The 46594-nt window shown below is 36.0% G+C and carries 38 protein-coding genes and 1 pseudogene; 7 read left to right on the top strand and 32 right to left on the bottom strand.

The annotated features are described in order from the left end of the window. Positions 1 to 314: 314 nt before the first annotated feature. On the bottom strand, positions 315 to 3293 hold the full coding sequence (locus TEPIDINF_RS10300) for an S-layer homology domain-containing protein (protein WP_421691932.1): 2979 nt from the start codon (positions 3291 to 3293) through the stop codon (positions 315 to 317). Positions 3294 to 3674: 381 nt separating this feature from the next. Between TEPIDINF_RS10300 and TEPIDINF_RS10305 the strand changes: the two genes are divergently transcribed. Next, entirely contained in the window at positions 3675 to 4349 is a 675-nt protein-coding gene (locus TEPIDINF_RS10305) for a YigZ family protein (RefSeq protein WP_421691933.1), read from the top strand. A gap of 138 nt (positions 4350 to 4487) precedes the next feature. Here TEPIDINF_RS10305 and TEPIDINF_RS10310 read toward each other — a convergent pair whose 3' ends face one another. From TEPIDINF_RS10310 to TEPIDINF_RS10350, 9 genes are all read right to left on the bottom strand, one after another. Continuing rightward, positions 4488 to 5228 carry a WecB/TagA/CpsF family glycosyltransferase gene (locus tag TEPIDINF_RS10310; protein WP_421691934.1) on the bottom strand — a complete coding sequence of 247 codons (741 nt, stop codon included), beginning with the start codon at positions 5226 to 5228 and terminating at the stop codon, positions 4488 to 4490. Between the two features lie 46 nt (positions 5229 to 5274). Beyond that, on the bottom strand, positions 5275 to 6579 hold the full coding sequence (locus TEPIDINF_RS10315) for a nucleotide sugar dehydrogenase (protein WP_421691935.1): 1305 nt from the start codon (positions 6577 to 6579) through the stop codon (positions 5275 to 5277). A 97-nt stretch (positions 6580 to 6676) separates the two neighbouring features. Then, complete coding sequence (gene csaB / locus TEPIDINF_RS10320; RefSeq protein ID WP_421691936.1) at positions 6677 to 7786, bottom strand: polysaccharide pyruvyl transferase CsaB; 1110 nt, start codon at positions 7784 to 7786, stop codon at positions 6677 to 6679. Continuing rightward, on the bottom strand, positions 7783 to 8928 hold the full coding sequence (locus TEPIDINF_RS10325; RefSeq protein ID WP_421691937.1) for a glycosyltransferase family 4 protein: 1146 nt from the start codon (positions 8926 to 8928) through the stop codon (positions 7783 to 7785). Before TEPIDINF_RS10325 ends, csaB begins: the two co-directional genes overlap by 4 nt. 157 nt (positions 8929 to 9085) lie before the next feature. Next, complete coding sequence (locus TEPIDINF_RS10330; protein ID WP_421691938.1) at positions 9086 to 10300, bottom strand: O-antigen ligase family protein; 1215 nt, start codon at positions 10298 to 10300, stop codon at positions 9086 to 9088. Between the two features lie 23 nt (positions 10301 to 10323). Beyond that, positions 10324 to 11877, bottom strand: coding sequence for a murein biosynthesis integral membrane protein MurJ (gene murJ, locus TEPIDINF_RS10335; protein WP_421691939.1), 1554 nt, complete (start codon positions 11875 to 11877; stop codon positions 10324 to 10326). After that, complete coding sequence (locus TEPIDINF_RS10340; protein WP_421691940.1) at positions 11864 to 13093, bottom strand: glycosyltransferase; 1230 nt, start codon at positions 13091 to 13093, stop codon at positions 11864 to 11866. The genes murJ and TEPIDINF_RS10340 overlap by 14 nt, the downstream gene beginning before the upstream one ends. Before the next feature lie 133 nt (positions 13094 to 13226). Then, positions 13227 to 14237 (bottom strand): LCP family protein, encoded by a 1011-nt coding sequence (locus tag TEPIDINF_RS10345; protein WP_421691941.1) that lies wholly within the window; start codon positions 14235 to 14237, stop codon positions 13227 to 13229. Positions 14238 to 14256: 19 nt separating this feature from the next. Next, on the bottom strand, positions 14257 to 15348 hold the full coding sequence (locus tag TEPIDINF_RS10350; RefSeq protein ID WP_421691942.1) for an MraY family glycosyltransferase: 1092 nt from the start codon (positions 15346 to 15348) through the stop codon (positions 14257 to 14259). 138 nt (positions 15349 to 15486) lie between these two features. Between TEPIDINF_RS10350 and TEPIDINF_RS10355 the strand changes: the two genes are divergently transcribed. After that, positions 15487 to 16311 (top strand): hypothetical protein, encoded by an 825-nt coding sequence (locus tag TEPIDINF_RS10355; RefSeq protein ID WP_068726380.1) that lies wholly within the window; start codon positions 15487 to 15489, stop codon positions 16309 to 16311. Between the two features lie 181 nt (positions 16312 to 16492). Here TEPIDINF_RS10355 and TEPIDINF_RS10360 read toward each other — a convergent pair whose 3' ends face one another. The 7 genes from TEPIDINF_RS10360 to TEPIDINF_RS10390 form a co-directional block, all read right to left on the bottom strand. Continuing rightward, on the bottom strand, positions 16493 to 17395 hold the full coding sequence (locus tag TEPIDINF_RS10360; RefSeq protein ID WP_068726382.1) for an NAD-dependent epimerase/dehydratase family protein: 903 nt from the start codon (positions 17393 to 17395) through the stop codon (positions 16493 to 16495). 480 nt (positions 17396 to 17875) lie between these two features. Continuing rightward, positions 17876 to 18715 (bottom strand): energy-coupling factor ABC transporter ATP-binding protein, encoded by an 840-nt coding sequence (locus TEPIDINF_RS10365; protein WP_421691943.1) that lies wholly within the window; start codon positions 18713 to 18715, stop codon positions 17876 to 17878. Beyond that, on the bottom strand, positions 18712 to 19554 hold the full coding sequence (locus TEPIDINF_RS10370; protein WP_068726385.1) for an energy-coupling factor ABC transporter ATP-binding protein: 843 nt from the start codon (positions 19552 to 19554) through the stop codon (positions 18712 to 18714). The genes TEPIDINF_RS10365 and TEPIDINF_RS10370 overlap by 4 nt, the downstream gene beginning before the upstream one ends. Then, the gene (locus TEPIDINF_RS10375; RefSeq protein ID WP_068726387.1) at positions 19551 to 20318 is read right to left on the bottom strand and encodes an energy-coupling factor transporter transmembrane component T family protein; all 768 of its coding nucleotides are present in this window, start codon (positions 20316 to 20318) and stop codon (positions 19551 to 19553) included. Before TEPIDINF_RS10375 ends, TEPIDINF_RS10370 begins: the two co-directional genes overlap by 4 nt. Positions 20319 to 20331: 13 nt before the next feature. After that, positions 20332 to 20934: an ECF transporter S component gene (locus TEPIDINF_RS10380; protein WP_068726389.1), complete on the bottom strand. Its 603-nt coding sequence runs from the start codon at positions 20932 to 20934 to the stop codon at positions 20332 to 20334. 16 nt (positions 20935 to 20950) lie between these two features. Beyond that, positions 20951 to 21700, bottom strand: a complete 750-nt coding sequence (locus TEPIDINF_RS10385) for a nucleoside phosphorylase (RefSeq protein WP_068726391.1) — start codon at positions 21698 to 21700, stop codon at positions 20951 to 20953. A gap of 15 nt (positions 21701 to 21715) precedes the next feature. Next, the gene (locus TEPIDINF_RS10390; protein WP_161937330.1) at positions 21716 to 22399 is read right to left on the bottom strand and encodes a Crp/Fnr family transcriptional regulator; all 684 of its coding nucleotides are present in this window, start codon (positions 22397 to 22399) and stop codon (positions 21716 to 21718) included. Between the two features lie 232 nt (positions 22400 to 22631). Here TEPIDINF_RS10390 and TEPIDINF_RS10395 point away from each other — a divergent pair. After that, positions 22632 to 23378, top strand: a pseudogene (locus TEPIDINF_RS10395) (IS4 family transposase). 694 nt (positions 23379 to 24072) lie between these two features. Then, positions 24073 to 24150: a VanZ family protein gene (locus tag TEPIDINF_RS10400; protein WP_201024221.1), complete on the top strand. Its 78-nt coding sequence runs from the start codon at positions 24073 to 24075 to the stop codon at positions 24148 to 24150. A 159-nt stretch (positions 24151 to 24309) separates the two neighbouring features. Here the strand turns inward: TEPIDINF_RS10400 and TEPIDINF_RS10405 are convergent, their stop codons facing one another. The 6 genes from TEPIDINF_RS10405 to hutG all read right to left on the bottom strand — a co-directional run bounded on the left by TEPIDINF_RS10405 (position 24310) and on the right by hutG (position 33315). Further along, positions 24310 to 26586 carry a S8 family peptidase gene (locus tag TEPIDINF_RS10405; RefSeq protein ID WP_421691944.1) on the bottom strand — a complete coding sequence of 759 codons (2277 nt, stop codon included), beginning with the start codon at positions 26584 to 26586 and terminating at the stop codon, positions 24310 to 24312. A gap of 22 nt (positions 26587 to 26608) precedes the next feature. Then, entirely contained in the window at positions 26609 to 27718 is a 1110-nt protein-coding gene (locus TEPIDINF_RS10410) for an ATP-binding protein (protein ID WP_068727654.1), read from the bottom strand. A 237-nt stretch (positions 27719 to 27955) separates the two neighbouring features. Then, positions 27956 to 29293 (bottom strand): YjiH family protein, encoded by a 1338-nt coding sequence (locus tag TEPIDINF_RS10415; RefSeq protein WP_068726402.1) that lies wholly within the window; start codon positions 29291 to 29293, stop codon positions 27956 to 27958. A 102-nt stretch (positions 29294 to 29395) separates the two neighbouring features. Next, positions 29396 to 30664, bottom strand: coding sequence for an imidazolonepropionase (hutI, locus tag TEPIDINF_RS10420; protein ID WP_421691945.1), 1269 nt, complete (start codon positions 30662 to 30664; stop codon positions 29396 to 29398). 11 nt (positions 30665 to 30675) lie between these two features. Further along, on the bottom strand, positions 30676 to 32331 hold the full coding sequence (hutU, locus tag TEPIDINF_RS10425) for a urocanate hydratase (protein WP_068726406.1): 1656 nt from the start codon (positions 32329 to 32331) through the stop codon (positions 30676 to 30678). A 30-nt stretch (positions 32332 to 32361) separates the two neighbouring features. Further along, the gene (hutG, locus tag TEPIDINF_RS10430; RefSeq protein ID WP_068726408.1) at positions 32362 to 33315 is read right to left on the bottom strand and encodes a formimidoylglutamase; all 954 of its coding nucleotides are present in this window, start codon (positions 33313 to 33315) and stop codon (positions 32362 to 32364) included. A gap of 148 nt (positions 33316 to 33463) precedes the next feature. Here hutG and TEPIDINF_RS10435 point away from each other — a divergent pair, with 148 nt between their 5' ends. Next, a complete protein-coding gene (locus tag TEPIDINF_RS10435; protein ID WP_068726410.1) occupies positions 33464 to 34345 on the top strand; it encodes a LysR family transcriptional regulator in 882 nt (293 codons plus the stop codon). 456 nt (positions 34346 to 34801) lie between these two features. Here TEPIDINF_RS10435 and TEPIDINF_RS10440 read toward each other — a convergent pair whose 3' ends face one another. Next, positions 34802 to 37441 (bottom strand): S-layer homology domain-containing protein, encoded by a 2640-nt coding sequence (locus tag TEPIDINF_RS10440; protein WP_068726412.1) that lies wholly within the window; start codon positions 37439 to 37441, stop codon positions 34802 to 34804. Between the two features lie 215 nt (positions 37442 to 37656). On the opposite strand from TEPIDINF_RS10440, the gene TEPIDINF_RS10445 reads away from it, so the two are divergent. Continuing rightward, on the top strand, positions 37657 to 39924 hold the full coding sequence (locus tag TEPIDINF_RS10445) for an O-antigen ligase family protein (RefSeq protein WP_068726414.1): 2268 nt from the start codon (positions 37657 to 37659) through the stop codon (positions 39922 to 39924). A 27-nt stretch (positions 39925 to 39951) separates the two neighbouring features. Here TEPIDINF_RS10445 and TEPIDINF_RS10450 read toward each other — a convergent pair whose 3' ends face one another. Both TEPIDINF_RS10450 and TEPIDINF_RS10455 read right to left on the bottom strand, forming a co-directional pair. Then, positions 39952 to 41931, bottom strand: a complete 1980-nt coding sequence (locus TEPIDINF_RS10450; RefSeq protein ID WP_421691946.1) for a polysaccharide biosynthesis protein — start codon at positions 41929 to 41931, stop codon at positions 39952 to 39954. Positions 41932 to 41963: 32 nt separating this feature from the next. Then, a complete protein-coding gene (locus tag TEPIDINF_RS10455; protein WP_068726418.1) occupies positions 41964 to 42992 on the bottom strand; it encodes a Wzz/FepE/Etk N-terminal domain-containing protein in 1029 nt (342 codons plus the stop codon). 182 nt (positions 42993 to 43174) lie between these two features. Here TEPIDINF_RS10455 and TEPIDINF_RS10460 point away from each other — a divergent pair, with 182 nt between their 5' ends. After that, positions 43175 to 43393 carry a VanZ family protein gene (locus tag TEPIDINF_RS10460; RefSeq protein ID WP_068726421.1) on the top strand — a complete coding sequence of 73 codons (219 nt, stop codon included), beginning with the start codon at positions 43175 to 43177 and terminating at the stop codon, positions 43391 to 43393. Here the strand turns inward: TEPIDINF_RS10460 and TEPIDINF_RS10465 are convergent. From TEPIDINF_RS10465 to TEPIDINF_RS10490, 6 genes are all read right to left on the bottom strand, one after another. Further along, entirely contained in the window at positions 43390 to 44286 is an 897-nt protein-coding gene (locus TEPIDINF_RS10465) for a nucleotidyl transferase AbiEii/AbiGii toxin family protein (protein ID WP_068726423.1), read from the bottom strand. The two genes, TEPIDINF_RS10460 and TEPIDINF_RS10465, sit on opposite strands and share 4 nt — an antisense overlap. Then, positions 44286 to 44882, bottom strand: a complete 597-nt coding sequence (locus TEPIDINF_RS10470) for a type IV toxin-antitoxin system AbiEi family antitoxin domain-containing protein (protein WP_068726425.1) — start codon at positions 44880 to 44882, stop codon at positions 44286 to 44288. The genes TEPIDINF_RS10465 and TEPIDINF_RS10470 overlap by 1 nt, the downstream gene beginning before the upstream one ends. 184 nt (positions 44883 to 45066) lie before the next feature. After that, positions 45067 to 45372 (bottom strand): nucleotidyltransferase domain-containing protein, encoded by a 306-nt coding sequence (locus tag TEPIDINF_RS10475; RefSeq protein ID WP_068726426.1) that lies wholly within the window; start codon positions 45370 to 45372, stop codon positions 45067 to 45069. Continuing rightward, positions 45369 to 45770 carry a nucleotidyltransferase substrate binding protein gene (locus TEPIDINF_RS10480; RefSeq protein ID WP_068726428.1) on the bottom strand — a complete coding sequence of 134 codons (402 nt, stop codon included), beginning with the start codon at positions 45768 to 45770 and terminating at the stop codon, positions 45369 to 45371. The genes TEPIDINF_RS10475 and TEPIDINF_RS10480 overlap by 4 nt, the downstream gene beginning before the upstream one ends. 92 nt (positions 45771 to 45862) lie before the next feature. Continuing rightward, positions 45863 to 46240: a plasmid pRiA4b ORF-3 family protein gene (locus tag TEPIDINF_RS10485; RefSeq protein ID WP_068726430.1), complete on the bottom strand. Its 378-nt coding sequence runs from the start codon at positions 46238 to 46240 to the stop codon at positions 45863 to 45865. A 119-nt stretch (positions 46241 to 46359) separates the two neighbouring features. Continuing rightward, the coding region (locus TEPIDINF_RS10490; protein ID WP_421691947.1) for an RNA-guided endonuclease InsQ/TnpB family protein at positions 46360 to 46594 on the bottom strand (235 nt) is incomplete at its 5' end.

Genomic DNA, 46594 nt, shown 5'->3' on the forward strand with positions numbered 1-46594 from the left:
ACCTCGCAGATAAGCCTTATCCCACTCGTCCTGTAAATGCGAATCAGTACGTTAATTCTAATTTGTACTCAATGCCAGAATGCATCAATGCAGATTAAAGAAGCGAGTGAATGCCCATTTCTGAATCAAGAAAAGGGTACCTGTTTTATAACAACTTGGTTAATTGCTACTTGTAAAAAAAAGGAAATTACGGTAGGCGTGTTTGAGTTACCATAAAACTTGAAAAAAATATTTGACATAGTACGCTTATCTTTTAAAAAAAGACAGCCATTTCTGACTGTCTTTTTTTAACATTTTTCTGTTATTTAGTAAGATTATAGACCAACAGTAAATTCTACAGATACAGTTACTCCACTAGTATATTTAAATGTTGCTGTAAACTTATCTCCCATTTTAGCTCCAGTAATATCTGTATCTACAGTACCATTATTAGCAACTGTTAGAAGAGATCCGTCTACCTTTGATAGATTAGTTATTGTTATTACTGGAGTTTCAGTTATAACAACACCATATTGATCTTTTACTAGAGTTGTATCAATTACTGCAGCTAGGTCAGTAGCTGAAATTGTACCTGAATGGATTGTTGCTTTTCCATCAGTTACTTTAAGGCTATCAAATGCAACTGAAGTTACTTTTGGAGTTATATTAGATACTAATAACTCTTTTTCAAGAATAGCAGCAGCCGCACCATTAGCATCATTTACAGTTACTAATACATTTACTTTAACATCTTTATAATTTAAAGTATTGTCTAAGAAATCATTAGCTATATATCCGTTAGTATACACATCACTAACTACATTTGCAGCAACAGATAATTTACCATCAGTTGTTACAGTATAATCAGCCGCAGGTAATAATACTTTTGTACCATCAGCCATTACACCATATACATTTACAGTTTTGTTATACTTAGCGTCTGCAGTATTATTAGCATCTCCATCATTATACATAGTTCCTAAATCAGCTACTTCAAAACTTGCATAAGCGGATTGATCAACTTTTGTGAATGTTACAGACTTAGCACTTGAAGCTAAAGTTGTAACACCGCCATCTATTGATAATGCAAACACTAATTTTTCAGTTGCATTTAAACCAGCATCAGTTTTTGCAGCTACGGTAATTTTTTCAGTACTACCATTTAGTACTTGAGTTGCTAAATCTTCAGCATAAACAGTTGATACTACAGTAAATGGAGACTTGTCAGTACTTGGTTTTTCAGAAGTTACAACAATTTGATTTGCTGAACCATTTAACCATGTTTCTACATCAGCATCTTGTATTGTACGTCCGTATTGGTCTTGGATAATTAAATCTTTACCAAGAATATCAACACTATTACCACTTGCAACTTTTGTTGCTTTTGTAGCATCTAATCCTACGATTGCAGTAGGTCTAGCTGTTTCTTTAACATTCAACATTAAGCTAGAGAAGCTTCCACTTTCTGCAACTAATGATGTTAAATATACAGGTGCATCATTAATATCTGTAGCTCCGGCATCTGCAGGGGCTGTATAGTATAATTTTGCACTTCCATCATTTTGTTGTTCAAATTTAAGACCTGTAGCTAATGTAACTTTACCATCTAAAGCAGCAAACTTAGTCACAGGATTTCCATATTGGTCAACAGCAGTAAATGGGATTTCAACTTTTTCACCTTCAGCTACAATCTTATTTGGAGCAGAAAGTGTAAATGTTTTTACAGCTGCTACTGCTTGAGCTTCGATAGAGTAAGTGGATACTTTTCCAGTTACTTTTGAAATTGCTTGTATAGTTACAGAACCACCTTTATTTACTGATGTTCCAGCAACTAAAGTTACTGCTTCATATGTTACATCATCAATAGTAACATCTGTTGTTTCAGCGTACCCTGTTGAACTTACAAATAATGGGTTGTTAGATGTAAATACTAAATCAGAGTGTGCTGGATTGGACATAACATTTCCGTATTGATCTTTCACTCTAAATAATAGTACATATTTTCCGTCTGTGAATCCAGCTGGTAAATCCTCTAATTTGTTTGTTAGAGTATTATATACACCTTTAAATTCTACAGAATCTGCTTGAGCTGCTAAACCTATTTTTACTTCCCCATTAACAACTGTACCAGTTGCAGCGTGAACACCTGTAATATACACAGTTGCTCCAGGAATGAAATCTAATCCTCCTGCTGCTGTGATTACAAAAGTTCCTTTAATTGTATCTTCATTAGCAACAGCTTCACCAGTTGAAATTGTCCAGTTGATGGATTGGCCAGTCATTTTCTCGCCATATTGGTTTAAAACTTCATAACTTACTAATGCTTTTTTGTTATCTGTTGCTAATCTAGGAGCAATGTCAGAAGTAATATTTATTTTAGATACTTTAACATCCTGTACTGATACAGTTGATGTTAATGCAGTCTCTGTTAATCCTTCAACTTTAACTGTATAATCACCTTTGGTTAAGTTGGTTGTAGTTGTTAGGACTACAGATTTTTTATCTGCTGAGAATTCAACTTTATCTATACTTACAGGCACAGCACCTTTAACAACAGTTACAATTGCCTTAGTTGTATCTACTTCTTTGTTAAAATTAACTTCTAATTTTTTAGCACCAACTGCGCTTGCGGAAACAATTGCAGGTTGTTTAGAAGCTTGGTATGCTTCATAAGTAGCGTAAGTACCAACTACTAAGTCAGCACGACTAGCATCTACAGTGAAATCACCAAAAGCAGCTAATACTCCCGCTTTAACTGCAGCAGCTACTGATGCAGTTGCCCAAGAAGCAGTCTTACCTTCTACAGTAGCATTTTCATCTACTGGTAAATCTAAAGCACGAACCAATACCATTGCAAGTTCTTGCAGACTTACTTGATCGTTAGGACGAAAACCGTAAGTCCCATCTGCCTTTTTACCACCTTGCATTAATCCAGCTTTAACCACTGCACCGATGTATCCTTGAGTGTAAGCCCAATGATCTTGTGGCTCATCTTTAAATAAATCAACTTTACCAGTAACTGGTGCTAATTCAAATGTGTTTACTAAAACTTTTGCTAGTTCTGCACGAGTCATTGTTTTGTCAAGACCAGCAGTACCATCAGCATATCCATCCATAACTCCAGCATCTTTTAATGCTTGGAATTTGGCATCAGGTGTTAGACTAGCATTAGCAGCAAACGCAGGTGTAACCATTGTAAGTACAAGTGCGAATACTAAGAATGCGTTTAATAGTTTTCTCATAACCTTTGTTTCTCCTCCTCTAATTCTGTTTGGTTGAGAGTTATTTAGTCTTTTATAGCTCTGTTCTCTCATGTCCCGACACCCCCTCTCCTGAGTTGAGCAATATATCTCTATTTATATATTTTATGTCTACGGTAATTTAACCGTAGAAACTTGTTAACATCATTAATGGTACAATCTGCTAAAAAACTACTTAATTGATTATACAATGGGTTTTCTAGTTCGTAAAGGGTAAAGTTTCCATAAATAGTTTATCTTTTATACTTCACGATTATGGGTTTTGTTATGTCTGACTTGCTGAATATATGGTATGAATTTCCTATACAACATATTAGACGTATATTTAGCAAAAAAGTTTCACCTCTTTTTTAAAATTTTTTTAAGTTCTCTTTTGTACTTATACTTTGAGTAACTTATTGCCTATGCTACAATACTCTATGTGAGGTGTACTATATGTTAAAACGATATTTAACAACCAATGACTACGGGGAAAAGTCCATTATAATTCGCAAATCAGAATTTATTGGCTATGTGAAACATGCAACAACTGAAGAAGAGGCAAATGCTTTTATTGAGTCGATTAAGAAGAAGCATTGGGATGCGACTCATAATTGTTCTGCTTATGTGATTGGGGAGCATGACCAATTTCAAAAAGCGAATGATGATGGGGAACCTAGTGGAACAGCAGGAAAGCCTATCTTAGAAGTAATAAAAAAGATGGGTCTAAAAGATACAGTTGTGGTAGTTACCCGGTATTTTGGCGGGATTCTGCTTGGTGCTGGTGGTTTGATTCGTGCCTATGGCAAGGCCGCAAAAGAAGGTATTTTGGCTGCTGGGGTGATCGAGAGAATTCTTTATCGACAGGTACATGTTACGATCGATTACACTTGGTATGGCAAAATGGAAAATGAGATGAAGAATCGTGGTATCACTGTACATGATGTACAGTTTCTTGAGAATGTGATGATGACGCTATTAGCGGTTGATGGGGAAGAAGATCAGCTGGTAAATATGGTTACGAATCTTACTAATGGACAAGCGAACCTAACCATAGGGGAAGCTCTTTATGTAGATAAAGCTTATCATTTATATGGAGAAGAAGAGGACGAAGAAGAGGAAATTGAGTAACAATGAGGGGTTTGTATATTCCATAAGCAACGACCTTTGGGAGTGTATTTCTTACCTTATTATTTATTCGAAGAAATACACGGACGACGGAGTGCGTTGGAATATACAAACCCATTTCTTTATCAACACTATCCCATCTTATCTACTCTTTATAACCCTCCACAAGAACTTTGGTAGGTTCATCATCCGGCCGGCACGTGTTGGCTGTTTGATTAGACGATGAAGCCATTCTAAGCCAAGCTTTTGCATCCAGACTGGTGCCCGTTTAACATTGCCTGTGAGCACGTCAAAGGTTCCGCCAACGCCCATGACGTATTGAACTGGAAGTTGATCCAAATACTTGGCAATCCACTTCTCTTGACGGGGTGAACCTAAGGCCACAAAGAGATAGTCTGGTTCTGCTTGTTGAATTTTCCTTACAATCTTCTCATGATCCTTTTCATAGCCATCTTGAGTACCTACGACTTGTAGATTAGGATAGCGTTGTTGTAGGATTTCTCCTGCTTTTTGCACAACATCAGGTGCAGCGCCATAAAGGAAGATCTTCTTCCCATCTTGAGCGGCCACTTTCACCATCTCTTCAAACAAGCCAACCCCTGTGACACGAGGAATCGGGGGTAAATCTAATATCTTCCCTGCTACCACTAATCCAACACCATCTGCAATCAATAGGGTGGCTTTATTTTCAATAATCGATGACAGTTCTTCATCTTGCAAAGATTTCATGATCTTTTCAGGATTTTGAGCAATCACAAATTGCTTCTTCCCTTTTTTCATTTGCTCTCGAAGATAATTAACAGCTTGCTGCATATTTACTAGATTGACAGGTTTGCCTAAAATTCTAACCTTTCGTAATTCCATCAATTCTTGTGTATCCATCGTTATCCCCTTATAGGTTCACTTACTTTTTAGACATGAGATTGCTTTAAATTGCAAAATAATCAAAGCCTAATTCTTTGACCGTTGCTTTATCAAATAAATGCTTGGTATCGATTAAGATCGGTTGTTGTTCCATTTTTTCTTTGATCCAGTTGAGATCAAGGTTGTCAAATTCCATTTGTTTTGCTAAAACAATCAACGCATCGGCATGTTCAACGGATTGTTCTAATGAATCGACTGCATAGGAAACATGGGAATGGGTTGCAGGATCAAATGCTTTTACATTTGCCCCTCTGTCTACTAGAATTTTGCAAACATCATGAGCAGGGCTGATCCGATCGTCGTTAGAATAATCCTTCATTGCTAAGCCTAAGACACTCACTTCTGCATCTTGTAAGGTTTTCCCTTGCTTCTCCAACATGTATTCTAGCATATCTACAATTCGATGAGGGACTTGATCATTGATCATTCTTGCCATTTGCAACAAGGATAGATCAATATTTAATTCTTCTTTCTTAGGACGTAGATAATAGTATGCATTTGGTAAACAGTAGCCACCTACACCTGGACCAGGAATAAGTAGATTGACTCGTTTATGGGTATTGGCCATCCGGAAGGTTTCCATGGTATCGATACCTAGTGCTTGGCAGAATTGAGCAAATTGGTTTGCCATGGCTATATTAACATCACGAGATACGTTCTCAAACACTTTTGCTGCTTCAACGATTTTCATATCAGAAGCGATGTGGATTTCTGCTTTAGAGATGAGGCGTAAGACCTCTTTTGCTTTTTCCGCACTTTCTGGCGTGATTCCAGCCACTACAGTTGGCATGTTTTCAAATTCTTCAAAAGCTTTACCTTCCGCAATACGCTCTGAAGCATAGGCAAGGTAAAAATCTTTACCAGCAATTAGTCCACTTTGTTTTTCTAAAATAGGTTTGGCAATTTCTTCTGTTGTTCCAGGTACAACGGTGCTACGAATAATGACGACATCACCTTGTTTTAAGCCTTTACCAAGGTCCATCATAGCTGATTCAAAATAATCATATACAGGCATGCCTTCTTTTACAGGAAGGCCTACGGTCACAATATAAGCATAAGATTCTGCAAAGGCATCGTTATAGTCTGTTGTTGCTTTAAATGTACCTACAGTTAATGCATCCTTCAAGATGTCTTGGATGGGTTTTCCGTTATATTGTTCTAAGTGATAAGTCACCCCGTTATTCAAATCTTCAATTAAGGATTGATTTACATCTAAGCCAATCACATCATAGCCACGCATGGCAAAGCTTAAAGATAAGGGTAACCCTACAAAACCTAAGCCAATCACTGTAATTTTTTTTCTTTCCATGAATATTCCCTTCTTTACTCATTTATAAGTACTACATGATATAAGTTTGTATATACAAACCCAAAATGATAAGTAATTTAAACTCTATTTTTAAACATTATTTAAGCAACTGTTTCGCAATCTCAGCATTGGTTAAAGCGATTTTTTTCATTTCTTCAACAGGTCGTTTCATCTGTTCGCTAATCTCATGGCGATTAGCCATCCAGTCTTTCAATCGCTGAGTAAAATCTTGTTCCTTTTCCTTGATTCTTTCGATCGGCCAGCTGTATTGGTCGATCTTTGCTCTCTCCATAAACCGAAAGACCTTTGGATCATAAACAAGGCCAAAGGAAGGAACATGAGATATGGCACTTAAGATAATGGCATGTAAACGCATGGCGATGACGCCATCCATTTCCTTTAACATCGCTGCCATTTGTTCTGGGGTATAGGTGCCTTTTACAAGATAGGCTTCTTCACTTCCTAGTTCATTTAAGATCTGTTGACTAATCCTTTCATCTTCGCCAAATTGAAAAGGAAAAAAGATGATCTGCACATCATACTCTTCTTGCAACTGTTTTAAGGAACGAACAAGAGTTGGGATATATTGATGGTCTCCATCCCAGGAACGTAAGGAGATGCCTAGCTTGATCTTTTCCTGATTGATTGGAATCTCTGCCTGCTTGAGTAGTGCTAATCCATCTGATTCAATCTGAATCCCTAAAGCAGGATCTGCTGTTACTTCTGTAGGTGGACGATTTACACCAACTTCCTTTAATAACGCTAATGAGGGTTGATCACGAACCGTAATCCATTCCACACGATTGGAGATCCAACGAACTAATCGTTGTGCTTTACTTGTTCGTAATGGTCCAATTCCTTGGGCATAGTACATCACAGGCGTGCCTGCTAATAAAGCAATCATCACTCGGCTTAACCAATAAGGGACGACTCGACTAGAATAGTCTTGTAGTAAACCACCACCACCAAGGATAAAAAGTTGGCTTTTGCGAAGTTGCCGATAGATGGCACCTAAGCCGTCAAAACGACGACCAATATAGAGGCTATTCACCCCATGAATCTGTTTGGTTTGTTCTGGATCACGGCTAAGAACAGTAATATCTGTCATTCCTTGCTGTTTGAGGGCATGAATCATGCCGGTGAGAATCGCCTCATCTCCTGTATTGTTCGCCCCATAATAACCTGCGATCGTAACACCTTTCCTCATGATCCCACCTCTTTTTTTCTCGCTGATTTTTTTCCAACTTGTACTTCTTTATATACTTCGATTGTATTCTTAATAAATTGTTCGGCAGTAAAATGTTTTAATAATGTTTGATAACCATTTTCTGCAAGCTTTTGTTTTAATTCAGGTTGGACCAAAATCTCCTGAATTCGAGCTGCAAATTGTTCAATATCTCCACTTGGCACATAAAAACCATTTCTCGCTAGTTGAATCACTTCTGACATGCCTCCTACATCAGTTACAACGACAGGAGTATGAGATGCCATCGATTCTAGCAATGTAATCGGTAAACCCTCCATATTGGAAGTTAATAAGAACAAATCTGCTTCTGACAATAAAGGGTAAATATCTTTGCGAAAGCCAAGAAAGCTAACCTGTTGTTCAATATTTAGTGAATGAGCCATTTCTTTTAGTTCAGCATGTAGTGGCCCATCGCCAACGATCACACCATGAAAAGGGATGCCATTTTGCTTTAACAGGGCAAAAACCTGTAATAGCATCGTCTGATTTTTAACCCTTTCCAAACGGCCAATGGTCATTAAGATCGGAATATCCTCTTTAAGACCAAGTTCTTTCCTTAAAAAAGGCTCTGGTTTTGTGCCGATTGGAAAATCTGGGGATAATCCATTGTATACCACATTGATTTTTTCAGGGCGTATCCCATCTTGTTCTAACTCTTTTTTTAAAGAGCCTGCAACAGCGATGAACTTCTTGGTAAAAGACCTTGTCAATTTTTCAATCCGATGATAAAAAAGCTTCTTTAATGGATGAGCATAATCATGATAAATCGAGCTATGGATGGTCGTAAGTACCGGTATTCCTGTCATTCGCGTTGCTAATCGACCAATAAAATTAGCCCGAACCCCATGGGTATGCACGATATGTGGTTTTTTCTTCTTGATATATTCATGAAGCTGTTGGATGGCACGCAAATCTAAGATATGCTTCATCGGGAAAATGGTGACTGGAATCGAATGGGCTCGTGCTGATTCTGCAACCACATCATCAATAAAACAAACGATTTCCACTTGGATTCCCTTTTTACGTAATTCTTTTGAAAGGGTAATGATGTGGTTTCGGGAGCCCCCTTTTTCCCCACCACCAATCACTTGCATGATTTTCATAGATTACACTTACCTTTCCTTAGATTAATGCATTTGTATATTCCAACGCGTTCCGTCATCCATGCCTTTCTCTGATTAAAAGAATAGGTGAGAAAGGCATTCCTGAAAGTCACTGCTTATGGAATATACAAATCCCAGCAACAATATGAAAGAAAGTTTACACTTTCTTTCTTAAATTCCAATGTAGGGCGAAGAGCATTCCGATAAAGGCATAGAAGTAAACGGCATCGGTTAATGCCTCTAAGATGCTTGCCGTTACGTTTTCGATCGCCATGGTCATGATGGCACCAGCAATCCCCATCAAATACACCTTTTGTTTCACTTCTGTTGCCTTGCCATACATGATATGAGCAACGAGCATAATGCTAAGAATTAAAGCGATAAAGGCAATTGCGCCCAGAATCCCCATTTCTGCTCCAAGTTTAATATAATGATTATCTACCCAAGTGGCAAATGGAATATTATGCCTTTGGGGAACAGAATCGCCAAACATCCCTAACCCCACACCAAAAATAGGGTTTTCTTTTATTTTTTCAAAGGCAGCCATCCAAAACGCTATCCGTCCATATTCACTGCTCATCTGATAATAAGTAGGGTCAAATAATTTCGCAAAACGATTGATGACACTCTCTGGCATGACAAAAGGTGTGATCGCTCCTACCACAGGTAAGGCAAGTAACCACCACTTGTTCCATCTAAAAACAAAGAATATAGCCATCACAAAGAAAGCAATCCAAGCACTTCTTGAAAAAGTAAGGAGTAAAGCAATTAAAATTGGAATCGTAGCTAGAAAGTAAAAGATTTTCTGTTTCTTATCCTTTAAAAATAAGAAGGATGCCAAGGTAAAGGAAAGAATCATATTAAAATACCCAGCTAAGGCATTGGGATTGCTAAAGATGGATACTATACGAAACTGTTCCGCATCTTTTTTATGTTCCCAACGTACGCTCTCAATTTTAAAAATATATTGGATGATACCAGCAATCGCAATCAATACCGTACTAATCACTAAAATCTGAATAAAACGGTCGATCATTTCTTCATCATCTAAGGTATATAAGGTAAGTAGAGCAAATAGCATAGGCTCAAAGATCACTCTACCCGCATCAATACTTACAGATAGCGGAACCACATTGACAATTATCGATCCGATAGAAAAGAATAAAAAGGTATAAAAAGGCCATTGAACATATTTTGGAATCGCTACATATCTTGGTTCATTTCGTTTTTCAAACCATACTGCAACGATGATTAATAGTAAGAAAAGATCATCCCATACACTTCCAATAAACGAGGGTAGACCCAATCGTATCCCGAAATCTAACCAAGGGTAGATTGCGAGAATCCATAACAAACGATGTAAGTTCTTCATGATATCGGTTTTCACGCCTTTCTTTAATTCTTACGCAGTAATTTCTTAGCACGTGTTTTTAACCAGTCTACTTCCGGAGTATCCATTTTAAATGTAAGGAAAATATACAGCAAACCGCCAATGGCTAGACTTACAAAGGTACGAAGCCAAAGCTCTATACCCATCGGCTTTGACCAAATCAAGAGAAGCCCTTGATAACTCCCCCAAGTGATAGCGGTAAAAATCAAAGCGTTGCGCCAGATTTTCCACCAAATTTTCCTCTCTTGTGTGACGTCTAATGTTCCAATCTTTTTCACTAGCTTACGTCTTAAACGAATGTAAGCAATAATCGAGGAAATGGAAGTTGAACCAGCAACAGCGATCATCCCTAATCTTGGCACAAAGATCACCATTAACGCTACATTGATCGCTACTAATATAACACTATTAATCACAGGTGTCCAAGTATCTTGCAATGAATATAAGGCCCTTGTGATCACATCACGCATAGCAAATGGCAGGATCGTAAAGGAATAGGCAGCCAAGGCGATTGCTGTTAATTGAGCAGCATCTGCATCAAATTGTCCCCTTTGAAACAAGATCGAGATAATCGGTTCTGCTAAAGCCACAAAAACACCAATCACAGGCAATAGTAGAATGGCTAATAGATGATAGCTCCGTGATAATAATTCCTTTGTCCCTTCGATATCCTGCTTGGAGATCTTATCTGCAATCATAGGAAACAAAGGCAAAACCATCGAACCAACAAATAAACTAAGTGGTAGCTGTGTCACCCGATTGGCATAGTTTAATGCGGCTAGACTTCCTTCTGGTAAGGTAGATGCCAACATTCGATCGGCAATCGTATTTAATTGAAAGGCACCAATACCAATAAAAATAGGAAGAATTAGCTTCCCCACTTGCTTAATATCTTCATTCCACCATATTCTTGGTTGAAAGGAAATCCCCTTCTTGATCGTAACAAAAAGTGCTAGAATTAACTGCAAACCAATCCCGATCGCCATCCCAATAATTAAGCTTTTGACCCCATAGGACTTGGCAAAAAATACAGTAGCAATAATCACCCCTGTGCTATAAAAAATCGGCCCAAGACTAGGAATGAGAAAGTGCTGATAGGCATTTAGGATCGATGAAAACAAACTGATTAAGCCAATCGCAATCAGTGCTGGGATAATGATTTGGATCATTTCAACCGTTAGATTTCTTGCTTCTTCACCAAACCCCATTACATAAACCCCTGCAAACTCCTCAACAAAGAGGAAAAGCAAGGAAGCAAGTCCGATCATTACAAGACTTGTTAAGGTAAATGTACTACTAACCAGTTGTTTCAAACGTAAGGTTTCTTTTTGGTTCCTTAAGCGAATAATCAAGGGAATTAAAGCGGCAGATAAAGCTCCACCAGTAATGGTTAATAGCAAATTGGGAATCGTCGATACCGCTACAAAAATATCTGCTTGGTGGCTTGTCCCAAACTCTGCAGCAATAAATACTTCTCGTAAAAAGCCAATGATTTTACTTAAAAAGGTAACGCCCATTAAAAGAATTGTTGCACCTAGTATCTTCTTAGCTTGTGACATATGTTCTGTTCTCCTCAGCTTGTCCCTCTTCAATATATTTAACCGCTTGTTGCCATCTAGCATCCCAGGAATTGGCTTTGCCAACCTCTTGTCTTTTTTCGATTCTTTGCTTTTCTTTTTCACTGGGTTGAATGGTTCGGCGAATCGCTTCGATCATTTCCTCTTCATTTCCGGCAATCTCTACCACCTCTTGATAGGCAACAACCTCTGGTAAAGGTGTAGAAACCACTGGTTTTCCTGCAGATAAGTATTCAAATAGTTTAATTGGATTGACGCTTTCTGTAAGTTTGTTAATCTTAAACGGAATCAAACAAGTATCAAAATGAGCAATATATTCAGGCAGCTGCTGATAAGGTTTTGCACCTAGCATCGTCACATTAGGCAATTGTTTTAATTCATCCACATTAGTTGCAACAGGACCAATAAAGACAAAAGAAACCTCAGGCATTTGCTTTGCTACTCTTGTTACAAGGGGAATATCGATCCAGTCACTAATTCCTCCGACAAAGCCAACGATCGGATGAGGGACTTGCTGTAACACTTCTGGAATTTCGACTATGCCAGCATCTGTGCCTTTTCCTTCTCCTTTTGCTTTGCCTTCTCTAGCAAAATGCTCATATTCTGCTCCATTTGGAATCAAGTAAAAATGTTTGCTCCAATCTTTGCGATCTTCCATCAATTGTTTTGCAGTGGCAAAAGAAAGATCTGCTTGTCCCATTAATTCCTTTTCCATTTGGTAGACAAGGTCTGCATTGATTAACCCTGTAAAAGCACCATGATCATCGACACAATCATATATGACTTTACGGAAATTAAAATAAGGGAGAAGGTCTACTGCATTTGGTAAAAAAGCATACAAATCGATTTGAATAGGTTCTTGATTACCATCGGAAAATTTTGTTTTCAATGCCCGTTTGATCGTTTTCGCTATCCACCATTGATTGATTTTGTTAATCACACGAATTTTATTGCCAAAGGGTAAGGTAGGAGGTGGTGCCAACAAATAGACTCCATCTTCTACATGGCGTAATCCTTTTAACCAATTCCTCCAACGATTTAACATCTGTTTATTTTTCAATGGTGCAATCAATGTTGCAGGTGGTTCTAGATAAATCACTGTCCACCCAGTCTTTGCACTTCTTCTCATGAAATGGTGGGGACGGTGTTGAATTCCTTCCCATTCCCCTGCTGAGATGGCAAGCATGATTTTTTCCATCCTCTTACCCCTTTCGTTAAGTTTGTATATTCTAACGCGCTCGTTATTTATACAAACCACAAGATTCTTATCTGTGGTTATAGAAAAATCTTTCCCAAAGGGAAAGAAGAATCTACAACATTATTTAACGAGATTACTCAAATTGTTTTACACTGCTATATTTATCTAAATGTTCCAGAACCTTTTGTTTGTCTTCCTCGTCATAGTAATAATACCAGAGATTGTCCCGTGAAGATCTCCCTGACGTTCCACTTAAGGTCATTGGATGCCAATCCTTTTTGGAAAAACTATGATACGTTTTCATAATCGAGAATAAGTCCTGTTTAGATAAATCAGTACTGATATGTTCACCTAAAATATCTAAAAGCTTTGGTGCCTTCAGAATCGTTTTTGCACTGACAGCTTTTTCTGCTAAAGCTCGAATTACATACTGTTGCCTCTTAATTCGGCCAAAATCCCCTTCTGCATCATGACGATAACGAACATAGCCTAATAATTCCTCGCCATTCAGATGGTGATAGCCAGGAGTTAACTCTACTTGAATATCACTGGCAATATAGTACATACTAGATGGCGTATAAACTTCTAAGCCTCCTAAGGCATCAACAATTTCTGTAAATGCAACAAAATCTATCGCAATATAGTTGTCAATCGTGATCCCAAAGTTTTCTTCAATCGTTGCTTCTAATAACGGAATCCCGCCATAAGCCATCGAGTGGTTAATTTTTTGGTATCCGTATTTAGGAATCCGTACATAAGTATCCCTTGGAAAAGAAACAGTTGCTACTTGCTTTGTCTTTGGGTCAATCCTCATCACCATGATCGTATCTGACCTAGCCCCTTCAAAGGACTGATCTTCTCTGGCATCTACCCCTAATACAAGTACATTCAGCGGTCGATCAAAGGTATTGGTAAAAAGATCAGAAATCCCAAAATCATTTTCCAGTGTTTGTTCTGGTTTCTCCCCTTGTGCATTACGAAAGATGCTTGAACCAAATTGATTAAATGTATAAAAAAGATATCCCCCTAATAAAAGGGATAAAACTAAAAAAGAAAGAAGGGAAATCTTTATTCCCTTTTTCCACTTATTTTTGTTTTCTTTTCTTTGATTCCATCTGTCTGTTCTCTTTAAGTGATTAATCATCTAATTCATCCTTTACGCATTAACCTCGGATATGAGGCTTATTCACTGCAATCCCAAATAACCAACTACCCACTCCTACAATAAAACGGGTTACTGGTTTTTTTGTTTCACCAAGGATTCCTGTCCATTCCACTCCAATTAAGACAAAAAGGATAAGAATGGTCATCACAATAATCCCGATCCATACCGTGGTTTGCGATAAAAAGATGGCTGCCAAACTAAACAAAATATTGATTCCATAAATAATCAGCACTGTTTTACGATGGGAAAAACCCATATCGATTAAACAATGATGAAGGTGTTTTTTATCTGGTGCCGTGATTGGTAATTTTAAACGGAAACGACGAATGATCGCAAAGATCGTATCAAAGATCGGCACTCCTAAAATGACAATCGGAATCAAGTAAGAAACGACGGTAATGTTTTTAAAACCTAAAATCGACAAGGTCGAAAGGAAAAATCCCAGATATAATGAACCGGAGTCTCCCATGAAAATTTGCGCCGGATAAAAGTTAAAGAATAAGAAACCGATGGTAGCACCTAATAAGACTAATGTGATGATTGCAACCATAGTATTTCCCATTATTAAAGACATAATAAATATTGTTGATAAAGCAATGGAAGAAACACCTGCAGCTAATCCGTCTAATCCATCAATCAGATTTAAGGCATTGGTGATACCCACAATCCAAAGGATAGAGACCAACCAGCTCCATTCACCTAAATAGATGATTTTATAAAAGACTGGAACAGTAATAAATTGAATTTTTACCCCACCAGATACAACAATCGCTGCAGCGATGATTTGAAAGACTAATTTCGTTTTTGCAGACAAAGGCTTAATATCATCGATGATTCCTGTGATCACGATCACAAGACTACCTAAAAGTATCCATAACAACGGTTCCTCGGTTTCATGTGCAAAAAGAATTAAGCCAATTGTCGTTGCTAGAAAGATGGCTACCCCACCCATTCGAGGCATCACCTTTGTATGCACCTTTCTTGCATTTGGATGGTCAACTGCACCTATTTTTATCGCTATTTTTTTTATAATCGGTGTCAATAGTATGGACAATACTAACGGAACTCCAAAAATGAAGAACCAAGTCATGATTGATCCCCTTCTTTATCTTTCTTTTTTTAAAAAACACTAGATTTAATCCAAACTTGATTGTATTATAAAAATCGTACACAAGACAAGAGCTATTTTTCTTGAAATTGTAAATACGAGCAGAAAGGAACATACATAATGAAAAAAATTTGGCTTCTTTCTTCGATTGCCGCAGTTATTCTCTCTCTTTATATTGGAATGGCCATTCGAACAGAACACCCAATGAATCAGTTATATGATTCAGTCATAGACAAAATCAATCATACTCATGTAGTGAACTTTAAATCTGGTTTTGCAGTGAATCAATATAACAATGGCCAAATTACCGAACAATGGCAGATGAAGCGGGAAGGAACCTATGATGCCTGGAGTAAATATCTAAACTTCCGTAATGTCTTACAATTTACAAATATAGATCAGCAAGACAAAGAAGAAGTAGAGGAAAAGACCTCTTTATCCCAAGATCCAAAGGGAAATATGATTTTACTCCCGATACAAGAGACCTTTTTTAAAAACGGGCTTTATCTCACCCAAAATCGAGAAACAGGCCTTTGGACTTCTCAATCAAAAGATTCGTTTCAATTGTTAGAATTATTGCCGTTGAATGCGGAATTGTTAAATCGTTATGCCAAACACTATAAATCAGAAAACCGTGGTAAATTCGTCGTCTTCTTTTTCTCAGTCGATCCGAATTATTTATCAAGGACATTTCCAACGATTTTAGAATCAGATAACCTTTCCTTCCCAATGCGTTTTAAAGAAGGAACGATCAAAATGTTAGCTTACCCTGATTCCTTATTACCAAGAAGAGTCTATTCGATCTACAAAATCGAAAACCTTGAAACCGGTGAAGTGTTTGAATATAACATCGACACCTATTTTAGTGAAAATGAAGATTATCAAGATCTGGAAGAACCAGCTATTCCTCAGGATGTTTTAGAGCGAGCGAAAGCGATCAAGTAAATACAGATTTGTATATTCCAACACGCTCCGTTGTCGATACACTCCAAAAGTCGCTACTTATGGAATAATTCATATCCTAGTATCTAAATAGTCAATGTAGAAGAAGAGCTAGATATTGATTCTTGGCTCTTTTTTTCTTTGGTGTCAGTAACCATATTCATTGTTGTCAAAATTGATATCGTTAGCCTTGAATCGTCTGTTTAAGTCCTTCGGCTAAGGAAGTGTTGGCTTGCCAATGTAAGGCTTTAGCTGCTTTTGTCGGATTTAAACAACTGTAGACAATATCTCCTTCTCTTTCAGGACCATGAACAAATTCTACCTGTTTTTCAAAGGCTGCTTCTAATTGTTGAATAAGCTCTAATAAAGATGTTTCTTTACCCATGCTAATATTGACGATCGCTTGACTACCTTCTGTCATCGCTGCAAGATTGGCTTTGGCAACATCGCCAACATAGATATAATCCCTTGTGTGCCTTCCATCGCCATTGATCGTAAGCGTTTCTCCCTTTTTCAACTTATCAACAAAGATAGAAACCACTCCACCCTCTCCTTCTGGTGTTTGTCGTGGGCCATAGATATTAGCATAACGTAAAATCGTATAATCGATGCCATACATGCGATGGTAAAGCATGATATATTGCTCTGCAATCCACTTGGATAATCCATAAGGGGAAACGGGTTGAATCGGATGCTCCTCGTTAATGGGTAATGACACGGGATTCCCATAGATGGCCGCTGAGGAAGAATAGATGATTTTCTTAGAGCCCACCTTCTTCATTAAATCTAAAATGTGAAGCGTTCCTGCCACATTCACCGACTCATCATATAGTGGATCCTTGATCGATGGGGGAACCACCGATTGTGCCGCCAGATGATAAATGATCTCTGGTTTTTCTTGTTCAAATACCTGATCTAGTTCATGTGAACGAATATCTACTTGATAAAAACGAGCCTTGGGGTTAAGGTTTTCCTTTTTCCCAGACGTCAAATTATCTACAATACTCACTTCATGTTGTTGTTCAATCAATAAATCTACAATATGGGAACCGACAAACCCGGCTCCACCTGTTACTAATACTTTCATGACTTCACCTCAATAAATTAGACGTGTCTTATGCAGATAAAGTTTCAAATTCTTCTCTATTTTACATCCGATTTTGTTATACGTCATTAGGTTTTAACAAAAAGAAAAAAGGATACCAAAATGCCAAACTTTTGTTTCTTCCTGCTCCAATTTTTCATATAACTTAGAAGAATAAAGAAGGCTTAAAGAAAAGGGGGCTTGGGCAATGAGCGATGAATACCACCAATCTTTAACCGGATATAGTGATAGCCGCTGGTCTGGATTCAAATTGAAAGCATAAAAAGACCTGCTACCTGCAGGTCTTTAAATCTTAGTGATTATTTATATACGTCACCACGGTTGTCAATCGTCAGAATATATACTCCTCCCACGACACAAATTCTAAGTTATTCTTTAGTTGGCGTTTTTCTTCTTCACTTAAATCGATTTCTTCCAGTTCCATTTATAAGCTCAGCAGGAAAAGGATCTGAAATCTGATTGTCAGGGATTGCTGTCTGACCCTCCAGTCTCTTTTTTCCCTATCCGTTCTTTCAGCACACTAATCACTTCCTCGTCAGTGATATAGCTTCCTTCTAACCCGAGTTCATGGGCAATTTGAGTAACAGATGGTTGTTCTAAGTGTGCTTTTTGGAGTTTTTCTTTTTGGGCAAAAATATCTTTACTTGATCCATCCATGAGTACGTTTCCTTGGTTGAAGACAATGATCCGTTCAAAAATTTCCGCGGCAAAATCCATGTCATGAAGAATACATAGGACGATCTTTCCTTGCTCATGAAGTTCTCGAATGATTTTTTTTAATATTTGTTTTCCTGCATGATCTTGCCCCATAGTGGGTTCATCGAATATGACTACATCCGTGTCCATTGCGAGTATGGATGCAATGGTAATCATTTTTCTCTCAGATAAGCTTAAATCATAAGGATTCGTTTCTATGTATTGTTCTAGATGAACCTTTTTAAGGGCTTGAAAAGCATTATTTTTTGCTTGCAGTTCATCCTGTCCAATATTTAAGGGGCCAAACATCACTTCACTAATGACCGTGTTCTTAAAAATTTGATCATTTGGATTTTGGAATACTAAACCGATATGTTTTGCAAGACTAGCCACTGTATAGTCCTTCGTATTTCTCCCGTCAAAAATGATTTCACCTTCTGTAGGTTTTAATAAGCCTTTGAGCAATTTTACAAAAGTAGACTTTCCAGCACCATTTTGTCCAATGATTGCTGTAGGTTCGCTACCTAGATGTAAATTGATTCCTTTTAAAACCTCATTTTCAGGTGTATAGGAAAAATGAAGATTCTTAATTTCTAGTGATTTCATAGTTTATCACCAATTTCATGATAGAGTTCTTGAATCGTAATGGGATAATGACCTGTTTGTTTATTTTTAATCCCTAGAGCCCTACTAATCCTAGTAACAGCTGGGGCGACGATTCCATGGGCCTCTAAATCATCACGGGAGAACACCTTAGCTGGAATATCAAAATCGATTAATTTTCCATCATTCATCAATAAAATTCGATCTGCATATTGTGCCATCTTCTCAATCTTATGCTCTGCCATAATGATGGTAATTCCTTCTTTCGTAAGGTTTTCCACCACTTTAAACACTTCATCAGACCCTTGTGGATCTAATTGTGATGTCGGTTCATCGAGAATGAGAATGTTTGGTTTCATCGCAATGACACTGGCAATAGCTACTCTTTGCATTTGTCCTCCAGATAGATCAAAAGGATTTTTGTCTTTAATAGCGGAAATATCCAGTAATTCAAGACTTTCCTCAATTCTATCTAAGATAACATCTCTTTCTATTCCTATATTTTCCAATCCAAAAGCGATTTCTTCAAAAACGGTATATTTTGATCCCGTCATTTGAGAAAAAGGATTTTCAAACACAAGTCCTACATGAGCAGCAATTTCTCCTACTTCATGCAGCTTGACTTCTAGTCCATTTACGATAACATTTCCCCCGTATGCCCCTTTAAAAAAGTGAGGAACAAGGCCAGAAAGTGCAAAGCAAAGAGATGATTTCCCTGCTGTATTTCTGCCAATTAAACCAATAAATTCTCCCTGTTTGACTTGAAAAGTGATATCATCCAATGCAAGGTGATCGGTGTCAGGATATTTATATTTTAATCCTTCTACTTGAATGATGCTCATGATAAGATCCTCCAAACGATAGCAGCGATAAGAGCTGTCCATAATATAACCTGAATTGTTTTTTGATAACTATACTTTTTCGTTTCGTTTAAAAAGGTCTTTTTGATTCCTGTATTAAAGCCTCTCACTTCAAGTGCTATGGCCCGTTCACGCGTACTGTTTAAGGAATTGAGTACAACGGGTCCAATAAGCGGGAAAAATGCTTTCATACGCACGAGTAGATTCCCTTCTGTTTCCATTCCTCTTGAACGTTGGGCATCGGTTATTTTTTCCATTGTTCCACGCATTTGGGGGATCAGTTGTAAAACAGATAAAAAGACATACCCGATTTTAGGAGAGAGTCCCTTTTTGATCATGTCTTCTACCATTTCATCATGCTTGGTTGTCAGAATTAAGATCCCAAATGACATAATCATATTCATCACACGTAACGTGATGAGTGCTGCAATGCTTAATCCTTCCTTAAAAAAGGTTACAGCACCGATTGAAAATAGAACGGTTTGGTTTTCAGGATGGAAAAAACCTTGGACAACGATAATTGAGATAATTAAGATCATACTAAGTCCTAAGGCCGGCAAAATTTTTCGAAACACTTTTCCTAAGATAAGAATAAGTAAACTTGTCATCGCAACGGATAGAACAAATTCAAGTTCTGGAATAATGTATGTGATGGCGATACTCACCATCACATACAGGACTTTCGTAAGCGGAGCTACTTTGTGTATGACTGAATCTTTTTCTACGTACAGGGTCATCGAGCTCATCTATATCATCCTTTTATAGTTCTTCGATTTTCTCACTGCCTCGAAAAATTGTATTAAAATTCTTTGGTAAGCCTTTGAAAATAAAATAACTAATAATAACAGTTGCAACCTTATCTGGTACATCAACGACTACGCTGTCGCCAAAGGATGCTAGCCACATTGGGAGATCATAGGATACGAGAAACGCATAAAATGCATCTCCCCATACGTTACCTGTTTGGCCTCCCCAGAAGATAATATTCAATGGAGTGGAAACGACTGCAGCAACTAAACCAACGACTAAACCCATCATAGTTACAGACTTTAAGTTTTTAAGCCACCCTTTGTAAGCCATGATCCCAACAACTAAACCGATTGCACCGCTTGTGACTGCATATACGGTTGAAATAGGGTCGACCGTTATACCAAATATAATATTATTAATGATTCCAGATAAAGCTCCAATAATTGGCCCTGCTAACATACTTGCTAAGATGGTACCAATTGAGTCTAGCCATAATGGTAGTTTTAACAAACCTGCAAATAATTTCCCTAAATAGTTGATCCCTATTGCTGCTGGGATCAGCGCAATCGCAGCAGTTGAAAGCTTTATTGTCCACATACTGTTTTTACCCATAGCTTAATCCTCCTCTTTATTTAGATTTATTGTGAATGGAAGCAATTGCCTCCAAGGCCACCTTGATTTGATTTTGTTCCCCTTGTGCAGATAGCTTTTCTCCCTCAACAAGGTTGTTAATGCCTGTTTGTAGATTCCCTTTTGACGGGACGACAACATTTAATACAGAGGCGGTTTGTATTCCTCGCAATGCTCCTAAGACAAATAATGTAGACGTTTCCATATCAGATCCTAATAGTCCTCTTCTAGACCAGTATTCATCAATATTGTCCTCTTGGTCTGTATAAAAACTATCATGGCTTCGTATAATCCCCATATGGTACGGAATATTTTGGATTTCTGCCACTTGCCTTAATGCAGCTACTAGATGATGGTTAGCTATGGCTGGAAAAATAGATTCAATATAAGCTTTCGAAGTTCCCTCATCGCGAACGGATCCTGTAGCAATAATTAAATCACCTAGATTAATATAATCTTGTAATGCACCACTACTCCCAATTCGTATGAGTGTGCTTACCCCAATATTCGCTAGTTCTTCAATGGCAATGCCTGTTGAAGGCCCACCAATTCCTGTGGACACCACTAGGATGGGAATATCCTTATAGTAGCCTAAAATACTCTTATACTCTCGATTGTAAGCTAAATCTTGAACATGTTGTAGATGTTGTTTAACCTTATCCACTCTTTTCGGGTCTCCTGGAAGTAATGCGTATTTTGCTTTTATTTCACTTGTTAACTGAATATGTGGTTGTAACTCAGTGGACATGTTATTTCTCCCTTCTTATTCCAACATACTATTTTCCCTTTCTTGCTTTAGACGATCAATATCGAGAATCTTAATCCCATCGTTTATGAATTGGATAATCTTTTTTTCTCTTAACTCACGCAATATACGATTTACGCTTCTTAAGGTGACCGCAAGTTGTTCGCTTATCTGATTTTTGCTGATACGGATGATCTGTTTGTTTTTACGGTTGGGTTCCAATTCCTTTAATAAAAGATTGCACAAGCGATATTTTAGTGGATATAAACTATCTACACCCGACTTTGTAGCTAGGTTATATAAATATTTTGCAAGACTACGATTAAAATAATAGCTCATATGGTTATCGATATTCAGCCACTCAAGGAAATCTTCAACCTTAATTCCAATTAAAGTAAGGTTCGATAGAGCTTTTACGTTTGAGACAGAAGGATATCGGTCAAAAATTTCTATTTCACCGATAAAGTCTCCACTTTGATAAATGGCTTGAGAATAGACTCTTCCATTTTCGGACATTACATAAATGTTAGCAGTTCCTTCAACAATGATATAAAATCGATCAATCACCTCACCTTGATTGATCACAACATCTCCTTGTTGAAAGTGATAAACATCCATCTGTTTTAAAATTCGAAAAGGACAGTTTTTCAAAATTTCATATAAATGTTTATTTTCTTCAATTAATTTGATAATCTTTTCCAAATTCATCTTTCTCCTTAATTTTAAAAGATATGTACGATGGAGGGATAGGACATGTGTCCTATATGTCTCCATTTTATTTAATAATTCTGATCACTAGCGTTGCATTAATTAAATCTGATGATTCAAAATAATAGCAATCTTCAAAAATTATATGTCCATACAACAAAAAAATCCTTTACAATGGAAGTACAGGTGATTCCTGTCCAAATCCAATAGTAAAGGAATTCATGTTATGGACAAGAATACACTAATTTCGTCATTTGGTAAATGGGTTTCACCCATAAATTTTAAAAAAATTTTTGAACATGTTGAAAATGGTAAACAAGATTACTACATCAAGAAACTTACAACAGAGGCTTTTATTAAACTTCTGCTTTTTGCTCAGCTGCATGAAACCGAGAGTTTACAAGCCATGAGTGATGCACTACTTAATGTGTTTGACCGCGGGTATGTTGACTATGAACGTTTTAATCGAATGACAGATGATGGTTACTTCTTTGTATCAAGGCTAAAGAAAAATGCCGTCATACGAGAAATCGAACGTTTTACTCTTCCCGAAGGTAGCAAGGTTTTAGCTGATAAAATGGTCTACATCGGGACACCACAAAAACGGGCAGAAAATATCTTTCGCCTTCTTGAGGTGATCGATACAAAGGGGAATAACCTTCGGTTAATCACGAACCGATTTGATTTGAGCGCCGAAGAAATCAGTGAAATTTACCGATCACGCTGGACAATTGAACTATTCTTTTAATGGCTCAAGCAGCATGTTGAGATCAAACATTTTTATGGAATGAGTGAAACGGCAATACAAAATCAAATCTACTTAGCACTAATTACTTATTGCTTAAATGTTCTCGTGCAACTTGAGATGAAGAGTAAGAAATCTTTACTTCAAATCACTCGCTGGTTAAAGGCTGCGATTTGTAAGCCAGCATATATTTGGTTACGTCGGTTTGACGAACGATCTAGCACATAAATAAAAGCATGATTCCTGTCACTCCAGTATTTAAATGTATATATTTACCAAATGGACAGAATCACCTTTTCTTTTTTACTGAAAATTTTGACTATATTTATGCAACGCTAGTGAATTCTGATTAAATAATATAACATTTTAGGATAAATGTCTTAGGGGTATGAAAATATATCCCATAAATGTTGCCATATTGTAAGAGTCAAACAGACCACACGGAAATAAAAAAATGGCAAAATAAAAGCAAAAAAGACCTACTACCTGCAGGTCTTTTTTCTTAGTGATTATTTATATACATCACCACGATTGTCAATTGTCAGAATATATACTCCTCCCACGACACAAATTCTGAGTTATTCTTTAGTTGGCGTTCTTCTTCTTCACTTAAATCGATTTCTTCTGGTTCCATTTCTAATATTTCATCTCAATCTGGACATTTATGAGTTAGGGACAGAAATTTCAGGTAATCATAAGCTGATTTTTTAGCAGATTCAGGAAGGTTTCGGATCAATTTAACTAATTCATCATTATTAATTGTCATTATACAAACCCCCTTTAATTTTCTGTGTAAAAACAATTCTTTAGATAATATTATACTTTTTTAATCGATTTGATCTCAACAACAATTTATTTTTTTAAAAAACCACCTGTTTAAAGAAAGAACCCTATCTTATAAAAAATAGATAAGGTTCTTTCCATGTTCATGGTCTTATTTCTTTATGCCATGAGCGATGAATACCACCAATCGTTAACTGAATTTCGTGTTGGGCACTAGTCAGATGTGGCGATTGACAGTATAGGGTTCGTTATTGCATTAGTAAGCTATTGGTTGTTTCAACTAAAGGTGAAAGGAGAATATCAAAATGGATTTAAAAATGCTCACGTTATTTTTGTTTCATGCTCTAGCTTCGGCAACGCAGGCATCTTCGAATAATTATTTCACTGGAACCATTACTTCATTTCTATTTTTAATTTCAATTGGTTCCAAAATTCTAAACTCATTTAAGATGTCTTCATATAAATTACCAGCGTATTTAGGAATATTGATGGTTACCACAACTGCATAATCAATTCTATTACTACTACCATTCCTACCCATTCCATGTAATACTAAAAATGGTCTCTCTAAGGAGTTAACTTTCATACGTTTCCATTTTTTGACGACAGTATCCCATTTTAAGTCATTTCTTCTTGCAAGCTCAGTTTGATAACGTTCAGGTGAATTAGTAGCTGGTAAACTACTTTTTTTATACCCTTCATTTAACAGCTCTTGAATTTTAATTTTATCCAGATCAATATTTAGGATTTTACTCTTATTGCCTTTTGTAAATTTATATTTCTTACTATGTGGATAGAAAGTATCCTCTATTGCCGATTCTGTATAATCTTCAATATGTAATGGGTTTACTTTTGATAAAGTTACAATTGTCCAAGAAAAATGTACATCTGATGAAATAGATATATTTAAAGGTAATGGTATTGGAAGTTTTGCTAAACCAGTAGGGTTCATCGAATTAGAATAGATAATGTGTACGCGATTTCGATCGCACCTTAGGATATCGTCTACGCTTTGATCAATTATTCCATAACCAATTTGTTCATCTACTAGATTTGGGTTTTTAGCAGAATGTATTAATAGCGCTCTAGCAACTAATGGAGTGAAACGATTACATCTTCCTATTATTTCTGCTGCTTTACTTGCAATTATCGGAGCTGAAAAGCTCGTACCAGCTGAAAGTAGTTTTGTTTTATCATCTGCAAAATTTAATAAATGAATAGGGAATCGACTATCTCCACCAAACGCACAAAGATCAGGTTTTACCTTGCACCCTTCTCTACCCCCACCTACGCAGCTATAACTTGCTCTTTTCCAATTTGTAGACTCGTAATCATAAGTATAAGCACCTACTCCAAGTCCATTAACTAGGTCTGCAGGGGATTGTATTCTATTATAAGGCGAAGGTCTTTCTCCATCATTTCCAACTGCAACCACAAAAAGTTTCCGATAGTTCCATGCCAATGTATCTAATGAATATGTAAATCTAGAAATTTCATCATCGAATATTGGACCAACAGGACCAAATGATAAATTATAAACATCAATATCATGTCTAGTCGGGACTACTTCTTCAATTAAATCAATAGCTTCATATAGATCTAAATCTGTTGGGTCACTCAATGGTAATACGCGAAAACTTTCCACAAAAACAACTGGATCTTCAATCCGGTTATTTGCCTCATATTGATTTAAATCTCCATATAGGGCTACACCAGCTACAGCTGTACCATGTTCTATACCTTCTTTAATTGCGACAGTATTTACAGATTTATTCTCTTTACTATATTTTGTTAAAAAAGGATGCGACGAATTAATCCCACCATCGAAAATCCCCAATTTTATTTGGGAAATCGCTTTTCCTATAGGGGGTAATAATAAATTGGTATCATTCGTTGAACCTCTTAGAGAAGGGAAAAAATTTAATCTTAAAGGATGAACAGTTCTCAAAGGATTAAAATCAGCAATATTTTTTATAACTTTAATATCCACCACTGCGCTAACAAACGTCGGCCCATCATCATACTCCCTTATTTTTATTGTGTTCTCTTGTACCCCTTGGTTTAACAGGTTTTCCTTAAATTTCCCAACCATTACATCATTTTCTTCATTATATGGGTGGAGTACAAATTCAACGGCCCCTTCCCTCCAATCATCATCAAAGCCCTGAATTACTTCGCTAACATCCAATAAGGAAAATTCTTCAATTTTCCTTATATCATTTTTAAAACTATCCGACAACAAAGCCTCGTCAGATGAAAGAATTTTATCAAATGAAGATAAACCCTCTTGATCAATTTTAACAAAGTGCATTTTACTATACTTCAATTCATCGTCTTTTTGAAATACCCATCTTCTTGATCCGATATTTTGCAATTGAGTTTGTCTAAATAGGGTTTCAGGTGTATATGATTTTGCAAGAAACTTTTCATTTAGCCTTAAAGTAATAACAACTTCTTTCATTCTTTTTTCTTCTGGAATTTTTTCTATTCGCAACTTTACCTCTTCTACTTGTTTTTTAACTCTATTTTTTGCTTCATTGTAACTTCTTGGATATACCGTTTCTCCTCCCCCATATGATTTCTGAATAGGTTCAATCATCTTTTCACCATTGCCTATTATCGGCATATAATCCTGTTTTGACCTGTCAGACATAACATTCTCCCCCCTTAACACTTTATTTAATACTTGACTTTAGATGATGATTCACTGTTGAAACACTAATACCTAATAAATTAGCAATCTTCGCTTGGGATATTTTCCCTTCATAAATTTCCTTTAATGCAAAAATTAAAATTTTATTAAAGTTTGAACGGTCATCATTATTCACTTCTCTTAATTTTTCAATTAGTACCTTTATGGGATCGGAACCATTAATGATAGTTTGACGAAGTACATATTGACTGATTTGTTTAATATCCGACGGACTAACATGATTAAACGCTTTAGCTATCGCTTTTATAATTATATCTTGAATTTCTATAGTTCCTTTGTTCATATTTAATTTCCATAACTTAAATCTTTGTTCTTCACCTGGTAATGGTATTTCAATTTTTAAATCAAATCTTCTCCAAATTGCCTTATCCAAGAATTCATGATGATTGGTTGCCCCAATTATAATTGAATGAGTTGGCCATTCTTCTAATTCCTTTAGTAGCACATTAACAATTCTTTTTAATTCCCCTAAGTCAGTTGGATCATCTCTTCTTTTTGCCACTGCATCGAATTCATCAAGGAGAAGTACCGATGGATTGTTTTTCCCATAATCTAGAACTTTCTTCAGGTTCTGCCCGGTTTTACCTAAATAGCTTGATATTGCAGACGATAAATCTAACGTTATTAAAGGCAATGATAAACTATGGGCTATAAACTTGGATAATAAAGTTTTCCCAACTCCTGGTGGTCCATAAAACAAAATACTATTAGGTGGTTTTAAATCATTAGCTATTAATTTTGAAATTTGTTTTCTTTCCGCTAAAAATTGTTTAATTAATCGTTCTACATGGTTATCTAAAACAACAATTTCATCAAATGTTGTTGAGTCGTTAACATTTACTAATGACATAAAAGATTCATTGTCAACCGGGGGAGGTGTAATACCTATTGACCTAGTGAGCGGCGCCCCAGCGCTATATGTAGAAATAATTTCTGCTAATTCCATCGATAATTTTGGGTCATCCTCTTTTATTTTTCTAATTATTGAAAGAGCAGACATTTCAACAGTTCTTATATCTCCTTCTAAAGAAGCCCGAATCAAGGATGGTAATTGTTTATAAACCGCATTCATTCGATACACACCTTTCATATTTACTTATCGAATAATAATATTATAAATATTACCACCTTTTTTAGTCAATATTATTCGAATATAACAGCAAACATAACTTTATCGAATGGAAATTTCCTTTAATAAACATAAATCTAAACTTAAAAAACCTCCTAGGAATAACATAATCCAAGGAGGACTTAACTTATTAGTTAACTCACAATAACTGCATAAATACAATAATACTTGACCAAGTCATTATAGCAGTAAATATGCAATCGGTGCTGTAATAACAATCGTTAGAATCGTTCTTTCTATCCAGATTACTAATAACTTAAGAATGCTGATGGGGATATCGGTCGACAAAATAACCGGCACGACGGCTGAAAAAAAGATAATAGCTGAAACACTAACCACACCAATAACAAATTTCGTTATTAATGTTGCTTCTGTAACTAATAAAGCAGGTAAAAACATTTCTGCAATTTCCATTGAAGCTGCTTTAGCAGCTAAAAATGGTTCAGGCAAACGAACAAGCCATGTAAAAGGATAAAAAATATAGCCAAGAATATCAAATACCGGAGTATATTCTGCGAGTACTAATCCTAATAAACCTATGGACATGATTGAAGGAAGGATTGCCATTGTCATCACTAATCCGTCTTTTAAGTTCATCCAAATATTTAATAATAGATTAGGTGCTTGTTCGGCCACATTCATTGCTTCCTTCCAAGCTACTTTTAAGCGATCCTTTTGAAATTTTTCTTCTGGCTGACCATCAATATCGTTATAATAACCATCACTCATTTTACTTAACGGCCATAAACGAACTGTAATGACTGTTACTAAAAACGTTACAATAAGTGTAACCCAGAAATAAATATTCCAAATGTCCATTAATCCAAGTGTTTTGGCTACAACAACCATAAATGTTGCCGAAACAGTCGAAAAACCAGTTGCGATTATTGCAGCTTCTTTAATTGTGTATTTCCCTTCTTTAAATACCCTGTTCGTAATTAACAGTCCAATTGAATAGCTTCCGACAAATGAGGCAACAGCATCAATCGCAGATCTTCCTGGTGTTTTCCATACAGGTCGCATAATAGGTTGCATGAGAACACCTATAAATTCTAATAACCCGTAACTAACGAGCATAGCTAGGAAAACTGCTCCAATCGGAACCAATATACCTACTGGAGTGACCAAACTATTAAATAGGAATGGTCCCATATCTGGTGTAAAAAGCCAAGCAGGGCCAAATTGAAAATTAATCATAAATGCTATAATTAAACCTAGGATTTTAAAAAAGGATAATACAATATTTACCTTATCCTTTTTCCAAGTTCCTTTTACAAATGGATAAATAGCACCCGATGCAATTATGATTAACAAATAATAAGGTACCAGATTAGGAACAAGATCACGAACAAAAGTAACGAGATGATCAAGCATAATGGAAGATTTGCCATTGATCGTAATTGGAATAAAGAACATAAAAATCCCAATTAAACTATAAACACTAAATTTTGCAATGTTTTTACTATTATTTGTCCTGATTTGTTTTATTTCAGGATTAACCGTTTCAATCTTACTCATAGACACACCTCTTCTCTAAAATTTTAAATATTCAGACTATTATTTTTTGAAACTTCCCCTAGCAAAATTTTTACTAGGGGTTATAAGGCTTAAAGAGTATGTTTAAATAACTATTTTCCCTTCTTTTACAACTAAAACTCCACTTTTGATCACTGTATCAATATGATTCATTCCATACTGATAGGAAAGAAATAAATAATTCGGTACATTAAAAATAGCGATGTCTGCTTTCTTCCCTGGCTCTAGGCTACCAATTTCTTTAGCACGTCCGATGGCATAGGCGGCATTAATCGTTGTAGCCGTAATTGTTTCCTCAGGTGTCATCCCCATTTGTAGACATCCCAAATTCATTATAAATTGAAGTGAAAATGTAGGAGAAGAGCCCGGGTTCGCGTCGGTAGATAAGGCAATTGGAATGCCACTATCAATCATCTTTCTTGCTGGAGCAAACTTGGCCATTAGGAAAAATGCCGTTCCTGGAAGAAGTACTCCTATTACTCCCTTTTCAGCCATCATTTTGATTCCTCTTTCAGACGCGTTTAATAGATGATCTGCTGAAATCGCTCCAACCTCTACCGCAAGTTCAGCCCCTCCATATGGTTCAATTTCATCAGCATGTATTTTGGGGATTAAACCAAACTGTTTTCCAGCCTCAAGAATGCGGCGGGATTGTTCAGGTGTAAAAACACCTTTCTCACAAAAAACATCATTAAATTCTGCTATTCGACTTTCAGCTACGGCAGGAATCATCTCCTGAATGATTTGATCTACAAAAAGATCCGGATTTGTTTTAAACATAGGTGATACAGCATGAGCACCCATAAATGTGGAGACAATATCGACTGCATGATCTTCATTTAATTGCTTTGCAACTTTTAATTGTTTTAATTCGTGCTCAAGACTTAAACCGTATCCACTCTTTATTTCGACTGTTGTAACTCCGTTCAATAAAAATACATCTAACCGCTTTGCTGTTTCCATATAAAGCTGTTCGAAGCTAGACTCTTGTGTTGCGCGTGTAGTAGCATGAATCCCTCCTCCCTCATTCATAATATCCATATAGGTTTTTCCTTGAAGTCTCATCACATACTCTTTTTCCCTTGAACCAGCATAGACGAGATGGGTATGCGGATCGATAAGTCCAGGTGTAACGATTTTATTTTCCGCTTTAATCACTTCAGCCTTATCTATTACCTCGTGAAATTGTTGTCGTATATCTTCGTCCTTGCCTACCGCTAAAATTTTATTTTCTTGAACCAAAACGCTCCCATTTTCGATTACATAAAGATTCTTCATTTGCTCTTTTATCGCTGGTGTATCTGAATGACCTTGCAATGTAATTAACTGTGCTGCTTTTTTAATGTATAACATTTTATAACCCTCTAGTCATTCAGCATTGGAATATGAATCCCATTTTCTTTTGCCGTTTTGATTGCTAACTCATACCCGGCGTCAACGTGTCGAACGACTCCCATCCCAGGATCAGTTGTAAGTACTCTTTCTAGGCGTTTTTCTGCTTCCTTAGTTCCATCAGCAACAACAACCATTCCTGCATGGATGGAGTAACCCATCCCAACACCACCACCATGATGAACACTAACCCAACTTGCACCTGCCACACTATTAATAAGCGCGTTTAATATAGGCCAATCCGCCACTGCATCACTGTCGTCTTTCATTGCCTCAGTTTCGCGGTTGGGTGAAGCCACAGATCCTGAGTCTAAGTGATCTCTGCCTATCACAATCGGTGCTTTTAGCTCTCCACTTGCAACCATATCATTGATCAATTTGCCAAATCTGGCTCGTTCTCCATAACCAAGCCAACAAATTCGTGCAGGATACCCTTGGAAACTAATTTTTTCACGTGCCATCCGAATCCAATTACATAATGGTTCATTATAACTAAATTCCCTTAAAATCACTTCATCTGTTTTATAAATGTCTTCTGGATCCCCGGATAATGCTACCCAGCGAAATGGTCCTTTTCCTTCACAAAATTGCGGGCGAATATAAGCAGGTACAAACCCAGGGAAATCAAAGGCTTGTTCAACTCCTTGATCCTTTGCCACTTGACGGATATTGTTGCCATAATCGAAGGTAATCGCACCTTTTTTCTGCATTTCTAACATTGCTTTAACATGTTCAGCAATACTTTTCTTCGCTAATTCAACATATTTTTCTTTGTCGTTTTTCCTTAGTTCAGATGCTTCAGCTAAAGTGAAGTTTGCAGGGATATAGCCATTTAGCGGATCGTGGGCTGAGGTTTGATCGGTTAATACATCAGGGATAAACCCTTTTTCCAACATTTGCGGCAATACTTCCGCGGCATTTCCTAGTAGGCCAATCGAAAGAGGGGTTCCTTCCTTTGCAGCTTGTCTTGCCATTTCAATTGCTTTATCCAAATCATCTGTGGATGTATCCAAATATTTCGTTTTAATACGCCTTTCCATTCGTTCAGGATCAACTTCAACTGCAATACAGATCCCTTTATTCATTGTAACCGCTAATGGCTGTGCTCCGCCCATTCCCCCAAGACCTGCTGTAAGGATGATCTTTCCTTGTAAAGTCCCTTTAAAATGTTGGCGAGCAAGTTCAGCAAAAGTTTCATAAGTTCCTTGTACAATTCCTTGACTTCCTATATAAATCCAGCTCCCAGCGGTCATTTGCCCATACATGATTAATCCCTTTTTCTCCAATTTGTTAAAATGTTCCCAATTGGCCCATGCAGGTACTAAATTGGAGTTCGCGATCAAAACCCTTGGCGCATCTTGATGAGTGCGGAAAACAGCTACTGGTTTCCCAGATTGAATAAGTAAGGTTTCGTCATTTTCTAACTGTTTTAATTCCCTCACAATTGCTTCGTAAGCCTCCCAATTGCGTGCGGCTTTGCCAATTCCACCATAAACAATTAATTCTGCTGGCTTTTCGGCTACTTCTGGATTTAAATTGTTATTTAGCATTCTTAAGGCAGCTTCTTGGATCCATCCTTTTGTATGCAATATGTTCCCTCTATATTGTTCAACCTTCTCTAATGACACACCAACCACTCCTTTCAAAAAATAAAACTCTTACAATTTATAATCAGACATACTCATCATCAATTCAGCTAGCAAATAAGCAGCTAACCGTGCTGTTTTTCCGTTTTCATCTAATTGTGGATTAACTTCTGAAAGATCAAAACTAAGCAGGTTTTCCTTTTTGGCAATATACCGCAACAATTTTCGCACCGTTTTTGGTTCTAACCCAAATGGAGATGGGGCACTTACACCTGGAGCTGCATTTAAATGGATCGCATCAAAACACAAAGTGAGGATCATATAATCATATGTTTGAGAAAATCGATCAATCACTTGAATGGTTTGTTCAATCTTTTCCACCTCTTCTTCATAAAGGTATGTACAATGGTAGGCCTCTGCTGTTTCAAATAGTTTTTTGGTATTTCCAAATCGTTGAATCCCTAAAGCCAAATACCCTACTTGATGATCCTTATCTAAAATTTGCTTAAACATTGTTCCAGAAGTAGCAAATGGTTCAACACGTAAATCAAAATGAGCATCAATATTAATGATTCCAAGCGAAGGCTCATCCCCTAAGAAAGCTCTAGCACCAAGATAATGTCCAAATAAGGTTTCATGACCACCGCCGAGGATGATTGGGAATTTCGATTGATATAACAATTCCCTTACATACAGACCTAATTCCCTTTGCGACTCTTCCAAGTTTCCATCCTCACAAACCACATTTCCTACATCGATAATATTTGAATCTTCTTCTAAATGGTAAGGCAAGTTTGCTAAATATTTCCTGATTTCATCTGGAGCCTTGCCTGCTCCTATTCGCCCTTTGTTTCTTTTCACCCCTTCGTCGCATTGGAACCCAATAATTGCTATTTCTTTTTCTGTATCTGATAATGGCAAATGATCAATTGGATAACATTGCACTCTTTGATGGAGACGTAAACTAGCTTTGTCTACCCCATCCTTTCTGCCAACCCATAGATTTTCTTTTGCATTACGATAAATTGCAGTTCACCTCCAGATATTCTTCATTTTTAGAATTTTTTATATTTTCATGATCTTTTAATTCCATTATATTTTCGATATGATGGGGATACAAATACCTATTTAAAATAGATTTATAGCGATTAACTATAAAATGTAGGTGAGAAGAATGGATGCTCGTGAATTAAAATACTTTGTAACGCTAGTTGAACAGAGAAGTTTTACGAAAGCTGCAGAACATTTGCACATCTCCCAGCCTTCTTTAAGCAATGCCATTAAAAAGTTAGAAAAAGAAATTGGATTAAAGTTAATTGATAGGGATACGAGAAATTTCCAATTAACGAGGGAAGGAGATTTTTTTTATCAAGAAGCAAAAAAGCTGATCCGCCATCATGAGCATATCAATAAAGAAGTAAAGAAAATGAAGCATACAGGTCCAGCTGAATTGGAAATAGGCTTAATTGAAAGCTCTATGCTTTGGTTACCGGAGATTGTGATTGCTTTGAAAGAACAGTACAAAGAAGTTCGCATCAAACTATTGGAAATATTAAGCTTAGAGGAAGTAGAAAAAGCACTTCTTAATTTTGATATTCATCTTGCGATCACGAATCAACCTCTTAATCGGGAAGAGATCCATGTCATTCCAATTTATATGGAAAAATTGGTTGCTCTTTTACCACCAACCCATTCCCTTGCATCTCAGCCTTTTATCCATTTAGCAGAATTAGCGGAAGATCATTTGATTGTTTGCAAAGAAGGTTTTCAATCACGTGAGGATATCTTAAATGCTTTCCGCCAATTAGGAATCAAGCCAAACATACAATTTGAAATAGAAAGGTTTGAGACAGCTACCCACTTAATCGAAAAAAATTTGGGAATCACTCTTGTTCCAGAAAATTATGTTAAATATGCAAAAACGGTTAATGTTGTGAAATCAATAAAAGATATATCGGTAGAGAGAACAGTATATTTAGCTTATGTAAAGAACAGGTTTATACCGGAAATTGTTTGGAAATTTATTGATTTAGTGAAAGAGTTCTTTGGGGAGTAGCCTTTTCCGTATAAAAGTAAAAAAAGAACCCTATAAAATTATGGGTTCTATACATACTAAAATCTTAAATATGCTAGTATTTTTTGATTCCTATTTACTTGAAGAATCTTAAAATCATTTTTTAAATAAAAATCATTTAGATATGGGATATCATCATATTCTACACAAACAATTCGTAAACCAATTAAATCATAAACTAGTTCACAGTTTTCTAGCATCCACTACTAAGCTAGTACGAGTTAAAGCTCTTTTTTCATTTGGAATTGCATTTTTGTGTAGAAAGGTTTCAGTCTCATCTTGAGTTGCCTCAATTAAACTTAATAAGCTAACTACTTGCATTTTCTAGATTTTAATATTTTTGCTGCATTAGCAATCCTTTCTGATTTATTTAGCTTTATATCATACCTTATCTATATCGATCAAGATAAGGCCTCTTCTAAACTAGATAATTGAATTTTAATTTACTTTAATCCCAATCACTACATCATCCAAAAGGTACAAGGTTAAGGATTGGCCCTGTTGTAAATCTCCTAAGTGATAGGTTGCAGTACCTTTCCAAACACGAACATCTTTTGCTAATTGATAGGACTTGTACATTCCTGAGGTATCTTGGATATAGATTCTTCCATCATTTACATTGACGGTTGTTAGTGTTCCTGATACTTTTTCCATTTGTGTGATCAGGATTTCACTACCCACTTCAACCACTTTGACATAATCATCTGTCTTTAGATTATTGATCGACATTTCAGTACCGTTACTATTATAAACAGTTACCGAGTTATTTAGACTGATCGTTTTTTGTCCATCAGAGGTATTTAGAATGAGTTGCTCTCGGTAGGTTTCAATTGAAGCAATCGTTCCATATGTTGGTGGAATAACGTCTATACGTTCCAAATCGTCGCCGATAAATGTTAATTGTACTGTATCTCCTTCTTTTAAGTCCTCGATCGTTGGTTTTGATACGTTTGGAATGGATAGAGTGGTCGAGCTAGATAAATAGTAGTAGTCTTCATCTCCATCAATATCCACTGTAATTCTTTTTCTACTCGTACTGATATCCGTTAAGGTATAGGTTCCTGCAGTTCTTACGTCAATTTTTGTAACGACTTCTTGTTTAATCGTTACGATTATTTCCTGTCCAACCTCTAAATCAGATAAGTCAGGTCTGGTTTCATTGGCAATATTTACGTCTACATCTGGATCTAACCGATAAGTTAAAGTTTGACGTTGTTCGTTTTTAAGGGTAATAAAATCTTCCTGATCATCAATCCGAACAAACTCACCTTCAACCGTATTATTTAAGGTGATTGCATAAATGAGATTATCTTTTAATTTCAAGGAAACTTTCATCCCTACTTCAATATCTTCGATCTCTGGATATCTTAAATCAAGATCTAGGTCAACATAGTCATCAATGGGATATGTCTTTAATTCCCCTTTACTATTCTCAATTGTTAGATAGCGATTCACCGTATCAATACTTTTAACCGTTCCTGTTAAATCGCTAAGATAGAAACGATTGAGTACTGTTAAGGAAACAAGGCGTTGGTTTTCTACAGTAAAGCTGACTTCATCATCCACTTTTAAATCCGCTAAGGTTGCATTGTTAATCCCTTCAATTTGAATATCTGCTTGTTCAGATATTTCATATGCTTTTAGAGAACCATCCGTTAGGCGAAGGGTTAAAATTTGGTCTGATGTGGATACAACCACAACTTTACCGTTTAGGGTTACATTTTGATAGGGTTGAATCATCCGAATCGTAGTAACTTGATCATTTTCCACGACAAGCTCAACTTGATCACCTTTTTGTAAGTCTTTTACCGTTGGAAAGCGAACACCTGCATACTCGACAATGACTTGGTCAGATAAGGAGAAGGCTCTATATTTTCCATTATCTTCTATCATGATGATCTTATTTTCTAGATCAAGGGAATAAATCGTTCCTTTATTATTGGATAGGTTTAAGTTAGATGTTAATTCAATCGTCAGGATTTTATTTTCCATGTCTAAATATAGTATGACTTCATTTCCAACAGCTAGGCTTGAAATATCTACAGAAACTGTAGAACTAGATTTTACTTTTGTATTTTGATCATAACGATAAACATTCAATTTTCCATTTTCATCTTTGATGGTAAGCAATTGATCTGCCACAAGATGTTGTACAATCGTTCCTGTAATCTGCGTCTGGTTAACTGGCATAACTTCATCTAGCTGCTCTAGATAAACAATATAGCCTTGGCTATCTACTCCAAAACGAATTTGATCACCTTGCTTTAAATCTGCAAGTTGAATGCTTGAACCATCTGGATTATATAAAGCAGCTTTACTTGAAAAGATGTATGTTCCTGTAACGCCGTCTTCCGTTTTAATGGTATAAATATTATTGGTTATTGATTGAATGGTACCTACAGGTAATTGACCATCCACATCTGCCATAAAACGGTCAGTTCTGCCAATCATTGTAGCTAATTGTGCCCTTGTTACGGTTGAATTCGGGTTAAATTGAAGTTGGCTATTTGCGTTATAGCTTCCAGTAATGATTCCTTTTTCTGATGCTAATGCAACATAGCCCTTTAAATAACTTGGAATGGAAGAATCATCTACGAAGCTTGTTGTTGCAGTGCTTCCTACTTCATTTTCTGCACCAATCATTCGAATGATCAATTGAGCCACCCATGCTCTTGAAGCACCTTGATTTGGGTTGAATAAATCTGCTTCGATTAGACCTTTTTGCGCAGCAACAGCAACATATCCAATTGCATTCCAACCTTTTGGTAAGGATAATCCTAAATTGTCGATTTGTGTCGTATTAGCAGTTTTAGCCTCATCTTCTAAACCCATTGCTCGAACTGCCATCACGACAGCCTCTAACTGTGATACCGTTTTATCTGGCTGAAAGCGACCATCCCCATACCCTGTTACAACACCACGCAGCTGCATTTTTAAAATATATTGCAGTCCCCAATGTTTATTCCCCACATCTTTAAATGGAGAAAACCCTTCTGCATTGGCAAATGCCCCAAATGGAATTAAGGCAAAGACTAAAATAAATACGAGTACAACGTTAAGTGTCCGTAGCTTCCTCATCAAACCACTCCCTGCTGTATTTTTGTATCTTTTAACTTATTCGACACAGTTCTTCCAAACCCTTCTATTTTGCGACAAATCTCACTTTTTTTCTGATAAAAGGTGTTCTTCAATTGACAAACGTGGTACGATCATAATAGCCCACAAAAGATTAAGTTTGTATATTTCAACTAAAGAAAAAATATTGAATTTATGTAATGGAGTGGTGAATAAAGGTGCAATTGGTTAGAAAATCGATCAACTATCTTGGGTTAGCTAGTATACTCGCCTTTATAATAGGTGCCCCTTATCTAAGAGGTTTATTTTTTGATGTTGATTTTTATTGGATTGAATTAGGAATGATTTCTATTGTTTTGTTAATGATCTTCACCAATATGAAAGAAACTAAAAATGCTTTTCAGCTGCCTGCTGTTTGGTTCCTCTTGCTTATCCCTGTAATTTATGGAATCAATGTCTTTCGTGCTGAAAATCAATTACTCGCTTTTCAACAATTCTTTCGTTGGGTAATGTACGCTTCTATTTTTATTGGGGTTTATTTACTAAAAGAAAAGAAATGGATGAAAGATCTGATTTGGGCTGCTTTTATCCTCTCAACAATTTGGATTGCTATTTTTGGTTGGTTAGGTGCTTATCAGTTAGTAGATTTTAGAGATGCATTTTTAGGAAATCGTATATCTTCTGTTTTTCAATATCCAAATACATTAGGCGCCTTTTTAGCGGCTGGATTGATGAGCCTTCTTATTCGTTCAACATCTGAAAAGAAAGGATTTGCTTTCTCTTCTATTGGATCTTTTCTATTATTTATTACGATGATCTTTACCTATTCAAGAGGGGCATGGTTATTCTTTGCTCTGATATGGGTGATTCCGATCTTCATTCTCAAGTTTCGTGAGCAGTTACTATACCTTATTCATTCTCTTTTAATAGGATTTGGATTACTATTTACTATTGAAAAACTAAATCAAACGATTGTTGATAAAAACAGTTCAACCGGGTTTTTATTGATTGGAATTACATCTGTTGTGGTTTTTTCTATTTATTTTATTTCTCATTATTTGATCTCTAAAATTAACAATAAATTAGTTAACGTAAAAAAGCTACGTTGGCTATTTCCAATTCTCTTAGTTATTGGTATCCTGATAGTTTTTTTTGTGATCAAAGATGGTGTTTTTTTAGATAAACTGCCTAAATCTATTCAACAAAGAATAGCTACTATCAATCTTGAAACAAATAGTGTAGTACAAAGAAACCTCTTTAATCATGATGCAACAAACATGATGAAGGATTATCTATGGTTCGGTGCTGGTGGTGGGTCTTGGAGACAACTCTATGAGCGTTACCAAACATACCCTTATACCTCAGCACAGGCACATAACTTTTACCTACAAACGATCTTAGAAGTTGGAATCATAGGCTTTATCTTTCTTTTAGGTTTTTTTGCTAGTATCTTCTATGATCTCATTCGATCTTTCAAGTTAATGGATACGGATAGAAAAAATCAAATGGTCACTTTTGGTTTTGCAGTGCTTTTCTTATTAGCTCATAGTTTTATTGACTTTAATATGTCTTTTGCCTATTTCTCAGCGATTATCATGGTTCTTTTAGCTTTAATTACTGAACCATTTGATATAAAACTTCAATTATTAAAAGATAAGGCAATTCCCTATTCCTTCTTTACGGTTCTAACTATTATCAGTTTCATAAGTATCATCTGGTTGGGGCGTTTTGTCTATGCTGAAAGGCTAATGACGCAATTTACTGGTAAAACTCTGGTTGAAGCAGAAGGAATCATGGATAAAGCAATTAAAGCGAATCCCTATCAATTAGATTATCGAATGACAAAGATAAACGTGTTGCAATCTATTAGTGGATATAATCAAGACAAGAAAATAGTTAATGATATTACGAAAGAAATCATCACCTTAAAAGATAACAGACGTAAAGATTCAAGTTTTTTATTACAACTATCGCAAAAGATGGGGGCGATGGGGTATATAAAAGATTCAATAGAAGTATTGGATAAAGGAATTAAGAATGGTTCATGGAGAGAACCTCTATATACTCAAAAAATTGTCTATTTATTTAATTATGCACAATACAATAAGGAACAAGGTAAATTAGACAATTCCCAAAAGCTACTAGATCAAATTAAACCATTATATAACAAGTTGATGGAAAAAAGAAGATACCTTGATCAACAAATTCCAACATTACGGTACTCAACGTTTCGTCCTTCTCCAACGATGCTTCAATATGTTGGACAAACGTATATTATTGAAGGAAAATATAATGAGGGCTTAAACTTACTTATTCCATTAACAAAACAAAAAGATGAGAACATTAAAAAACAGGCAATTGCTTGGACAATTTATGCTTATGATAAATTAAAACAACCAAGTAAAGTCAATGAATTTAAAAAATTAGGCCAACCTTTAGGGATAGATCAAATTTTAGTTGACATTTATACAACTTGGGAAAAATAAATTCATACTCAAAAGTAAAGCCACTCCTTAGGGAGTGGCTTTACTTTCTAACCCAGAAGCTAATTCTATCTTTGCTAATTTCAGCTCTTGTTTTGATAACTCAATCTCAAGGTCTTGTTTAATATTAGAATTATAATTATTTCTATTAATTACGTTTAACTTTGTTTCACTGTTAAAATGATATGTCGGGACAATTGTTTTTAATATTTTTTTAATTTCATTAGATGAAGATTTGTTACTTGATACTATATTTTTTAATTTATCTATCATTTTAAACAAATTATCTTTATCATACTCTATTGGTCTTCCAACAAAAATTCGATCGTGTTTTGTTGCCTTTGTGCCTTCTTCATCTGTTAATATTTCTTCAAATAGTTTCTCACCAGGACGTATCCCTGTGTATTTAATTTTAATATCTTTATCTGGTTCAAAGCCAGATAATCTAATCAAGTCTCGAGCCAAAGTATCTATCTTTACCGGTTTTCCCATATCAAGGATAAATGTCTCTCCGCCATGAGCAAGAGCTCCTGCTTGAATAACAAGTTGTACAGCCTCTGGAATCGTCATAAAATAACGAACCATCTCAGGATGAGTTACGGTAACAGGGCCGCCTTGTAAAATCTGTTGTTTAAAAATAGGAATAACACTACCTCGACTACCAAGAACATTGCCAAAACGAACGGCAACAAATTTCGTGTTGCTAATAGCATTTAAATGTTGAACAATCATCTCGGCAATTCGTTTGGTTGTGCCCATGATACTGGTGGGATTAACCGCCTTATCTGTAGATATCATTACAAAGTGAGTTGCTCCATATTCATGCGCACATTCTGCAACATTTTTCGTACCAAAAATATTATTTTTTACTGCTTCACTAGGATTTCGTTCCATAAGAGGAACGTGTTTATGAGCTGCAGCATGAAAAACGACATTTGGTCGGTACGTCTCAAAAACATGGTTCAATCTTCGATTGTCTTGAATATCGGCAATAATCGTTTCTAATTCTAAATTTGGATATTTTCTTCTTAGTTCTAACTCTATTTCATAGATACTATTTTCCCCATGTCCAAGTAATAATAGCCTTTTAGGTGAAAAAGGAGCTATCTGTCTACATAGTTCAGATCCAATTGATCCACCTGCCCCTGTGATTAAAACGACTTTCTCATTTACATATCCAACAATACTAGATAAATCTATTTCTATTGGTTCGCGCCCTAATAAATCTTCTACATGAACATCACGAATCATTTTTACACTAATTTTCCCCGACACCAAATCTGAAACTCTTGGCAATATTTTAATATTCGCTTTTGTTTGCTTACAAATATTAATGATTTCAGCAATTTCTGATTTTGGAGCAGATGGGATTGCAATGATGATTTCTTGAATACCATACCTTTCTACTGCATTTACGATATCTTCCCTTGTCCCTACAATTGGTAGGCCAAGTACCTCTAAATTAAGCTTGGAAGGATTATCATCGATAAAAGCAACAGGGTAAAATTCCGTATCTGGAGAATGTTTTAATTCTTTAGCGATCAATGCCCCTGCATTCCCTGCACCAATAATCAAAGCCCTTTTATGATAGGGCTGGATTTTTAGATAATCATCGCGAATGATTCGCCAAGTTAAACGAGATCCTCCTATTCCAGCAATAATTAACATTAAAGATAATAAGTAAATGGAACGGGGGACTACTACATTCGGGTACATATATTGTATTAAACTATGAAAGGAAAAGAAAAACACTTCCGAAATGGTTACTGCCTTTACTATGGAAATCAGTTCTCCAATACTGGCATATTGCCAAACCCTTTTATATAATCTCATTGAGTTAAAAACAATTAAAATAATTGCCAAATGCATGATGATTACATATGGGATAAAGATAAACAGTTCTGTCCTTACTTTAAAATCAAAACGTAAAAAATATGCCATAATGACAGATACTGCAATAATTACAGAGTCAATCAACGTTAACAATAAATAGCGCAGGCGAAAGCTCAAGATTCCTCCCCGTCCTTTACTTTGATTCAAGTTTAATCTTTTGTATCTACAACAACTGCTTTTCTTATATCTACTGAAGAACTTGTGCTATTCCAATATTCTTTCAAGAAAACCCAAAAAACTCCTAGCATAAAGCCCAACACAGTTGCGATTGCCACATTTAATAATTTATTTGGTTTCACTGGATTTTCAGGTTCAATGACATTTCGTACAACAGAAGCCTTAATTCCTGTTTCTTTTGCAATCTCTTTTAGTTGACCCTCTGCCTTTGTTAATTCAGTATGTTGACTTTCAAGATCACTTAGAGCCAATTGGTTAGCAGCATAATCTTCCAAATACTTAATGTAAGCAGGATTTGGTTCCTCATTTTGAACAGTCAATTTACTTATATTTACCACATTTGTATTCCCTAATCGGGCTGCTAATTCCTGTAGATAGGGATCATCTACAATCGACTTTTGATAGATAAGAGACTTATCGACCTTTGCCATTTCTTCTTTAATCTTAGCTAATTTATTTTTTAATAAAGCCATATCCATTTCCACTTGTCTCTTCGTAGATTTTACATTTGCTGATAACGTATCGAAGTTTTGATCTTCAATAAATTGTTGAAACCTTGCTGTAACAATGTTAGCTAATGCGACTGCATCTTTTGCAGAATGAGCGTTAACTGTAAGATTGACAGTCATTGTATCTTTTACTAAATCTACTTTAATCAAGTTATTTAATGCTCCAGATTGAATCCCTTTCCATTCTGGTGAAATTTTCTTTACTTGTTCTAACATTCTAGAACCAGCAATGACATTATCGAATGCGCTTATCAACGTATTAATTGGAACTTCTTCTTGGTTCATCATCTTACTGATAATTGAACTACTTTCTGTCCCTTTTATTTGTTTAACAACAACCGCCGTTGTTATTTGATATGTAGGCGAGAGAACAAAAAAGCTGATAATAGCACTTACAAACATTGCTGCTAGAGTAACGACTGCAATGGTTTTCTTCCCTCGAAGCAAAATCTCAATCAATTCCCTTAAAGATATTTCTTCAACGTTTTCCATGAATTTTACCACCTTTAAACCTTTATTATGTATTTTATAAACTTAAAAATAGTACAATTATTTATTTTTCTACAATAGCAAACAAATTTCCTGCTAATTTCGACAAATTTTACACTACAAAATTTATTATTACGGTTTATGTATAAGTTCATTGCGAATTAGGAGGGGAACAGGATGATTACATGGGGGCCAGTTCTGATTTGGTCGGAGAAAAATGGGTGACCTTTTTCATCTCATTTCTTTATGCGATGAGTGATAAATATCATCAATCTTTAACAGGTTTTCGTGATGGCCGGTGGTCAGATGTAGTAATCTATAGTATTGGTATGATTATTGCCCTCATCACGTATTCATTGGTTCCGATTAGATATAGAGAGAAAGCAACAAAAGGGGTCGGTTAAACATATTTTCGCTCTTTAGAACTCCATGTATCAAAGAACTCATCTTCGCTGATTATTGCCATAAAAGGCGGCAACGTAAAATCAATAATGACGCCAATAACAGAATCAAGACTTTTTTCAAACTTCAATACTTTTTTACAGAAGTTGTTCCACCGTTTTTGAATTGCATCGTCCTTAACTAATTTTGATATTATAGCAACAGAATCTTTTTCATATGGTGTACCTCGATTAGAAAGAGTTTCGTAAATTGCCTCTTGTAATTTTCTACCTTCAAAGTCAAATGTCGTCGCCAGATAATAAATATCGTAGAAATCCTTCATACGACCTGTAGCTTCCATTAATGATATGATGGCATCTAATTTTTCAGCCACAGTAGACTCTAACGAATATGTTAATACTTCAGGCTTTTCAAACTCAGAAAGAACAACCGGTAGTTTTCTTTTTACTGCCGATGGAACAATAATATCTCCGACTCCAAAATCAATGCTAAAAGGTGTCTTGGTATTTCCAATTAAACCAATTAGATTAACTCGGATATCATGGTACTCTTTTATTTCACTAATTACTTCTAACCCTCGAATCTCAAACCTAATAAAATCATTTTTGCTAGGTGTGGAAATAACTTTACCAACTAGTATTTCTATCGAATGTAAATCAGTTGAATGATTCTTTAAAAGATAATCTGCATCAACTGTTGGCCTAGTTGTAAATTCGCTGATAGTATATAGAAGAAATCCGCCTTTGAGAATCAGATTATCTCTGTATTTCGATTGTGATAACCTTCGTATAAACTCTTCTTGGCAAAAAAGATTCAATAATTGTTGAAGTTGAATACCTTTTTCTTTTGATTTGTTCTTTAACTTAGCTAAAATTGATGCTGCGATATCAGCCATTATATCCACACTCCAATATAGGTTTGAACCTTATTTTTGATATTAAACAATTCAGCGTACTCAAACAGTTTTGTTATATTTTTCTTTTGATCTTTAACATAACGTTGGATTGCATTGTTAAAAACTTCTTTCTCAAGTTTGTTCTCATAACGAAGAACATCACATATGGTCCGATCACGGGTAAAAATCTTCACCGTAACACCTTCAATTTGAATGGTATCAAGACCAACATCTAAAAATTTTGGTTCTAAATAAAAAGGCTCTATTAGAGGGTATTCGATTTTATACTGGCTTTTTTCGCTATCTTTATCAACCGCTATCTGCCAAGCGGAGGGTATTCGATCGGTATAGCCGTAATGAATTAGTGCGCTTTCAAGAAAAATGACTGCATGAGGAAATAGCCGCGCTATAACGGCTTCCTCTGGATTAATATTATTTGATAGTTCATAATATCCCTGCTTGATTTTAGTAAGTACATTTTCTTCAAGAAGTTTTTTAATATGACGACTTGAAAGCCCAATAGCATTAAGTTCTGATGTTTTAAGTACGCCTCCATGCTTATTAAATTCATTTTTAATAACATCTATATTAATCATTTTTGCACCTCAATATCCGCTTTCTACTTCGCAAAGCGGGTAATTTAGTGCAATTTTATCATATTACTTAGCCAAAGAGCAAGATTGTAGATTTAAAAAGTAGACCCCTTTTGGGAAGTATTGGAATTAAGCAACGAATAAAGCTTTATAACGTGGCCTTTTTCATGTCATTTCTGAATGGTTTTTAACAACTATAAAAGCACTTTGCATATTTGTCTATATGATCCTTTAATGGCCTATGTTTTAAAGTTTCGTAATGAATAATGTCAAAATAATAGGGTAAAGGTAATTCTTCGTTTAATAATACACTCAAATGGTTAATTATCTCTTGCGTCAACTGAGAACCATATATAACTAGATCAACATCAGATCCATTTTTGTAATTACCCATGGCACGACTTCCAAAAATAGACGCTTTTTCAATCTCTGGCCACCTTGATAAAGCTCCAATAATTAAATTCATACTTTTCTCTGGTATCCCAAACTTCATCTTTTTGCTCCTAAGTCACGATATACCTGTGTTATAGCTGCGTAATAACTATCCTTAATCTTCATTACTGCCAATTGAAAACGCTCTTCGTCGTAAGTATGGGCTAATAAATTTTGTTTTTCCAACATATCCATCCATGTTTCACCATCCTGAATAAGACCATAGTGAAATGATGATTTTATTACTTCTCTTGGAAAGGTTACTAATACTTCTTCAGATTCTAAATAATCCTTTAGTGTTTTCCATGCCAATTCTAATGTATACTCAAACCTTTGAATCAAACCTTCTTTCTCAAGCACGCTAAGATTATCAAAATCTTGTATAGCTAAGTCAAATTGACGATAGGCTTTTTCAAAGTTTTCAAATCGCTGACGCCACCGATTTTCCTTTAAGTTCATTATTATCATACTCCCACATTTAATTTATTTATCAAATTTTATCACATTATCAATAACATGGGAAAACAATTGACTTATCACCCTATTCTTCTCTACATCTTAATTTTTCTGTTCAATTTCTCAATATCGAACTCATCATACCCTTGACTTTTCCCCCATACTATCATATCGTCATGCTCTGGATGATCTTTATTAGCTATAATTTCAAGAAATTCTTCGTAACCGGATTCTCCACCTACATCTTCAGGAGGTGTGTTCCCCTCACCTTCATAGCAGACAGGATAGTTTTTGTCATAATTCTCGATCACCTTTTCCACCTCAATATAATGCTGCCAATTATCTCCAAAATCATAATTATATTTTAGCCTTTTATACTTAGGGATATATTCTGAAAGTCGGATACCTTTTTCATGCCTCATCTCTATATCATTGGGATAGGCAAAAGCTTCCTCATCAGAAACCAAGTTCATAACAGGCGTGAACTACCCGCCACCTACACTTCGCTTAGAGGTGGGGGCTTCTAAGGTAATCGCACCTAACGGTACGAAATTTACTTAGCTATCGAGCCTGTTCCATGCTCTATTTATGATTATACTAACAGTCGCAATCCTTCACGCTTGATATTGATAGAAGCGTTCCAATCTCTATCTGCCACAAAACCACAATCACAATGGAATATGCGCTCAGAAAGAGATAGAGACTCCTTTACTTGACCGCAACATGAACAAGTTTTGGATGATGGAAACCACTTATCTATTTTAATAAGCTTTTTCCCCTGCTCCTCTAACTTGTATTGGAGAAAGGTGGTGAACATGCCCCAGCTA

It is taken from the genome of Tepidibacillus infernus (assembly GCF_048898065.1).
Taxonomy (GTDB): domain Bacteria; phylum Bacillota; class Bacilli; order Tepidibacillales; family Tepidibacillaceae; genus Tepidibacillus_B; species Tepidibacillus_B infernus.

What these genes read in the sequence shown, in the direction of transcription:
- TEPIDINF_RS10480 (WP_068726428.1), bottom strand. Translation starts at nt 45,770, where the DNA reads ATGAACTTAAAGGAAAATCGGTGGCGTCAGCGATTTGAAAACTTTGAA.
- TEPIDINF_RS10435 (WP_068726410.1), top strand. Translation starts at nt 33,464, where the DNA reads ATGGATGCTCGTGAATTAAAATACTTTGTAACGCTAGTTGAACAGAGA.
- TEPIDINF_RS10485 (WP_068726430.1), bottom strand. Translation starts at nt 46,240, where the DNA reads ATGAACTTGGTTTCTGATGAGGAAGCTTTTGCCTATCCCAATGATATA.
- TEPIDINF_RS10340 (WP_421691940.1), bottom strand. Translation starts at nt 13,093, where the DNA reads ATGGAAAAAATCATGCTTGCCATCTCAGCAGGGGAATGGGAAGGAATT.
- TEPIDINF_RS10410 (WP_068727654.1), bottom strand. Translation starts at nt 27,718, where the DNA reads ATGAATGCGGTTTATAAACAATTACCATCCTTGATTCGGGCTTCTTTA.
- TEPIDINF_RS10310 (WP_421691934.1), bottom strand. Translation starts at nt 5,228, where the DNA reads ATGGATACACAAGAATTGATGGAATTACGAAAGGTTAGAATTTTAGGC.
- hutI (WP_421691945.1), bottom strand. Translation starts at nt 30,664, where the DNA reads ATGTTATACATTAAAAAAGCAGCACAGTTAATTACATTGCAAGGTCAT.
- csaB (WP_421691936.1), bottom strand. Translation starts at nt 7,786, where the DNA reads ATGAGGAAAGGTGTTACGATCGCAGGTTATTATGGGGCGAACAATACA.
- TEPIDINF_RS10375 (WP_068726387.1), bottom strand. Translation starts at nt 20,318, where the DNA reads ATGAGCTCGATGACCCTGTACGTAGAAAAAGATTCAGTCATACACAAA.
- TEPIDINF_RS10330 (WP_421691938.1), bottom strand. Translation starts at nt 10,300, where the DNA reads ATGAAGAACTTACATCGTTTGTTATGGATTCTCGCAATCTACCCTTGG.
- TEPIDINF_RS10415 (WP_068726402.1), bottom strand. Translation starts at nt 29,293, where the DNA reads ATGAGTAAGATTGAAACGGTTAATCCTGAAATAAAACAAATCAGGACA.
- TEPIDINF_RS10405 (WP_421691944.1), bottom strand. Translation starts at nt 26,586, where the DNA reads ATGTCTGACAGGTCAAAACAGGATTATATGCCGATAATAGGCAATGGT.
- TEPIDINF_RS10365 (WP_421691943.1), bottom strand. Translation starts at nt 18,715, where the DNA reads ATGAAATCACTAGAAATTAAGAATCTTCATTTTTCCTATACACCTGAA.
- TEPIDINF_RS10360 (WP_068726382.1), bottom strand. Translation starts at nt 17,395, where the DNA reads ATGAAAGTATTAGTAACAGGTGGAGCCGGGTTTGTCGGTTCCCATATT.
- TEPIDINF_RS10465 (WP_068726423.1), bottom strand. Translation starts at nt 44,286, where the DNA reads ATGGCTGATATCGCAGCATCAATTTTAGCTAAGTTAAAGAACAAATCA.
- murJ (WP_421691939.1), bottom strand. Translation starts at nt 11,877, where the DNA reads ATGTCACAAGCTAAGAAGATACTAGGTGCAACAATTCTTTTAATGGGC.
- TEPIDINF_RS10385 (WP_068726391.1), bottom strand. Translation starts at nt 21,700, where the DNA reads ATGTCCACTGAGTTACAACCACATATTCAGTTAACAAGTGAAATAAAA.
- TEPIDINF_RS10400 (WP_201024221.1), top strand. Translation starts at nt 24,073, where the DNA reads ATGTTCATGGTCTTATTTCTTTATGCCATGAGCGATGAATACCACCAA.
- TEPIDINF_RS10345 (WP_421691941.1), bottom strand. Translation starts at nt 14,237, where the DNA reads ATGATTAATCACTTAAAGAGAACAGACAGATGGAATCAAAGAAAAGAA.
- TEPIDINF_RS10325 (WP_421691937.1), bottom strand. Translation starts at nt 8,928, where the DNA reads ATGAAAATCATGCAAGTGATTGGTGGTGGGGAAAAAGGGGGCTCCCGA.
- TEPIDINF_RS10460 (WP_068726421.1), top strand. Translation starts at nt 43,175, where the DNA reads ATGGGGGCCAGTTCTGATTTGGTCGGAGAAAAATGGGTGACCTTTTTC.
- TEPIDINF_RS10315 (WP_421691935.1), bottom strand. Translation starts at nt 6,579, where the DNA reads ATGGAAAGAAAAAAAATTACAGTGATTGGCTTAGGTTTTGTAGGGTTA.
- TEPIDINF_RS10370 (WP_068726385.1), bottom strand. Translation starts at nt 19,554, where the DNA reads ATGAGCATCATTCAAGTAGAAGGATTAAAATATAAATATCCTGACACC.
- TEPIDINF_RS10305 (WP_421691933.1), top strand. Translation starts at nt 3,675, where the DNA reads ATGTTAAAACGATATTTAACAACCAATGACTACGGGGAAAAGTCCATT.
- TEPIDINF_RS10350 (WP_421691942.1), bottom strand. Translation starts at nt 15,348, where the DNA reads ATGACTTGGTTCTTCATTTTTGGAGTTCCGTTAGTATTGTCCATACTA.
- TEPIDINF_RS10475 (WP_068726426.1), bottom strand. Translation starts at nt 45,372, where the DNA reads ATGAAGTTTGGGATACCAGAGAAAAGTATGAATTTAATTATTGGAGCT.
- TEPIDINF_RS10440 (WP_068726412.1), bottom strand. Translation starts at nt 37,441, where the DNA reads ATGAGGAAGCTACGGACACTTAACGTTGTACTCGTATTTATTTTAGTC.
- TEPIDINF_RS10355 (WP_068726380.1), top strand. Translation starts at nt 15,487, where the DNA reads ATGAAAAAAATTTGGCTTCTTTCTTCGATTGCCGCAGTTATTCTCTCT.
- TEPIDINF_RS10455 (WP_068726418.1), bottom strand. Translation starts at nt 42,992, where the DNA reads ATGGAAAACGTTGAAGAAATATCTTTAAGGGAATTGATTGAGATTTTG.
- TEPIDINF_RS10300 (WP_421691932.1), bottom strand. Translation starts at nt 3,293, where the DNA reads ATGAGAGAACAGAGCTATAAAAGACTAAATAACTCTCAACCAAACAGA.
- TEPIDINF_RS10470 (WP_068726425.1), bottom strand. Translation starts at nt 44,882, where the DNA reads ATGATTAATATAGATGTTATTAAAAATGAATTTAATAAGCATGGAGGC.
- TEPIDINF_RS10380 (WP_068726389.1), bottom strand. Translation starts at nt 20,934, where the DNA reads ATGGGTAAAAACAGTATGTGGACAATAAAGCTTTCAACTGCTGCGATT.